The organism is Novosphingobium rhizovicinum (genome assembly GCF_040813635.1).
GTDB classification, from domain to species: Bacteria; Pseudomonadota; Alphaproteobacteria; order Sphingomonadales; family Sphingomonadaceae; genus Novosphingobium; species Novosphingobium rhizovicinum.
This window is the reverse complement of sequence record NZ_JBFNXR010000051.1, coordinates 74,574-130,066: the sequence shown is the minus strand read 5'-3', so window position 1 is coordinate 130,066 and position 55,493 is coordinate 74,574. Positions and strand designations below refer to the sequence as shown.

Sequence of the window (55,493 nt, the reverse complement as noted above, 5' to 3'; positions counted from 1 at the left end):
TTCAGCGCGCCTTCAAGAGCTAACGGGTAGTCCGGTCCGCGGCCGAGGTAGAGCACGTCACGCGCCGGGGCGATCAGGTGCGCCATTGCGGCAATCTCTTCATCATGACCAAGGGCTGCGTTCAGGCAGGCCGGTGTCTCGACCAGGTGACGGACAATCTCAATCTCCTCGTGCCGGTCTATCCGGCCCCGAAGAACAGCAAGGTGAGCTGCGAGCGCAGCCAGAACTGCGAGTTGGCAAGTGAAGGCTTTGGTCGACGCGACGCCGATTTCCGGTCCGGCATGCGTCGGCAGCAGAAGGTCCGCTTCGCGTGCCATGGAACTGGTCGGGACGTTCACCACAACGGCGATCGTCTGCCCTGCGGCCTTGCAATGCCGCAGGGCTGCGAGAGTGTCGGCCGTCTCGCCTGACTGAGAGATAAAGAGCGCCAGCCCACCAGATTCCAGCACCGGGTCGCGGTAGCGGAACTCCGAAGCGACATCGATGTCGACAGGCAGGCGGGCGAACTGTTCGAACCAGTACTTCGCCACCATGCCCGCGTAGTAGCTGGTGCCGCACGCCACGATTGTGACGCGATTGATCTTTGAGAGGTCGTAGTCGATCTGGGGCAGCGCCACGGACTGATCGACCTGCCGGACGTAGCTGTGCAGCGTCTGCGCAACCACGGTTGGCTGTTCGAAGATCTCTTTCTGCATGAAATGGCGGTAGTTGCCCTTTTCGATCGCGACGGCAGAGGCGCCAGAGGCGACGATCTCGCGTTCCACGGGATTGTTCCCGGCATCGTAGATCTGCGCACCTTCGCGCGTGATCACGACCCAGTCGCCCTCCTCAAGGTAAGTGATCCGTTGCGTGAGAGGTGCGAGCGCCAGGGCGTCGGAGCCGAGGTAAGTCTCATCCTCGCCGTAGCCGACGACCAGCGGCGAACCGAGACGTGCGCCGATGAGCAGGTCAGGCTCTTTGCGGAACGCGATGGCGAGGGCGAACGCACCACGCAGTTGCGGAAGAACGGCCTGGACTGCCTCTTGTGGAGAAAGCCCTGCCTCCACTTGCTCTGACAGGAGATGCGCCACGACTTCGGAGTCGGTGTCGCTGGTGAAGCTACGGCCACGCGCTTCCAGGCTCTCCCGCAGCGGTCTGAAGTTTTCGATGATGCCGTTGTGCACGAGCGCCAACTCCGCGGTCGCATGCGGGTGAGCATTGGCAGCGGTCGGCGCGCCGTGGGTTGCCCAGCGCGTATGGGCAATCCCGGTGAGACCCGGGGCAGGGTCCTGGGCCAGCTGCCGCACCAAGTTTATCAACTTGCCCTGCGCTCTGCGACGCACAAGTTCGCCGTTGTGAACAGTGCAGACACCTGCGCTGTCATAGCCGCGGTACTCCATGCGCCTGAGGCCGTCGACAAGCCTGTCCGCAACGTCTTCCTTGCCGACGATCCCGATAATGCCGCACATGAACTACTTGCCTTCGATAGGGGGCGTGATTTGTCGCAGACCTTGAGGTCCTGCGTTTTGCAGAACGACAGAGTCGTGATGGTTCGCTAGCAGAGGTTTGACTGCGGCGCAGCTACCCGCTTGGCATGAGCCCTTTACCGAGAGCACCTAGCCACCATGAGGTAGCCGGTTTGGCGCAACATGTTTCAGGCCCTGTCAGGCGTTCTTGGAGTGGGCCGCGTCCGCTTGGTCGATTGCATTGCGGATCCGCTTCGCGGTGGAAAGCGCCTTGACCTGCTCTTCGGTCGAGCATTCCGCTTCGACGACTTGCTCCAGCCGATCCGCGGCGCGGCCCAGCATGGATTTCAGGGCCTCTGCTTCCGCCTTCGCGTTTCCAAGCGCGTGGCGCAGCTCCTGTTCTGTCTTCTCACTCATAGCGCGCGCCTCCCGCTCAGGACCCCTTCTTAGTAGCTAGCTATACTACGGCCAAGTGTCTCTTGGGTCAGTTCGTAACCGTTTCAGTACGTGGCCCCGGACGTCACGGGTATTCGATTTTCAGCACTTCCCACTCCTTCTCACCTGACGGGAGGCGAACGGTCTTGAGGTCACCTACTGCGGCACCCCGGAGGGCGCGAGCCAGCGGAGCGCTCCACCCCAGGCGTCCGGCACCCGCATCCTGCTCATCATCGCCGACAATCGTGATCGTTTTGCAATCGTCGTTTTCGTCGGCGAGCGTAACGGTGGCGCCAAAGTAAACGCGCGTGCGATCTTCCTGCGAGGCGGGGTCAATGACCCTGAGCGCCTTCATTCTGCGGGCAAGGTATCCAAGCTCCCTGTCGATCTCTCGCATGCGCTTGCGGCCATAGAGATAATCGCCGTTCTCGGAACGATCGCCGTTACCGGCAGCCCGGCTCACGATTTCGACGATCTCGGGCCGCTCTGTGCCAAGCAGATGATCATAGCGAGCGCGCAGCGCCGCCATGCCGGCGGGAGTGATGGGAGGACCTGCAGGTTTCATGCGGGCGAGCCTTTGGAGGGAAACCGGGGCCAGAGCCAGCCCCTTCAGGCCGCTGTGACTAGCGGCCGGAGGGGGCTGGTTCCTGGTGATCTGCGATTCGCCGGTCTATCCAGGTGTGCGCTTGCCCAGCAGGTGGCTCAGCGGGTTCTGTCCTCGATAGTAGCCTCGCTGCGGATGGATGTTCTGGTAGACGACGGCATTCTCGAGGACGCGCGTAATGTAATTCTTGGTCTCATAGATGGGGATGCGCTCGATCCACTCGATCCAGTCGATCGCCCCAGTCCGGGGATCGCCATTAGCCCTGAGCCACTTGTTCACATTGCCGGGGCCTGCGTTGTAGGCTCCGACTGCAAGCGGAGTGGCGCCGGCGTAGTAGTCCATCATCCGAGCGAAATAGCTGTCACCGAGACGGACGTTGTATGTCGGATCGGAGATCAGCGCATCCAGGCTGTAGCCGATGCCGAGCTTGCCGGCCTGCTCCCGCGCTGTCCCGGGCATGAGCTGCATTAGCCCTCGCGCACCGGCATGGCTGATGGCATTCTGCGCGAACTGGCTTTCCTGGCGGGTTATGGCGTGGGCCATGATCCAGTTTGTTCCGGGAGGCACGGGCATCTCGGGAAAGGCGATCCGGCCGAAGGCGGCATAGCCTTCCGTGTGGGCCGACTGTCCCAGAATGACGCCCAAATCGCGCCGCCCGATCTCTCGGGCAAGCTCCGCCACCAGTACGTAATCGCTCTCCGTTCTTGCCTGGTCGGAGATTTCCCGGAAGAATTGCACTCCTGTTCGCCAGTCACCGTCGCGCGCTACGTCGCGGACGGCGCGAGTGAGGGGCTCGGCCATGAAGGCGGCACGTTCGGCATTGCTCGGGCGCGACTTCGGCATCACGTCGAGGTTCGGAATCGGCCTTCCAAGCCGCTCGAGCGAGAGCTGACCATAGAAATACTCGGCATACTGCCCGGCCATCTCGAAGTACCGGTCAGCGCCAGCCTTGTCTCCCGCCTGAGCCAAGGCGCGACCCGCCCAGTAGAAGCCCTTGGAGCGGGTTCCAGGTGTCTGTGCAGCCGCACCGTACCGATAGAACAAGGGCGCGGCCCGACGCGGATCGCGAAGCTCCCACAGGGCCTTGGTGCCGCCCAGCCACATGAGCGAGGTGTAATCGTCGCGCAAGCGGAAGGAGAGCTTGGAGATGTCGGAGCCGGGCGCGAAGCCGTCGTCAATGGATGATGCGATCTTGACTGCAGGTTCGGCTCCCGCGCCGCGTGCGACCGTCAGGAGTTCGCGCACCCACTTCTCGGGCTCAGGCGTCGGCCGCTCGAGCTTTGGTCGCGTCGTCAGCAGGCTGATAGCCCCTGGCAGATTGCCGCTTTTCCGCGCTTGCACCGATCGGTTGTAGATGTAGCCAGGGTCTCGCAGCGTCCGGCCATCGACGGAGACGCCCAGCGCTCCAGGCGCGGCACCCTGAAGGAGCGAGAGCCGCTCCATGAAGATGGGACGCTGCCCTGCCGATACGAAGGATATCTGTCGCTCCGCCTGCGCCGTCTCGTTCTGCCATAGCAGTGCGTCCATACGCGCATCGTGATCGGCCGCGCTAATGCGGTCACGATAGAACGAGAGCAGGGTGGCCTCGTCGTTGGGCGCAAGGGATCCGGCGCGCCAAGCGGCCACGGCCTTCTGCGGCGCATCGGCGCGGCGCATATAGGTCAGCGCGGTCGCATAACGCCCCGCAGCGTGGCTGGTAAGCGGCGGGAAGCGATCAAAGAAGGCCACCAGTGTGCCTGGGTCGGGCGATTCGCTGCCGAGGGCCTTCTCTGCGAAGCCACGCAGCTTCTCCTCTTGCGGATAGCCGGGATAGGTCAGCAAAAACGAAGCGTAGGCTCCAAACCCCGCACGATCACTGGCGACAAGTGTCTTCCAGCGCTCGACAGCCTGGTGTGTCGCCTGGTCGTGAGACTGCATCTGCGCCGCGCGGGCACGGTCCCAGTCAGTTCCTCCCTGTGCGAGGGCGGGTGCCGAGATACACGTGGCGGATGTCAGCAGAAGAGAGGCAGAGATGCGCAGCATGCTGGACATTTTGGGAAAAGGCTCCTTATCAGGCGCTGAACAAACGGCCGGCTCCTCTCTCGGTGCCGATGATGCCGTCTTGATGACCATTGGCAAAGGCGAAGTCCATGTTCTCGGGTTCGATTCCGGCACTCGTTACCCCCTTCCGCGACGGCGCGTTCGACGAAGCTGCATTCCGCAAGCTGGTGGATTGGCAGATCGAGAATGGCTCCTCGGCGCTCGTCCCCTGCGGCACGACGGGGGAGAATTCCACGCTCTCCAACGCCGAGCACCATCGCGTGATCGAGGTCTGCCTGGAGCAGGCGGCGGGCCGGGTGCCGGTGATTGCGGGTTGTGGCAGCAATGACACGATGAACGCACTTCTCCACATGAATTTTTCGAAGAAGAGCGGAGCAGCGGCGGCGCTGGTCGTCGCGCCTTACTACAACCGTCCGAGTCAGGAGGGGCTGCTGGCCCACTTCTCGCATCTCGCCGAAAACTGTGATCTGCCGATCGTGCTGTATAACGTGCCTGGCCGCACGGTTACGGATCTCCAGCCAGAGACAGTGTGCGAACTTGCCCGCCGCTATCCGGACACGTTCGTCGGAATCAAGGACGCGAGCGGCGACCTCTCCCGCGTTACCGATCACCGGATGGGAATCGGCAAGCAGTTCTGTCAGCTTTCAGGAGATGACGAGCTTGCCTTGCCGTTCAATGCCGCCGGCGGCGTTGGCTGCATCTCTGTCACCGCGAACGTAGCTCCTGCGCTGTGTGCAGAGTTCCAGGCGGCCTGCGCGGCCAACGATCTCGAGCTTGCGCGTGAGCTCAACGACCGAATCTATCCGCTGCACTACGCCATGTTCGAGGACAGCTCGCCAGGACCGTGCAAGTACGCCATGAGCAAGGTCGTGGACTGGATCGCCAACGAACTGCGCTTGCCCCTGGTGCCGTGCGGTGAAAGGGCGCGCAAGGCGGTGGATGCCGCGCTGGTCCACGCTCGGCTCGTCTGACGGCCTCCGCTTCTCCTCGAGATCGGCCGCGGAACCCGGCGTTTGAGGCGTCGGGAATGCCGCATGTGCGAAGTTTTGCACCGAACCGCTCGTTCATGATTTATTTTGGCGCGGTGTGCACCTACATCGCGCAGCATCATGGCCCGCCCGCAAAACAAAACGTTCGATAAAGTGAAGAGTGTGGCGGAGAACCGCCGCGCCCGCTTTGATTACCACATCGAGGACACCTTCGAGGCCGGCATCGCGTTGACAGGGACCGAGGTAAAGTCTCTCCGTTTCGGAGAGGGCTCGATTGCAGAGGCTTACGCCGAGGTTCGAGGGGGGGAGTGTTGGCTCGTCAACTCGAACGTGCCTGAATTCAGTCACGGTAACCGGTATAACCACGAGCCGAAGCGGCCGCGTAAGCTGTTGCTGCACGAGCGCGAGATCGACCGCTTGCAGGGGGCGGTTGAGCGCAAGGGAATGACGCTCGTTCCATTGTCGATCTACTTTAACGGCCGTGGACGCGCAAAGGTCGAACTGGCTCTTGCGCGGGGAAAGAATGCCGCCGACAAGCGCCACACGATCAAGGAGCGCGATTGGAAGCGCGAACAAGCGAGGATCTTGCGAGACCACGGATGAGCACGCTGTCTTCCCGCTTGTCGCGCTGGTTCCATGCGCAAATGCCGACGCACGAGCAGCTGGCTGCCAACCGCTTCACCGCACCTCTCGCACGCAGGCAGGAACTGTTTCGCTTTACCCGCCGGTCCGTCCCGCGCGGGGTGGCAGTGGGCATTCTGGTTGGCGTGTTTGCATTGATCCCCGGACTGCAGATCATCGGTGCGGCCCTGATGTGCGTTCCGGTACGGGGAAACATCCCGCTCGCCGCGGCGATGACCTTCCTCTCCAATCCTGCAACTACGCCGCTGATCCTTGCTACAGCGATCTGGATCGGCAATCGGTTGGGCTTTCATGCCGATCTTACGACGTTTTACGCCCTTTACGAGCGCGGCGCGGGCGGAAGCGAATGGCTGTACTGGTTGCTCTCGGATGCGGCTCCTTCGCTGGTCATCGGCTTGCTGATCATATCCGTCGCTGGAGCGGTCGTCGGATACTTTGGTGCCATGTGGTTCTGGCGCGGATGGATCGGACGCAAGCACAAGGCGCGACGCCTTCGCCCCACTTCGGTAAAAAACGAGCCTCATCTCCCAGAGAGTAGCGTATGATCGACGCAGCGGCTCCGACGCGCGGAGCCCGTGACCTGATCGGCGTGGGAGTTGCACTTGCGGTGAGTGCGCTGGTCGTATGGCTGGTCACCCGCGATCCGGTGATCGTGGCGATTTACTTCTCTGCGATGCTGGTCCTCGGGACGGCGGTGATGACCGGAACCCGCCGCAGCGGAATGCCGCTGGCGGAGGATTTCGCCTTGCCCGACTGGTCGGTCACCGTGGCGGCTATCGAACAGGCCGGTACAGCCGTTGCCATTGCTGATCGCGCCGGGCGGCTGGTGTGTGCCAACTCGCGTTTCGAGGCTTGGTTCGGAGCTGCAAACGCTCCTCCGGCATTACCGCTCGATGATGCGTCGCGTGAGAAGATGTCCGACGCAGCACGCTCCGCCTGGCGCGACGGCGCGGCGCAACTGGCGTTCAGGGTCAGTAGTGAGGAAGGGGCGAACGCCACGCAAAGGTGGGTCGCCGAGGTGCAGCGTGCCGGGCGGGGCGAGGATTTCCTTGTGTGGCGCCTTACGCCGGAAGCGCGGGGCGATCCAGTTACCGAGACGATGGCTCATCTTCACGGCAAGCTAGGGCGGGCCTTGACGCGCGCCGGCATGGCAGCCGCGCTTGTCGACCCGGACGGCCGGATACGCGCCGCCAGTGTCGGCTTTGCTGAGCGGGCGACGGGCGACCCGGAATCCGACCTCGTTGGTCAGGACTTTGTAAGCTTGTTGCGTCAGGAAGAGGGTGATCGCATTGCCTGGGCCCGCGATGGCCAACGCGCCACACCGCTCATGCTGTACCATGTGCCCGTCGCCGATCCCGACCATGCCTCTGAGCCTGACCCGCAGACGACGCCCTCGCTCATGCTCGTGGTGGATGCGGGGTTGGGGATCGGGGCAGGTGAGGGAGGAGGCGCTGCCGTGCCCCATCTCGAAGCTCTGTTGGGGCAATTGCCGCTGGGTCTGGCCATGACGGATCGCGACGGAAGGCTTCTGTTTGCAAATCCGGCGTTCATGCGAGCCGCCGGGCGAGAAGGGGAAGTTCCGCCGACATATCCCACCGATTTGGTCGTCAAAGAAGACAAGCGCGCGCTGGCAGAATCGATACGACGCTTCGGGCATGGTGCGGCAGTAGCCGGCGACATAGCCGTGCGACTGGCCGGGCAGCCGGATGATCCGGTCTCTCTCAGTCTCGCGGGGGTGCGGGGCCTTGGGGAGGCCGCAGTCCTCCTGGGGCTCACCGATTCGTCGGAAGAAACCAGGTTGAAGCGACAGGTCGCGCAAGCCACAAAGATGCAGGCTGTGGGTCAGCTTGCCGGAGGTGTGGCGCACGATTTCAACAACGTCCTCACCGCCATCCTCGGTACCTGCGATCTGATGCTGATGCGGCATACCCCCGGTGATTCCGACTACGACGATATTCAGCAGATCCGCGCAAATTCAAATCGAGCGGCGTCGCTGACGCGGCAGTTGTTGGCGTTTTCGCGCCAGCAGACTTTGCGGCCGGAGGTGCTTCAGGTGCCCGACATAGTGGCGGACGTGTCGCAGATGCTGCGCCGACTGATAGGCGAGAAGATCCGGCTTGTCGTGAATCACGACCGCGATCTCGGGCCCGTTCGTGCTGATCCGACACAACTCGAGCAGGTCATTGTCAATCTTGCGGTCAATGCTCGAGATGCGATGCAATCGCGCGGAGACGGCTTCGGTCGGCTCACTCTCTCGACTCACCGGGTCAGCGCGGCCGATGTGCGAGCTATGCGTAACGAGATCATCCCGATCGGCGAGTACACTGTGCTGTGCGTCGAGGACACCGGCAGCGGCATCGCGCCCGAACACCTTGGCAAGATCTTCGAGCCGTTCTTTACAACGAAGGAGCAAGGAAAGGGGACCGGTCTCGGCTTGTCGACGGTGTACGGCATCGTCAAACAATCCGGTGGTTTCATCTTCGCGGAAAGCGAAGTGGGTAAGGGAACGGTGTTCAAGGTCTATCTGCCGGTGGACCATGGTGCCCCCGGTGCAGCGCGCCCTGCCCTGAAAGTGGAGGCGCCGCGACAATGGGCCGGTGGTGGCCGCATTCTTCTTGTCGAGGACGAGGATCCCGTGCGGGTCGTGGCTGAGCGTGCTCTGACCCGGCAAGGCTATCAAGTTACTACGGCGAGCGATGGCGAAGAGGGGTTGGAACTCGTCAAGCAAGGCGGCCGGTTCGATCTTGTGGTCAGTGACGTCGTGATGCCGACCATGGACGGTCCCGCGATGGCGCGAGGCATCCGCGAGCTGGCTCCAGCACTGCCCGTCTTGTTCATGTCCGGCTATGCGGAGGAGCAGCTTCGCAAGGAGATCGGCCTGCCGCACTCCTGGTTCATGCCCAAACCATTCTCCGTTCAACAGTTGTCCGAAAGAGTGGGCGACGTGCTGGCACAAACAAAGCAGCCGGAGCGCTGACCCGAACTCGGTCCCCGATTCCTTTGTCGAGCCCTCATGACGGCAGGAAGTTGTGGAAATGCTGCTTGAGGCAGCCAGCCAGTAACATGTCGCTTGGCGCCGGCGTCGCCGCCCTTGAGCGCCCGTACACACCCATATTGCGCCGCTATCAGAATACGCGAAAAGTTATGTTCACTACTTGTTCCACAAGAACAAATGGCATACATGCGGGTTGGTGACGTTGACCTTTCCGGTCAGGCCGGTAGCGAAAGGGAAGTGACATGGCTGCTCAGCTCAAGCTGATCCAGGAAGGCAAGGAAAAGGACGCAATGGACCGTCAGAAGGCCCTCGAAGCTGCGCTCGCGCAAATCGATCGCGCGTTCGGCAAGGGCAGTGCGATGAAGCTCGGCTCCAAGGAGGCGATGCAGGTAGAGGCCATTTCCACCGGATCGTTGGGGCTAGATATTGCACTGGGTGTGGGCGGCCTGCCGCGCGGCCGTGTGATCGAGATCTACGGACCGGAAAGCTCGGGTAAGACGACGCTGGCGCTGCATTGCATTGCCGAGGCGCAGAAGATTGGTGGAACCGCAGCTTTCATCGACGCCGAACATGCTCTCGACCCGGTCTACGCGAAGAAGCTGGGCGTCAATATCGACGAGTTGATCGTTTCGCAGCCAGACACTGGCGAGCAGGCTCTGGAGATTACCGACACCTTGGTGCGATCGAACGCAATCGATGTCTTGGTTGTAGACTCGGTCGCCGCCTTGGTGCCTCGCGCTGAGATCGAGGGCGAGATGGGGGACAGCCATGTCGGGCTTCAGGCTCGTCTGATGAGCCAGTCGCTGCGCAAGCTGACGGGCTCAATTAGTCGTTCGCGTTGCATGGTGATCTTCATCAATCAGCTGCGCATGAAGATCGGCGTGATGTACGGCAATCCGGAGACCACGACAGGCGGCAACGCTCTGAAGTTCTATGCATCGGTCCGGCTCGATATTCGCCGCACCGGAGCGATCAAGGATCGCGATGAGGTGATCGGTAACGCTACGCGCGTGAAGGTGGTGAAAAACAAGGTCGCGCCGCCCTTCAAGCAGGTCGAATTCGACATCATGTATGGCGAGGGTGTGTCGAAGATCGGCGAGATCTTGGACCTCGGCGTCAAGGCGGGAATTGTCGAAAAGTCTGGTGCCTGGTTCAGCTACGATTCGATCCGGATCGGGCAGGGGCGAGAGAATGCCAAGTCCTACCTGAAAGCGAACCCGGAGGTATGTGAACGTCTGGAGAAGGCTATCCGGGCTCAGACTGAGGGTCTTGCTGAAGAAATGATGGCTGGACCGTCAGAAGAAGACGACGTTTAGTCATGCTTGGCCGGGCGGTGCTTCTATAGCCAGCACCCCCGGCCCCATGCCGTGCCTCTTGCATGTGCTTGAGGTTGCCGGCCTCTTTTCCATCAGCGAAGCACGTATGGGTTAGCGGCACCGGACGGAGTGCCCTCCAGCATTTGCTGCATCCGTTCGCTTTAACGTTGCTCAGGTGTCACTTTGCCGAACGTTGATTGTGCGTTCGCGCTTGCCGCACGAAGGAGGCCGGTTTATCCGCACCGCCATGCGCTCGACTAACGAAATCCGCCGATCTTTCCTCGACTACTTCGGCTCTCAGGGGCATGATGTGGTGCCTTCGGCGCCATTGGTGCCTTACAACGATCCCACGTTGATGTTCGTGAACGCGGGGATGGTTCCCTTCAAGAACGTTTTCACAGGGCTCGAGACCCGTGAAACGCCGCGAGCGACGTCTTCTCAGAAGTGCGTGCGCGCAGGCGGAAAGCACAATGATCTTGATAACGTCGGCTATACGGCACGACATCACACCTTCTTCGAGATGCTCGGCAACTTCTCCTTTGGCGACTATTTCAAGGAGCAGGCGATCACGCACGCCTGGACCTTGCTCACCAAGGTATGGGAACTCCCTGCTGAGAAGTTGCTCGCGACCGTTTATCACACGGACGACGAAGCCTTTGCACTCTGGAAGAAGATCGCCGGATTGCCGGAAGAGCGCATTATCCGCATCGCAACGAAGGATAACTTCTGGGCGATGGGGGATGATGGCCCATGCGGCCCCTGTTCCGAAATTTTCTACGACCACGGATCCGAGATTCTTGGAGGGCCTCCGGGATCTCCGGATGAGGATGGCGATCGTTTCGTCGAGATCTGGAATCTGGTCTTCATGCAGTTCGAGCAGGCCGGTGGCGAGATCGTGGGCGACCTTCCTCGCCCCTCCATCGACACCGGCATGGGGCTGGAACGCGTCGCTGCTGTCATGCAGGGCGTGCACGACAACTATGACACGGACACGTTCAAGGCGCTGATCGCAGCATCGGAAAGTCTGACCAGCGTGCCTGCAGCAGGCACGCAGCGTGCAAGTCACCGCGTCATCGCCGACCATCTGCGCTCGAGCGGCTTTCTGCTCGCCGATGGCGTGCTCCCGTCCAACGAGGGGCGGGGCTACGTTCTGCGGCGGATCATGCGCCGCGCAATGCGTCATGCGCACCTTCTCGGCGCCAAGGAGCCACTAATGTACCGGTTGGTTCCGGCTTTGGTGGCTGAGATGGGCCAGGCCTATCCGGAACTTGGCCGTGCACAGCCAATGATCGAGGAGACGCTGCAGCGAGAGGAAATCCAGTTTCGCCGGACCCTCTCGAATGGGCTTCGCCTGCTCGAAGAGGCGACCGAAGAAATGGCTGAAGGTGACAGCCTTCCCGGCGAAACGGCTTTTCGTCTCTACGATACTTACGGCTTCCCATACGATCTTACCGAGGATGCGCTGCGCTCGCGTGGCATCGCGGTAGATCGTGGCGGCTTCGATGCCGCGATGGCGCAGCAGAAGGCGGCGGCCCGTGCAGCGTGGAAGGGGTCGGGACAGTCTGCCGATAGCGAGATCTGGTTTGACATTGCCGAGCGAGAGGGAGCGACCGAGTTTACAGGCTACAACGCCACTCATGGCGAGGGCAGGGTTGTCGCTCTGGTGCGCGATGGCAAGGAAGTTCGGTTTGCAGAAGCGGGTGACGCGGTCGTCGTGCTTACTAACCAGACCCCGTTCTATGGCGAGAGCGGTGGCCAAGTCGGCGATGCAGGCACAATCGCGAATGCTCCTGGAGGCGCCACCGGCGAACTCAGGATCGCGGTAAGCGATACATCCAAGCCTCTTGGGCGGCTGCATGCGATGCGTGGCACGGTCGAAGCTGGCACCATTACAGTGGGTGACACTGTCCAGCTTTGTGTGGATGGCGAGCGGCGCGATGCTGTGCGTGCTAATCACTCAGCAACGCACCTTCTACATGCGGCCTTGCGCAACCGCTTGGGGGATCACGTAAGCCAGAAGGGATCTCTCGTCGCTGCCGAGCGGCTGCGGTTCGATTTCTCTCACCCCAAGCCGCTGACGGATGAGGACATTGCCGCGATCGAAGCAGAGGTAAATGCCGAGATCCGCCATAATGAGCCTGTGACAACTCGGCTGATGAGCCCTGACGATGCGATCGCCGCTGGTGCGATGGCCCTCTTCGGAGAGAAGTACGGTGAAGAAGTGCGTGTGCTTGCGATGGGACGCTCGACCGGCAGCAAGAACTATTCGGTCGAATTGTGCGGAGGCACTCACGTGCAAGCGACCGGTGATATTGGCGTGTTTCGTATTGTCTCCGAGAGCGCCGTGTCTTCCGGCGTGCGCCGGATTGAGGCGCTGACGGGTGAGGGCGCGCGTCGATGGCTTGTCCAGCGTGAGGAATCTCTGAAGAATGCCGCTGCCCTCCTGCGGACCACGCCGGAGGATGTGGAGGGCCGGATCGGTGCTTTGCTGGAAGAGCGGCGTCGTCTGGAACGGGAACTCTCGGAAGCAAAGCGCTCACTGGCGCTCTCTGGCGGTAATGCCGCGAACTCTGGTCCCGCCGAAGAGGAGATAGCGGGCGTGAAGTTCTCCGGCCAAGTGCTGGAGGGACTGGATCCTAAAGAGCTGCGCGGCCTTCTCGATCAAGCCAAGCAGCGACTGGGTACGGGCGTCGCTGTCATCGTCGCCGTCAATGAGGGCAAGGCCAGCATCGCTGCTGCCGTCACGGATGATCTCACATCGCGCCTCAGCGCGGTTGAACTGGTACGTAAAGGGGTTGAGGCTCTGGGCGGAAAAGGCGGCGGCGGCCGTCCTGACATGGCTCAGGGTGGCGGGCCCGATGGTTCCAAGGGCGCAGACGCGCTGGCTGCCATCAAAGCTGCCATGCAGTCATAGAGCATGATTGGCGGGTGTGCGGCTCGGCTGCGCACCCGCTCCTAAAGAGAGTGCTCGCGCAGTGATGAACTCCTAAGGCTTGGCTTTTCGGCAAGCCCGCCCTCTCTCATAAGCTGCTCGCGTAGCTCGTCCCGCTTTTCGTGGATCGAAGCGATCACCGGCCCCATAGGAACCCCGAGGTCCACGAGAACGGCCTCGGAAAGCTGCAGCGAACTCTCCAGTGTTTCCGGGACCGCCTGCGTGGCTCCCGCCTGGTAGAGAGCGGCCGCGTGGGTCGTGTCGCGTGCGCGGGCGATGATCGGCAGGTCAGGGTGAGATGCGCGGATTTTGCGGACGAGGCGCTGCGCCGCAACGGGCTCGTCCATGGTCAGGATAACAGCCGTCGCCTTGTCGAGGCCCAACCGGGACAGGGCATTACCCCGCGCTGCGTCGCCGAAGGTGACGGCGTAGCCGCGTTGCTTGCCTTCGCTAACCAGATCGGCATCGGCATCCACAGCCATATACGGCTTTTCATGCGCCTGAAGCATGTCTGCGACCAACCGACCGACGCGGCCGAACCCGATGATAACGGCGCGGGGGTCCTTCTCTCCGGGCAGCCGGTGCGGAGGCTCTACACCATCCACCCGGCCTCCCATATACCGCCCAGCGAGCGCAAGCAGTGGTGTGACCGTAAGGCCGAGTGCGGTTACGATCTGCCAGAACTGTTCTGTTGCTGGAGCAATGATCTGGGCCGCCGCCGCGGCTGAGAGGACGATCAGCGTCGTCTCCGATGGGCTTGCCATCAGGATTCCCGTCTCGGTTGCCGTCCCTCGGCGCGCGCCCATCAGGCGCAGCAGCAGTGCTGTGACGACCGCTTTCAGTGCGATCACACCGCAGGTCGCCAGCACGATCTTCACGATGTCGCGCGCAACGGCAGCAAGGTCGATGCTCATCCCCACCGTGATGAGGAATATTCCCAAGGCAAGGCCCTTGAAGGGTTCGATGATGTTTTCGACTTCGCCGTGGTATTCCGTCTCCGCGATGAGCAGTCCGGCGATCAACGCGCCGACAATCGGGGAAAGCCCGGCCGCGGCCGTCGCAAGAGAAGCAAGGATGACCACGAGCAGCGAAGCCGCGAGGAAGAGCTCAGGACTTTTGGTACGGGCGGCCTGGGCGAAGAGCGGCGGAAGCATGTACCGGCCCACCACGAGCAGGCCGACGACCACGGCCGTACCAAGAAGGAGAGTGTTCGCGAGCCCTTCCATACTGCCCCGCGCGGTCGGAGCGAGGGCACCCAGGACGAAGATAATCGGTACCAGCGCCATGTCTTCGAACAGCAGCATGGCCAGTGCAGCACGTCCGACCGGCGTCGCGGTGCTGGTGATGCGCAACACAAGTGCTGTTGACGAGAGCGCAAGAGCCGCGCCGAGTGCAAGTGCTGCAACGGGATGATGCCCCAGTGCGGTGAGGATCGCCGCAAGGGCAGCACCGATGCCCAGTAGCTCCAGTGAGCCAAGCCCGAACACCTGCTGACGCATCTGCCAGAGCCTCGCAAAGGAGAGTTCCAGCCCGATCGAAAATAGTAGGAGGATGATCCCGAACTCGGCGAACAGGTCCAGGCTGTCGGGGTCAGATATCGTGAAGTGAGAGAGCCAAGGGTACTCGGCCACGAGCGTGCCGAGACCATATGGGCCGACAAGCAGGCCGATCAGGATGAACCCGATAACGGGCGTGATCCGGAACCGGGCGAAGATCGGAATGACAGCCCCGGCGGCGCCTAGGATGACGAGCGCGTTGGAGAGTACGGGTGTGTAGAGTTCGGTGGTGCCTGCCATGCTCAAGCCACTATGGCAGCAAGGCGGGTTTTGTCACCGGTCAGCACGACTGGCAGCGGAAAGGTGAACACCGATTCTGCGCGCAAGGTGCGGCTGCGCAGGGACCTTGCCCAGATGCATAGAGTTCAAATGACTTGGGAGGAGCCGTTCAAGCTCCCCCCAACTCAAATTACGGGTAACACCGTCGCTCGATGTCAGGCCCAGCTGGCCATTTCGGCCTCGAGGTTCTGCACGATGGCCTCGAAGAACTGCTCGGTGGTCATCCACGACTGATCGGGGCCGATCAGCAGTGCGAGGTCCTTGGTCATCTTGCCGCTCTCGACCGTCTCGATGCAGATGCGCTCGATCGTCTCGGCGAACTTCACGACCTGTGGGGTATCGTCGAACTTGCCGCGGTACATGAGCCCGCGGGTCCAGGCGAAGATGGACGCGATGGGGTTGGTTGAGGTCGACTTGCCCTGCTGGTGCTGGCGATAGTGGCGCGTGACCGTGCCATGTGCCGCCTCGGCCTCGACGGTCTTGCCATCGGGCGCCATGAGCACCGAAGTCATCAGACCGAGCGAGCCGAAGCCCTGCGCCACCGTGTCCGACTGCACGTCGCCGTCGTAGTTCTTGCAGGCCCAGACGAACTTACCCGACCACTTGAGCGCCGATGCGACCATGTCGTCGATCAGGCGGTGCTCATAAGTGATGCCCTTGGCCTTGAACTGCTCGGCGAAGCCTTCCGTATCGAAGACCTCCTGGAACAGATCCTTGAAGCGGCCGTCGTAGGCCTTCATGATCGTGTTCTTGGTGGAGAGATACACCGGCCACCCGAGATTGAGGCCGTAGTTGAACGACGCGCGCGCGAAGTCGCGGATTGAATCGTCCAGGTTGTACATCGCCATCGCAACGCCGGCGCTGGGGAACTTGAACACCTCAAGGTCGAGGTTCTTGCCGTCGTCACCCTCGAAAACCAGGCGCAGGGTGCCGGGTCCCGGGATCAGCGTATCCGTGGCGCGGTACTGATCGCCAAATGCGTGACGGCCAACGACGATGGGGTCGGTCCAGCCGGGTACCAGGCGAGGAACGTTGGAGATCACGATCGGCTCGCGGAAGACGACGCCACCCAGGATGTTGCGAATCGTGCCGTTAGGCGACTTCCACATCTTCTTGAGGCTGAATTCCTCAACGCGCTGCTCGTCCGGAGTGATCGTGGCGCACTTGACGGCGACGCCGTACTGCTTCGTCGCATTGGCACAATCGACAGTCACCTGATCGTCAGTGGCATCGCGATTTTCGATCGAAAGGTCATAATACTTCAGATCGATGTCGAGATAGGGGAGGATGAGGCGCTCGCGGATCCACTGCCAGATGATCCGCGTCATCTCGTCGCCATCCATCTCGACGATCGGATTCTTGACCTTGATCTTTTCCATTCAAACTCTCCTGGGGTGAGGATTTTCGCGGCTTCTTAGGCAGCGCGCTCACGCTTAGCAAGGCAAGTATCGAGAGGGCGATGTCGCTGCCGGAGCGGTTGTCCGCTGCCCGTCGGCGCCGTGGCGATCAGCTCTGCCTAACCTGCGGTAAATACACGATCCAAGGCTCAGGAGATTGCGGATGTCGATTGAAGACCAGTGCCGCGCCTTGCGTCGCTGAACGAAAAAACCCGCCAAGCCATGAGGCTAGCGGGCTCTTCGAATGGTGGGCGTAGCAAGGATTGAACTTGCGACCCCTACGATGTCAACATAGTGCTCTACCACTGAGCTATACGCCCGAACACCATTCGCTCTCCGGAAGGCATTCCCGCCGGAGGAGGGCCCTTTAGCGGCGCGTTTCCTCCGATGCAAGCCTCTATTTTCGTCAGACGCGGGCATGCTCGGCAAAGTTGAAGACGCGCTGCACTTCCAACACAAGATCGCGCAGGTGAAAGGGCTTTGAGAGTACGCGAGCTTGGGGAGCCTCACGGCTGGCCCTCAAGGTGACACCCGCAAAACCCGTGATGAACATCACTTTGGTCTTGGGGGCGATCTCGCTGCATCGCTGCGCAAGCTCAATCCCGTCCATCTCCGGCATGACGATGTCGGAAAGGAGGAGGTCGAAGCTCTCGCGCTCCAATAGAGGAATGGCCTCTGTCCCCCGGTCCACAGCGGTCACATCGTAGCCGGCATTTTGCAGGGCGCGCGACAGGTAAGTGCGCATGGCTTGGTCATCTTCTGCAAGCAGGATGCGGATCATCGCCTTCTCGTTCGGAATTGTGTGCTACGGCGCCTCTCGGCCGCGGGTCGTCCTATCACTCGATGAGTTAACATTCTTGCCGGGTGAAGGTGGATGCGTGACCAACTTGCTGGCATCTTTGACAGCGGGCGACGAACAGGACAGCAATTGTGCCTATGGCAGAAGGTCTTAACGAGAGTGATTCGCGAGAGATAAGGGGAGGAGCCATACCCGGGACGCACGGGGTAAGCGCATTTCGCGCCTGGGGGGGCGAGCACTCGGTCCTGCCGGTACTCGTGGCGGTTCCCCACGCTGGCCGTGCTTATCCGGCTGCCTTGTTGCGTGACATGCGACACGCGGAAGCAGCATCGCTCAAACTTGAGGACCGCTACGTCGACAAACTGGCGGCAGCTGTGGCTCGCGAGACCAAGGTGGCGCTGCTCGTAGCCCAGGCGCCAAGGGCAATGATCGACCTAAACCGCGCGCCCGACGACGTTGACTGGGAGATGATCAGTCAGCCTAAGCCCGCCGAAGCCGCTTCCACCGCGACCAGCCGGAGGGCGCGCAGCGGCCTGGGATTAATTCCTCGACGTCTTCCCGGGATCGGCGAGCTCTGGCGACGGCGGCATGATGAGGCTGAACTTACCGGCAGGGTGGGCGGCATCCACGAGCCCTATCACGCACAGCTCGCGGCGATGCTGACGAGCATTCGCGAGCGTTGGGGGGCTGCGCTGCTGATTGATCTGCATTCCATGCCGCCACTCCCGTCCGTAGCTGGTCAGCCTCCCGCGCAGTTCGTGATCGGTGACAGGTTTGGCGCTTCAAGCCATGGCAGTTTGGTTGGAGGAGCATTTGCGTACCTGGCCGAACGCGGAGTTCGTGCTGCACACAACAGGCCTTACGCTGGCGGATATGTTCTGGAGAGGCATGCGTCTCCTGCTCAGGGCGTTCACGCGATCCAGATCGAGGTCGACCGCACTTCCTATCTCGATTCGCGACTGGCGGAACCCGGCCCCGGCTTCGATACGACTGTCGATGTTCTGATTGGCCTTGTTCGCTGCCTTGCAGCTGTCGTGGCGGAACTGGCACTCACAACGCCACAGCGACGAGAAGCCGGTGAGACAGGGTGGTCTCTCGCAGCCGAATAGCCGCTGCGTTTAGGCATCAATAAAAAACCACCCCGCGCAAATGCGCGAGGTGGCCAAGGTTCAGGGAGGAGGTGCACAATGTGCACCAACTTCGCCAAGCCATGAGGGCAGCGTTGGCGAAGCGATGCCGATATAGGCGCGGTCGTCGACCCTTGCAACCCTGCGCGGCGTCAGATCGTGGAGTAGTTTCAAGCCGTCTGTGGAACTGCGGGGCCCTTGCCCTGAGCAATCTGGCGTCCGAAAATATCCCGGACCAGATCCAGCGAAAACAGGTGCGCATAGATCAGCGCCAGCAAGCCGTTCTGATTCCATGTTCTCAGAACGTCGCCGCGCACCTCGCGCAGCTTCGCTTCGTCAACCATCCGGAAGCCACGATAATTGAACGGCTGTCCTGTGCCGGCTTCGATGTTCAGTTCGCCATCCATCAGGAGGTTGTGCTTTTCGAGTTCGGCCATGAAGTTGGCAGTCTTCTGTCCGGCAATCTCGAACTGTTCGCAGAACTTGAGCGTATTCTGGCAAGCCTCGCTTGGATTGCTCCCGTCGAACAGAGGTTGGCCGTCCTCAAACTCGCCGACCAGATCGCTGGTTGGGTCGAGGCAGAGGGAAAGCTCGTCGGAGTCGGGGCGCACGCGGGCAAGAAGGAACGGGTAGCGGCGCACGTAGGCGGGCATGTAGATCGGGGAAGGGACAGAGCCATCCTCCTCAACGAACACGTTCACGCCTTCGTTAAGGCCCATAAGAGCAATCGGGAACGGATTCTCGCCGGCAGAAAACACGATGGGGAAGTGGCGTTGCGCCATCGGGAATTCTTCCACCGTGAGGGGAACCGTATTGACACCTGCCAGCCAGGTCGCCTTGTCGGTCGCGCGGCTACGCCAATTTGCGTGCTCCTGCGAACTGAGGAGGACAAGGTCGTTGTAGAACAGGGGAAGGGAAACGTTCTGCGGCGCGCTGGCCATTGTTCTTCTCCGCAAATGAGCGCGATCGATTGGTGCGAGCCTTTAGGGAATGGCCACCTGGCGCGCAAGCGTGCGGCCATTTGCCTTTCTCTAAATCAGACCAACTTAGTATCAGACCAACTTACCGGGGTTAAGGATACCGCTTGGGTCGAGTGCCGATTTGATCTGCCGCATCAGGTGTAACGCTACCGGATCTCCAAGACGTGCGAGCTCGTCCCGCTTGAGCTGGCCGATGCCGTGTTCCGCCGAGATCGACCCGTCCCAGTCGGTCACAAGGTCATGGACATGGCGGCTGATGCGCTTGCCCTCAGTCTCCTGCCATCTGGTCCGTTCAGCGCCGCCCGGTGCTATCACGTGCAGGTGAATGTTGCCGTCGCCCAAGTGGCCGAATGCAACCACTTCCGTTCCCGGCCAAGCGGCTCCAAGCTCTCGTATCGCCATGTCGATGAAGTCGGGCATTCTTGCGACGGGAACCGAGATGTCGTGCTGCACGGCCGGGCCGCGCTCGCGCTCAGCCGGTGCGATGGTGTCACGTATCAGCCAGAATGCGTCAGCCTGCGCTTCATTGGCGGCGATGACCGCATCGTCCAGCAGCTCCTTCCGGAAAGCATCCTCCAGCATTGTCTCGCAGGTGTCGCGCAGGCGGTCAGCGTGTGTGCTGTCGGCAACCACTTCGATCAGCGCGTGCCATGGGTGGATGCCGGCGAGCGGCGGCCGTGCAGTCGGCATGTGATCGAGCACTGCTTCCAACGAAGCTTGAGGCAAGACCTCGAACCCTTCGAGCGCTTCGCCGGCCACGTCCTCGCAGTGAAGCAGGAGTGCGCGCGCAGCCTGCACCGTTGGCAAGCCCGCCCAAATGACCAGTCGATCCGCGCCCGCCGGGACCAGTTTGAGCGTCGCCGCGGTTACGATCCCGAGCGTCCCCTCCGATCCGATGAGAAGCTGCTTCAGGTCGAACCCGCGATTGTCCTTCTTCAGCGGCGTCAGCGTCGAGAATACCTGACCGTCTGCGAGCACTGCCTCCAGCCCGAGAACAAGCGACCGCATCGAACCGTGACGCAGAACCTGTGTGCCACCCGCATTTGTGGAAATGAGGCCGCCGACAGTCGCCGAGCCTTTTCCGCCCAACGTGAGGGGGAACCGAAGGCCCTCAGCCGCTGCGGCTTCGTGCAACACCTCGAGAATCACGCCCGCGCCACAGGTCACCTGGCGGCCTTCGACGTCGACATCCGCTATCGTGTTCATCCGGCGCAGGGAGAGCAGCACGGCCTCTCCACTCTGGTCTGGTGTTGCGCCGCCAGCCATGCCGCTGTTCCCGCCCTGCGGGACGATCGGAATGGCGTGCTGTGCACATAGTCGCACCAGGGCGGAGAGCTCCTGAGTGTTGGCTGGCGACGCCATTGCACGGGCGCGCCCCTGAAACCGGCCCCTCCAGTCGGTCAGCCACGGTTCCACGAGATCTGCGTCACAGGTGATGCCGCGCGGTCCAAGGTGCGCGAGCGCGGCGTCCAGAAAGGCTTGCTGTCCACTCATGCTTTTAACTATGCCATTGGAATGCTCACATGCCTACAGTGGTTGCCGCTGAGTATGCGGTCGCGAGGAAGCATGGCATTGTCAGCGATCGCGAGTCCGGGGAGTTAAGCGGCTGTTCAAGTTGCCTTGCTATGTCCGACTTGCTGCTTTTCAGGCCTTTCGGGACAGATCTGACCGATGAATTTCGCCGCTGTCTTGCTTTCGCCGCTCTTCTTCTTGTTTGCGGCGGATGATGCGGGTGGCGAGCATGGCCAAATTGCCCGTGGAGCCCCTTTGCAAACCATGGAGCGAGAATTTCAGCAGCCCTGGTCGATGCAATCTGCTTGGGTTCCGGCGCTTCCTTTCGAGCCAGACATCGTAAGGCAAGTCCACATAGAGCAGAGGATGGTTATCCGCGTCGCTCCTCGTGTCGTCATGCCGTTGGTAGCCGACCCTTTTTCCGCGAGTCCGCGCGTTCGAGATACTTCCGGGTACTCGGAAAAAAAGGTCGGCAAGTGCCTGCCTATCAACGGGATTATTGCTGCGGAGCCAAGCGGGCCGAGTTCCCTAGTTCTCCATATGCGAGACAGGCGTATGGTCAGCGCGAAACTCGCGCAAAGTTGCCTTTCGCGTTCATTCTACTCCGGCTTCTATCTCGCACGAAGCTCCGATGGGATGGTGTGCGTAGGCCGGGATACGCTGCATTCACGCAGCGGAACTGCGTGCAAAATCTCGCGCCTTCGCCAGTTGGTACCAGAGAAAGAATGAGGGCAGTGCGCAAGCATGTAGATGCACCAATTGCGCGGAAATGCTTGACTTTGTCGCCCTTCAAGTCATAGGGCGCGGCAAGCGTGCGCCGAAGCTGTGCTAGGCTGGTCCTTACATCGGTGTGGGCTGTTTACGTGCACCCAGTTTACCGGAAACCCCTAAGCCTATGAACTTTGCCGATCTCGGCCTTTCAGACGAGTTGCTGCAAGCGGTCGTGGAGGCCGGCTATACAACGCCGACTCCGATCCAGGAGCAAGCAATTCCGCAGGTCCACATGATGCGGGACCTTATCGCGATCGCACAGACGGGTACGGGAAAGACCGCTAGCTTCGTGCTGCCGATGATCGATATCCTGGCGAACGGACGCCGCCGGGCACTGATGCCCCGGTCGCTTATCCTGGAGCCTACGCGTGAACTCGCCGCCCAGGTGGCGGAGAATTTTGAGAAGTACGGCAAGAACCACGACCTGAAGATGGCGCTCCTGATCGGCGGCGTACAGATGGGCGATCAGGTGAAGGCCCTTACCGAGGGCGTGGATGTTCTGATCGCTACGCCAGGTCGGCTGATGGACCTGTTCGAGCGTGGAAAGATCCTGCTGACGGGCTGCTCTCTGCTGGTGATCGACGAGGCTGATCGGATGCTCGACATGGGCTTTATCCCCGATATCGAGAATATCTGCACGAAGCTGCCTCCAAGCCGCCAGACGCTCCTGTTTTCGGCGACAATGCCCCCGCCGATCAAGAAGCTGGCGGATCGGTTCCTAACCAATCCCAAGTACATCGAAATCGCCCGTCCGGCGACGGCGAACGTCAATATCGTCCAGCACAAGGTGCCGGTGCAGGCGCGCAAGAAGCGCGATGTGCTCCGTCACCTCTTGCGCACTGACGATGTCAGCACGGCTATTATCTTCTGCAATCGCAAGACGACCGTTCGGGAGCTCAACAAGAGCCTGCAAAAACACGGTTTCGCGAGCGGAGAGATCCACGGTGATATGGATCAGTCGGCGCGGCTTGCGGAACTGCAGAGGTTCAAGGACGGATCGATCAACATCCTCGTCGCTTCCGACGTCGCCGCTCGCGGCCTCGACGTGAAGGGCGTCAGCCATGTCTTCAATTTCGACACGCCCTGGCACCCTGACGACTATGTGCATCGCATCGGGCGTACAGGACGCGCAGGCGCAACAGGACGGGCGTTCACTTTCGTGACGACTGAAGACGCCGAGGCGATCGACAATGTCGAAAAGCTAACGGGTGGAAAGATCCCGCAGTTCCTGCTCGAAGAGCCGGCAGAGAAGCCGCAGCAGCCGGCTCCTAGACAGGACAATCCGGCTCCTGCGAAGGGACGCAAGAGTGATCGTGGCGAAGCCGCGCGGAGCGCGCGTCCGGAGCCGCGTGGCGCTCAAGAAATGAAGCAGCAGCCCGACGACAGCTGGAATGGTCCGGTTCCTGAGTTCCTGCACGTCTCAGCTCTATCTTAGGATAGAGCAGGCGGTTAACCGCTGCTCTCGCCCGCTCGACGTGTTGATGGCCGCCCAAGCGGAAACCGATTTACGCCTTCAATCCGTCAGCTTTACGAAACTGTCGATTACCCGCTTCCGACCGGCCTGCTCGAAGTCAATTTCCAGTTTGTTTCCTTCTTGCGCTGCAACCACGCCGTACCCGAACTTGTCGTGAAACACCCGCGTGCCGGTGCTGACATCCGAGCGCGGCTTTGCAGCGAAGCTAGCGGCTGATCGCGTGCTTTCAGCAACGCGGCGCGGGGCAGGACTGTATTCCTTGGAAGCGGCACGCTGCCAACCAGGACCACGGGTCACCGTACGCGCTGGCTGAGCTCTTGCTACGCCGGCAAACGGATCAGCGTGCTCAGACCACTGCGCTCGCCACAGTGAGGCGCCGCCGCTCATTGTCGATTCCTGCGCTATATGTTCCTGCGGCAACTCTGCGACAAAGCGCGAAGGTATCGAACTCGTCCACTGGCCGTAGATTCGACGGTTCGCAGCGTGCAGGATCGTACACCGCCGACGAGCGCGTGTAATCGCGACGTACGCAAGCCGCCTTTCTTCCTCCAGACTAGCGAGACCTCCTTCGTCGATCGCACGCTGCGAAGGGAACACTCCTTCCTCCCAGCCCGGCAGGAAGACATGGTCAAACTCCAGCCCCTTCGCGGCATGCATCGTCATGATGGTGACTTTTTCTGTCTCGTCCGCAGCTTCATTGTCCATGACCAGGCTGACGTGTTCGAGGAAATCGCCAAGAGTCTCGTATTCTTCCATCGCGCGGGCCAACTCGGCCAGGTTCTCCAGTCTGCCCGCGGCCTCCGCAGTCCTTTCCGCTTGAAGGGCATCCGTGTAGCCGGACTCGTCCATGACTGTGCGAAGCAGATCAGCCGGGCTGACGGTGTTCCCGAGGTCACGCCAGCGCGCAAAGTCGCGCATCATGCTGACGAACGTGTTTCGCGGGCGAGCTGGCAATTCGTCGGTGTCCGCGATCTCGATCGCAGCAGAAGCCAAGGGGATACCCCGTCGCCGCGCGTGGAGGTGCAGCTTCTCCAAAGCTTTGGCGCCAAGCCCGCGCTTGGGCGTGTTGTAGATGCGTTCGAAAGCAAGGTCGTCTGCAGGCTGAGCAATGACTCGCAAATAAGCCAGAGCGTCGCGTATTTCTGCTCGCTCGTAGAAGCGAAATCCGCCGACAATCCTGTAGTTCAGCCCTATCTGAATGAAACGATCTTCGAACTCGCGCGTCTGATACTGGGCGCGCACGAGGATGGCGACTTGCGAGAGTGTAGCGCCCTCGCGCTCCAGCCTCTCGATCTCATCGCCAATTCGCCGTGCCTCCTCGGGCCCATCCCAAATGCCGATGATCCGCACGGGATCGCCGGCGTGCCGCTCGGTCCAGAGCGTTTTTCCGAGCCGCTCGCTGTTCTCGCTGATCAGGCCAGAGGCAGCAGCAAGGATCTGTGGCGTCGAGCGGTAATTCTGCTCCAGCCGAATAACCTTTGCCCCCGGAAAGTCCTTCTCGAAACGTAGGATGTTAGCGACTTCCGCGCCGCGCCACGAGTAAATGGACTGATCGTCGTCGCCGACAACGCAGATGTTCTGACGGCCTTGGGCCAGGAGGCGTAGCCACAGGTACTGCACCTGATTGGTGTCCTGGTACTCGTCAACCATCACGTACTTGAAGCGCTGCCGGTATTGTTCGAGCACCTCCCGGTGTTGGCGCAAGATGTTCAGCATGTGGAGCAGAAGGTCACCGAAATCGCATGCATTCAGCGTCTTGAGCCGGTCTTGATAGAGACTGTAGAATTTCTGCCCCTTGCCGTTGGCATAGGCTTCGTTCTCGCCCGCATCGAGGTCTGCAGGATTCAGGCCGCGGTTCTTCCAGCGATCGATGCATCCGGCAAGTTGCCGTGCTGGCCACCGCTTCTCGTCAAGCCCTTCGGCTTGGATCAGCTGCTTCAGCAGTCGTAGCTGATCGTCTGTGTCGATAATCGTATAGTTCGGTTGCAGGCCGACAAGTTCGGCATGCCGCCGAAGCATTTTTGCCGCGATCGAGTGGAAGGTACCCAGCCAAGGCATGCCCTCCACCGCGGGTCCGATCATTTGACCCACGCGCTCACGCATCTCGCGAGCTGCTCTATTGGTAAACGTGACGCAGAGGATTTCAGAGGGCCATGCTCTTCTCGATCGCACAAGATGGGCCAGGCGAGCGGTCAGGGCTGCGGTTTTTCCGGTGCCCGCGCCTGCGAGCATCAGAACCGGCCCTTCGGTGGTTAGCACTGCCTCTCGCTGCGGAGAGTTCAAACCTCCGACCAACGCTTCTGCAGGTTCTTCGAAATGCGGGGAAATGGAGCCAGTCACCCGTGAACAGCTAGGGAACGAACTGGCGCTGCGCAAGGCCGGTTCGGCGCTTGGGGGGAACATTTACCCTCCACGAGCGTCGGCTGACCTGATCGTTGTGTTATGGAGTGTGACGATGCGCAAGTTCCTCTCGTGCGGTGCTGTGGCACTTGCACTCGCTACCCTGCCTTCCAACGCGATCGCGCAGGGCGCGGCTAGTAGTGGCGGGATGCAGCCGCCGGAGAATAGCACGTCACCTATGCCAAGGCCTGCTCCCTTTCCACCCGGTACCACCACGCCAGCGCCAGCGCCGGATGGAACGACGACAGTCACTACGACGGAGACAATGGAAATGCCGACCTCCAGCAGCAGCTGGAACTCAGGCGATGCGCGTTCGACCACAATGACAGTGCAGCAGCGGACCGTATATGACACGTGGCCGTCTGATCGGCGCTCTGGCTATGACACTCTGCCGATCGATCAGCAGACATACTTCTGGACTCTGACTCCCGAGCAGCAGGAAGGGTTCTGGGCACTGACGCCAGATCAGCGTGGACGTCTCTACCAAATGTCTCCTGAACAGCGCGCTCTTGCATGGCGGTCCATTGTCCACCAGTTGCAAGGTCGGACGCCGAGCGTCCCCGCAGGTCAGGCGAACCCTCCCGGAATGGGTGTTCCGACGACCGGAGTGCCAAACCCGCAGACAGCGAACCAGGCTGCGCGTCCGGCCATGCCGGCTGACGAAAGCTATGAAGGCGGGCCTTACAAGGGTGCGCTGACACCGCCGCCGGCCGACGCCATGGACAAGGAATACCCGGTGTGCAGCCGAACGGTACAGGACAGCTGTCGCAATCCGGACCGCCGGTAGAACAAAGGTCCTGCTTGTATCCGAGCTTCGGGCATCCGACCCTGAGTTCGGATTATTCGGGGCGCATGAGGTGCAATCGCGCCTTTCCTACATCACGTACAGTGTCGACTGTAAATCCTTTTAGAGATACGTTTTCGGCGCGGGACGTTTCCAAACTGACCCAGGCAGACGGCGCGACCCACCCAAGCCGCGTCAGCTTGTCGATCGCAACCACGCCTGCGCCGGTTTCGTAAGGCGGATCCAGAAGCAGGAGGTCGAGCTGTTCACCTCGCGCTGCACCGAGTGACAACACGGATGTGGCACGCACGTCGCACCGGTCTTGCGCGTGAAGGCCGGAGATATTCCTGCGCAGCGCGCGGATCGCCGCTGGGTCCTGTTCGACGAACAGGCAACTGGCCGCCCCGCGCGAAAGCGCCTCGAGACCCAATGCGCCTGAGCCGGCGAAAAGGTCTGCAATACGCAAGCCCTCGAAGCTTCCCAAGCGACTGGTGAGCATCGAGAAGAGCGTCTCGCGCGTCCGGTCAGCAGTGGGTCGCGTAAGCTCTCCCTCAGGCGCCGTGAGCTTACGTCCACGCCATTCGCCCGCGATGATCCTCACGCTGCGCTGCCCAGGCTCTTGCGGAACATCTCGATCTGCTTGGGTGAGATCTCCACGGCCGTGCCTTTGGGCAATTGGTCGAGCGCGAAGGGGCCATACCCAACGCGGATGAGCCGGCTGACTTCCAGGCCCAAGTGCTCGAGTATGCGGCGCACTTCCCGGTTCTTCCCTTCGGTCAGACGCATTTCGATCCACTGATTGCGGCCGGTTCGACGCTCCATATTAGCGTCTATCCGCCCATAGTGCATGCCATCGATTTCTACGCCTTCGATCAGCTCTTCCAATTGCGCCTGCGTCACCGTGCCGAAAGCGCGCGCGCGATAGGTGCGGGTGACCTTGGTCGCGGGCAGTTCGAGAAGGCGCTTGAACTCTCCGTCGTTCGTCAGGAGCAGCAACCCTTCCGTGTTGAAGTCCAGTCTTCCCACGGGCATCACTCGTCCCGCCCCTGCAGGCAGGGCATTGCGCAGTGCGGTGTAGATCGTGGGGCGACCGGCCGGGTCGCGTTCTGCGGTTATGAGGCCGGCGGGCTTGTGGAAAGCGAAGAGGCGCGTTGCTTCTGCCGCTTTGACCGGGTTGCCATCTACCGTCACACCGCGCAGGTCCTTCAAGACCGTGGCGGGAGTGCTGACGACGTCGTCCCCGATCTTGATGCGGCCGTCCGCGATCATGCGTTCCACCTCCCGGCGGCTGGCGACACCCGCTCTCGCAAGTAGCTTGGCGATCCGTTCACCCTCTCGGCGCTCTTGTGGAGCGCCGGTGTTTGCGGTCGGCTTTGCGTCACCCGGACGCCGGGCAGGGCGTCCGGGAGAGCGAGGGAAGGGGCCTCGCGAGTTCGTGTTAGGGCCACGCGGTGGACCGCGCCGGTCGCCGGCTTTTCGAGGAGGTTGAGACATTTGTCCGCGCATAGCTGTTGATCGGCTTGTCATCTAGCCTTCCCATCGTGCCAGCCAACGTTATGCAGGCGGAGCTTTGCACGGAAAGGATCGGCGTGAGCCAGACGACTGACATCGAAGCCTCGCAGACCGGCATTTGGCGGTCTGTTCGACCTTACTTCGAGAAGGAGTCGCTTGCCGCTCTCGCCCTCGGGCTTTCGTCAGGCTTTCCTTTCGCAATGATAGGAGCCACGCTGACCACCCGGCTCGCACAAAATGACGTGCAAAAGTCAACGATTACAGCGTTTACCCTGGCCTTCCTCGTTTATAATCTGAAGGTGTTCTGGGCTTGGGTCGTGGACGGAGTGCGACTTCCGCTGCTGGGCCGCATGGGGCAGCGGGTCTCCTGGATGCTGGTCGTCGGTCTCTTCGTGATCGCCGCGACCGTGAACCTCGCCCTTGTCGACCCGGCCACGGATTTGGCGGGAACCGTCGTCGCCGCATTGCTAGTGGGCGTTGCGGGCGCCACCTTTGACATCGTCATCGACGCGTATCGGATCGAGACGCTCAAACCCTACCAGCTCGGTACGGGGTCGGGAATGAGCCAGTACGGATGGCGGCTGGGCTCGGCCGGGGCCGGAGCTTTGGCGCTTGTGGTTGCCGAGAGGTACGGTTGGAGCTCAGCGTACATCGCATGCGCAATTTTCGCGGTTCCGGCCATGGCAACGGCGCTTTTGCTGGGGGAGCCTCCACGGCGGCAGGTCGTGATCGAACGAAAGGGAGTCAGCGAAGTCTGGGAGGCGATCGTGGTGCCTTTCCGGGAGTTTTTCGGGCGCACCGGCGCTTTGCTGGTGCTGGCGTTCATCCTCGTGCACAAGATCGGGGATACGCTAGCCAACCTCACGTTTCGGCTGCTGTTCAACGATTTGGGCTTCAGCAACGACGAAATTGCTATCTACGATGTCGGCGTGGGTTTCTGGGCCTACCTCATTGGCATCTTTATAGGGGGCGTTGCCTATGCACGCCTCGGCCTCAAGCGCTCCGTGCTGATTGCACTCGTGCTGATGGCGATCTCGAACCTGAGCTTCGCTCTTCTCGCCCAGGCGGGACATTCGAACCTCGGCATGTCGGGCGCCATCGGCTTCGAGAATATGGCGAGCGGATACGGCGGCGTGGTCGTCGTGGCCTACTTCTCTGCGCTGTGTGATCTGCGGTTCACAGCCACGCAGTACGCCTTGATCTCGGCGGCGGCGAGCATCGTCGGGCGCTTCCTGACCGGTACCACAGCTGGCGCCTTGATCGAGGCCTTTGGTTACGTGAATTTCTATCTGCTTACGACCATTGCCGCGCTGCCCGGAATCGTGCTGTTCTGGTGGATGATGCGTCGCGGCCTGGTCGACGCTGCGATGGGGACCGCAGGGGAAGTCGGCGATCCGCAGGTCAGCTCAGATAAGAAGTAGGGCACTTCGAGCAAATCTCAGTCCGGTACCTCGTTGTTCGCCTTAAGCACCTCGCCAGCCAGATAAAGCGAACCGGCGATCAGCACGGGGAGCCGGTCTTCGGGAAGGCTGGCCAAGGCCACCTCGACGCTGGATACTGCGCGGGCTGCGCGGCCGAAAGCACGGGCTGGGTGACTCTCGTGTCCCGGAACAGGCACAGCCTGCAGGCTCGCAGTGCCTGGCGCCAGAGGGCCGGCAATTGCTTCGGGGTCCTTGTTCGCCAGCATTCCGAGCACGAGATGCAGTTTCTGGTCAGCAAAGTGCCGCGCCAAGGCGCGGCCCGCATCAGGATTATGACCTCCATCGAGCCATACCTCCCGGTCTCCGGCCAAGGCCGTGAGAGGTCCCTGATCGAGCTTTTGCAGCCGCGCCGGCCATCGAGCATCCCGAATACCCCGACCCATCGCTTCGACAGACACGCTGACACGGTCCTGGTGGCGCAGCATGGCAATGGCGAGGGCTGCGTTCTCCGCCTGATGGGAACCAGGCATCTGTGGCAGCGGCAGGGTCAGCGCGCCATGCCGGTCACGATACTCAAGCACGTCGATGCTTGTCGCATCCCAATCCATGCCGCGCATGTGGAGCGGTGCACCGGCAGCCATGGCGGCGCGCTCGATTTCCAGTGTCGCGTCATCCGGGTAGCTGAGGGTGCATGCAGGCACCCCTGGCTTGATGATACCTGCCTTTTCGAAGGCAATCCGCGCAAGCGGTGCTTCGGGTGCGCCTTCCTCGGGGCGGAGCAGGAATGCTTCGTGATCGATCCCTAAAGTTGCAATTCCCACAGCCGCAGGGTGGCGCATGATGTTGGTTGCGTCGAAACGACCGCCCAAACCCGTTTCGATGACGCATGCATCCGCGTGTTCCCGCGCAAACGCGAGAAACATCGCTGCAGTCGTGACTTCGAAAAAACTGACTGCGAGTTCTGCGGATATATCCAGAACTTCCTCAAGAAGATCGGCTAAGTAGCGGTCTTCAATGAGCTTTCCGACGATCCGGATACGCTCGTTGTAGCGCACCAGATGGGGCTTGGTCGCAGTGTGGACCGTGAGGCCATCGGCCTCAAGGATCGCCCGGAGATAGGCACAAGTCGAACCTTTCCCATTCGTCCCAGCCACATGGAAGGCTGGCGGGATCTGCTCCTCGGGATTGCCCAGCCTTGCCAGCAGAGTGCTGATTGTCTCAAGGCCGAACCGCCCCTGCGGCAGGGAGAGAGCGGCAAGCCGATCCAACTGCCGCTGCACTTCTGGCGAATCAGATTGTGCAAAATCGTTCATCCGTCCGCCTTTCAAAGGGGAAGGAGTGCAAAGATCACGCGATCTCGCGAGCCTTGTGAATGGCTTCGGCAAGAGTGGCTGTGAACGAGCGTATCGGCTCTGCCGCAGCGTTTCCGTGCTGCTTTACCAGTTCGACAAGAGCCGAGCCCACAACCACGCCATCCGCGACCCGCGCGATTGCACTCGCTTGTTCAGGAGTTCTCACGCCAAACCCGACAGCAACAGGAATGTCGGTCGCGGCCTTGAGGCGCGCCACGGCTTCTTCAATGGAAGTCTGTGCCGCCTGCTGCACGCCCGTGATGCCTGCGACCGAGACGTAATATAGAAAACCGGAAGACCCGTTCAGCACGGCGGGCAGCCGCTCCGAATCGGTCGTGGGCGTCGCGAGGCGGATCGGCGATACGCCGGCATCGCGCAGAGCGGGGCCAAGGTCGGCGTCTTCCTCTGGCGGAATATCCACACAGATGACCCCATCGACGCCCGCCTTCATGCATTCGGCAGCGAACCATTCCGGCCCACGAATAGTCATGGTGTTCGAATAGCCCATCAGCACCAAGGGCACTTGCGGATGCCGCTGGCGGAAGTCGGTCGCGATACGAAAGATGTCGCTGGTGCGAGTGCCGGCTTGAAGGCTGCGGATGTTCGCTTCCTGAATGGCGGGGCCGTCCGCCATGGGGTCGGTGAACGGCATACCCAGTTCAATGACGTCCGCTCCTCCAGCCACTAGAGCATCGAGGTTCGCGGCGGTGTCGCCATCTCCAGCGGTGATGAAGCAGACAAGGGCCGGCCCCTTGCCAAATGCGTTTGCGAACCGGCTCATGTCAGAGATCCACCCCCAAGTGTTCTGCCACGGTGAAGATGTCCTTGTCGCCGCGACCCGAAACATTGACGACAAGCAGCTTGTCGCTGTCCATCGCGCTGGTGATCTGCGGAAGCGCCGCAAGCGCATGGGCGCTCTCGAGCGCTGGGATGATTCCTTCAAGGCTGCAGCACAACTGGAATGCTTCGAGCGCCTGATCGTCAGTGATCGGGATGTACTTCACTCGCCCACTCTCATGGAGCCAAGAGTGCTCAGGGCCGAGTCCAGGATAGTCGAGCCCCGCGCTGATCGAGTGCGCCTCTGTGATCTGCCCATCCTCGTCCTGCAGAAGATAGGTGCGATTGCCGTGAAGGATTCCCGGCTTGCCTCCTGTGAGGCTCGCGGCGTGCTGCCCGGTTTCGACACCATGACCGCCCGCTTCCACTCCGATCATCTCGACGTCAGGATCATCGAGGAACGGATGGAACATGCCGATTGCATTGGATCCCCCACCAACGGCAGCAAGCAGCATATCGGGCAAGCGACCTTCTGCCTTGAGCATCTGTTCACGAGTCTCGTTTCCGATCACGCTTTGGAAATCGCGTACAAGCTCTGGATAGGGATGCGGGCCGGCAGCGGTGCCGATGATGTAGAACGTGTCATGTACGTTCGCCACCCAGTCGCGCAGGGCGTCGTTCATCGCATCCTTAAGCGTCTCCGCACCGCTGGTGACGGGACGAACCTCGGCCCCGAGCAGTTTCATGCGGAATACGTTTGGCTTCTGTCGCTCCACATCCTTGGCGCCCATGAAGATGGTGCAAGGCAGGCCAAAGCGTGCCGCAACGGTCGCGGTCGCGACCCCGTGCTGACCGGCGCCGGTTTCCGCGATGATCCTCGTCTTGCCCATGCGCATTGCGAGCAGGATCTGACCGACGCAGTTGTTGATCTTGTGCGCGCCGGTGTGATTAAGTTCCTCGCGCTTGAAATAGATTTTCGGCCCTTTGCCGTTGGATGCCAGCGAGCGGTAATGCTCCGTCATCCGCGGCGCAAAGTAGAGAGGGCTGGGCCGCCCTACAAAGTGCTCCAGCAAATCGTCGAACTGCGCTTGGAAAGCAGGATCGGCTTTCGCGGCGCGATACTCCTTATCAAGATCGAGGATCAACGGCATCAGCGTTTCCGCGACATAGCGGCCACCGAATCGACCGAAGTGTCCCTGATCATCAGGCTGGTTGCGGAAGCTGTTCGCTTGCTGAGTTGGGGCGTTCATAATGTACTTGCGCCTAAGCCAATGGGTCTACGCTGTCCACGGCCCTGAAGGGCGGTGACGCAGCTTGAGGGGTTTCAGGCACCGCGCACGGCGGCACAGAAGGCGGCGATCATATCTGGGTCCTTCACACCCGGCGCGGTCTCGACGCCCGAGGACGTGTCCACGAGTGATGCTCGTGTGGTTTGCAGTGCGTTCACGACATTGCGGGCACTGAGGCCACCGGCGAGCCCCCAGTTCACCCCGCCGGACCAATTATTGAGCAGCGACCAATCGAAGCTCAACCCCATCCCGCCTGGAAGAGTGCCCGGAGGTGTCTTTGCGTCGAAAAGCACGAGATCGGCAGCACCGCGGTAGGATGCGGCGCGGGCGAGGTCTTGTGTGCCGGCGACCGAGACAGCCTTCCACACCGGCAGACCGAACCGAGAGCGCAGGTGTGCCGCTCGATCGGGCGGTTCTGTCCCGTGCAGTTGCAAAACGGTGAGGGATGCTGCGGCGACGGCCTCAGCTATCAAGCTGTCATCGGCATCAACGAACAAACCGACCGTGCCGATCCGTCCCTTCGCCTGCGAGCCCAGGATGGCGGCATCGTTGAGTGAGACATTGCGGGGGCTGCGAGGGAAGAACACTAGTCCAGCGTAATCGGCGCGAGCTGCGATAGTCGCGTCGAGGGCAGTCGGCGTGTTGATGCCGCAGATCTTTATGGCGGGCGTCGTCATAACGACGCCCTTATATCATATTCACGCCCTTGGAAGAGCTCGCCTAAGCTCGGCGCAGCGCGTGTGGCGCTGAACCGTCAGGGTGTGAGTTCGAACTGCACCGTCAGATTGACGTTCGTCTCCAGTTCTCCGCCCATGACTGGTGGAGGCGGAGCAGCATCCGCCCGCTTCGACGTTACCATCATTTCGCGATACATGGGCGGTTGTGGCGCATAGCCGCCGCTCTCACTGATGGACACGATACCCGCGACCCGCAGGCCCGCAGCTTGCGCGTAAAGCTGTGCGCGTTGCCGGGCCGTCTTCATGGCCTCGGCGCGCGCCTCGTCCATTGCCACTTCGGGCTTGGACAGCATGAAGTTGGGCCCATTCACCTGGTTCGCTCCGGCCGAGACGAGCGCATCGATCACCTTGCCGTAATCGCCCAGCTTACGCTGTTTGACGGAGACGGTGTTGCTTACCTGGTAAGCAATGATTCTCTGCCCCTGATCCTCATAGCTACCGTCCGGCAGCCGCTTGGGCTGAGCATAGACCGGGCTGAGGTTCAGGTTGCTCGTCTGGATGTCCCGCTCTGCGATGCCCGCACGCTTGAGAGCTGCGATCACCTGCGTCATCTTGCGCGAGTTCTCGGCCATGGCCTGGCTCGCTGTGTCGCCCTGCGTCGTCACGCCTGCGCTGAATAGCGCCATGTCCGGCTGGCGCGTCGAAGAGCCCTCCGCCGTCACCGTCAGCAGCGTATGGCCGGCGTCGATAGCCGGGATCGCTGGCGTCATTTGCGCGTGGGCCGGCGCGACAGATGCGGTGGCGAGTGCCACCCCGACAGCAAGCGGGACAAATTTCATTCGGGTTCCTCCATCCTATGCATCGCCGAACGATCTGCCGCTGGCGAGGTTGCGTCAGGCTGAACCGATTAACAAAGATCAGAAGCCAGGGAGCCGGTAAGCTGCCGACCTCGTCCTACAGAGTGGCTTCGATCGCTCGTGCTGCGGCGAGGGGATCTTCTGCACGGCTGATCGGGCGCCCGACCACCAGCACCGAAGCACCAGCATCACGCGCTTCACGCGGGGTGACGGTGCGCTTCTGATCGCCAGATGCTTTTCCCGTGCTCTCGTTGGGCCGCAATCCCGGCACGACGAAGAAGCCGTCCTTCCACTGTTGACGCACGGCACCAACCTCGTGCCCCGAACAGACGATCCCATCGAGACCCGCAGAGTGCGCCAGTTCGGCGAGACGCAGCGCTTGGTCATGCGCGGTGGAGGAGATTCCCGTCGCGGACAGATCTGCCTCGTCGAGGCTGGTCAGGACCGTAACCGCCACCACCTTGCAGTGCTCGCCCGCGGCTGCCTTGGCGTCCTCCATCATGGCTCGCCCGCCTGCTGCGTGGACGGTGACAATCGCCGGTTCCAGAACATGGATAGCCTGCATCGCAGCGGCGACTGTGTTGGGAATGTCGTGCAGCTTGAGGTCGAGGAAAATCGGCAGGCCAAGCTTGTGCAGTTCGAGAACGCCATGGTGGCCATGGGCGCAGAAGAATTCGAGGCCCAGTTTGATCCCGCCGATATGGCCGGCAACTTTGCGGGCGAGGGCTTCCGCAGCATCTAGGCGCGGCAGATCCAGTGCGAGGTAAACGGGATTCCGGTTCATCTTCTGCTGTTTTCCAGAGTCAGGCTGATGAGCCCGGCGCGAGGGAAGGCGCCGCGAGCTCGGGTTCGATTGAGGGGGACGCCTCGGGCATCGCCGGCGAGGGTGATGCACCGACGGCGAGCATCGTATTTTCCAGTGAGTGGATTCGCCGCTTCAGGCGCCACTGTGCTGCACGGTGAACTAGCCACATCGGGACGGCACCGAAGAGAAAGAACACGAGCGCCACCACCCCGACGGGCCATTCGAAGTGGACGTAGTTGCCACCGGTGAGAGGCCAGAAATTCACGGGCACCTTCGTCCAGTTCATGGCGATGAAGGCCACGAGGATTGCTGTCAGCGTGACCCACAGGAGCGTGCGTATGACCTGCATGTTCTATCTCCCTCACGCTGAGACCATGAGCATAAGCGGTAACACGGCAGCCGAAGGCCCGGAAGAGCCGACCTCAGGCACCAAAGACGCGGTCAAAGATGCGATCCACTTCCTTGAAGTGGTAGCCGAGATCGAACTTCTCCTCGATGGTTTGTGCTGGCAGCGCTGCTGCGACCTCCGGGTCGGACTTGAGCAATTCGAGCAACGAGAGTTGCCCATCCGATTCCCAGACCTTCATCGCGTTGCGCTGAACCAGGCGGTACGATTCATCGCGGCTGAGCCCGGCCTGTGTGAGCGCAAGCAGAACGCGCTGAGAGTGCACCAGCCCGCCCATCCGGTCGAGATTCTTTTGCATGCGCTCCGGATAGATGAGCAGCTTGTCGATGACGCCGGTGAGGCGGGCAAGAGCGAAATCCAGAGTGATCGTTGCGTCGGGGCCGATGAAGCGCTCTACCGACGAATGCGAGATGTCCCGCTCGTGCCATAGAGCGACATTTTCCATGGCCGGCATCGCGTAGGACCGGATCATGCGGGCCTGGCCGGTGAGGTTCTCCGTCAGAACGGGATTGCGCTTGTGCGGCATGGCGCTCGAACCCTTCTGTCCGGGTGAGAAGTATTCCTCTGCCTCAAGGACTTCTGTGCGCTGAAGGTGGCGAACTTCTACTGCGAGCCGCTCGATCGAGCTGGCAATCACAGCCAACACCGCGAAAAACATCGCATGCCGGTCGCGCGGGATCACCTGGGTGGAGATCGGCTCGACTTCAAGGCCGAGCTTCTGTGCAACGTACTCTTCCACGGACGGGTCAACGTTGGCGAAGGTGCCCACGGCACCCGAGATGGCACAAGTGGCAATCTCTTCCCGTGCGGCGACGAGCCGCTTACGGCAGCGGGCAAATTCGGCGTAGGCCTGCGCCAGTTTCAGGCCAAAGGTCACCGGTTCGGCATGGATACCGTGGCTGCGGCCGATGGTTGGCGTGTACTTGTGCTCCTCGGCCCGCCGCTTGATTGCAGCGAGTAGCGCATCGAGGTCATCGAGAAGGATGTCTGCAGCGCGGGCGAGTTGGACGTTGAGCGTAGTGTCCAGCACATCGGAACTGGTCATACCCTGGTGCATGAATCGCGCCTCGGGCCCGACTTGCTGCGCCACCCAGTCCAGAAACGCGATCACGTCATGCTTGGTCACGGCTTCGATCGCATCGATTGCAGCGACATCGATAGCGGGATTGGTCGCCCACCAGTCCCACAGCGCGCGGCCGGCGCTTTCCGGAACGACGCCGAGTTCGCCCATCTTCACCGCAGCGTGAGCCTCAATCTCGAACCAGATGCGATAGCGGGCTTCGGGCTCCCAGATCGCAGTCATGGCGGGACGGGCGTAGCGGGGGACCATGGCGAACTCCTCGATCTATCCAGGAAAGTGGCTGAAGTAGTGCCGGTGCCGCTAGGTTGCAGGCCAGCGAAAGTCCAGCCGGGTTTCCCCAGTCGCGATTCCTTCTTCATCGAAACGCCGTTCGGCGATGGTCCCGCTTCCGTCGCGTTTGACGGCAACCACGGTTGAGCAGCGAGTACCGTACAGGGCGTCGCTAATAAAGACGGGCGCAAAGCGCGGCTCGGGCCCTCCAGACGCCGTCGCAGTACTCGGCGGGGGTGTCTCAACCCTCAGTGCGTCCAACAGCGGCGTCAGGTCGCTGGTCTCCTGAACCAGCCAGCTTCTTAATGCGCTCTCCAGCTGGAGCGTCTTGGGCCAACGGTCGTGAAAACCGCCGTTGGACAGCCCGTGAATGCCAGATGCCAGCGGTTCCTGGTGTACGCTCGGAAAGTTAGTCAGGAACCATGCGTCTGGTCCATCGCAGTGAATCACGTTGAACGGGTTCATTTCTGCGAGGTGTTGAGGAGTTCGGCCTTCCAGCAGGTCGGTGACCAGCCCGCCACGCGAGGGACGCCCAGGTTTTGGGCCCTCCGGCTGGCGAAAGTTGGTGACGAGCGCAAACCGGCCCGCATCATGGATGCCCAGCCACGTTCCACCACCGCTGAGATCACGTCCGGCAATCAGACCCGGCACATCGGCCCATCGCTCCAGCGCGGCGGCGGGGCGTGCGTGATACTCGTCCCGGTTGCCCGCCACCACAAGGCGCCAATCAGGGTGCGCATTCCAGGCCGCCGCGGCGACGCACATCAGATCAGCCCTTTCGCTCGTAGCGATACATGGCCTTCCTTTCCGATCACGATGTGATCGTGCACTGTCACGCCCAGCAGGCGACCTGCTTCGGCGATGCGATTCGTGATCTCGACGTCGGCCCGACTCGGCTGCGCATTGCCGCTCGGATGATTGTGGACGAGGATCAGCGCCGTCGCGCCGAGATCGAGCGCACGCCGGATTACCTCGCGCGGGTGGATTGCCGCCTCATCTATGGAGCCGTCTCCGACATGCTCATCCATGATGAGCATGTTTCGCGCGTTGAGGTAGAGAACGCGCACGCGTTCGCGAGTCAGGTGAGCCATGTCGATGGTGAGGTAGTCGATCAGGGCCTGCCATGAGCTGATCACCGGTGCTTCTCGGATCCGCTGACGCGCGAGCCTGCGCGCGGCAAGAGTCACGATCTTAAGCGCTGCGGCCGTCGCTTCACCCATGCCCGGGTGTGCAGCGAGGGTGCGGCTGTCGGCCGCCAGAACACCCGCCAGGGATCCGAAACGGTCCAGCAAGGTGCGAGCGAGAGGTTTCATGTCCCGTCGGGGAACTGCCTGCATGAGCAGCATCTCGATGACTTCATGGTCGCCGAGCGCTTCGTCGCCGCCCTCCAGCAAGCGTTGACGCAGCCGGCTTCGGTGACCGCTGGGGTCGTGACCGACGGTAGGCGGAGCAGCAACAGGTGCGCCAAACAGGTTTGGTTCGTCGGCCATCAGCGGGAATTCATTGCCTTTCAAGGTTCCTCAGCGCAAGTGAGCCTAGGATGGTCGACGAAGAAGAATTGCCCGCAAACGAAAGCACAAAGCGGCTGCCGAGACGGCTGATTCGGCTGCTGCTGGCCTGCGTCCTCGTTCTTATTGCCGCAGCGATTGCGTACACTTGGCTTAGCCGCAAGACCATCGCCGATGGCTATATCGAAGACCAGCTCAAGGGCTTGGGCCTGTCTGGCAGTTACGAGATTGCCAAGATCGGGCCTGATGAACAGATCATCCGCAATCTTGTGATCGGAGATGCGAATCGGCCCGATCTCACGATAGCCGAGGTGAGAGTTGCAACGCGGCTGCGCTTCGGATTGCCGGGTGTCGGCCGCATTACACTCATCCGCCCGCGTCTTTACGGCAGTATCGTAGACGGCCAGCCGAGTTTTGGCGCCCTCGACAAAGTTCTGTTTACAGGAAGCAAGGAGCCGTTTCGCCTTCCGGATACCGACGTCGCCATTGTCGACGGGCGCGCTCTTGTTGAAAGCGAGTACGGTCCTGTCGGGGTCAAGGTTGAGGGAGCGGGGCCGCTGCGCAGCGGTTTTTCTGGCGAGATCGCCGCAGTCGCTCCAGAGTTGCAGGTTGGCGACTGTAGGCTTCGCAATACCACGGCATATGGCCAGCTAACGATCCGATCCGAGAAGCCGCGTTGGGATGGCCCGCTGCGGATGGGCGGCCTCGCTTGCTCTGAGCAAGCCCTGCGCCTGGCTCGCACTGCCCTCAAACTGGACGTGACGCTCGCGCCGTCGCTCGACGGAGGTGAGGGCACAGTCGAGCTCGTCAATCGCGGCGCAGGTGTGGGGCAGAGTACTACAGAGGCGCTCGAAGGGTCAGGGAAATTCACGTATCGCAACGACCAGTTGACCGCGCGTTACGACATCTCCGCCAGTCAGCTGCAAGCAAGTCAGGCGAGTGCAGCGCGGTTCCATGTGACCGGAAGGCTGCGCGGCGGTCAGCAACTCGCACGTCTGCAGCTCGAGGGCGACGTTGACGCCGATAACCTAGCGGTCGGTGCCACGCTGCACGATGCATTGGTACAGGCAGAGCAGGGCACTCAGGGCACATTGCTCCAGCCTCTGCTGGCACAGCTTCGCACCAGCCTTCGCCGAGAATCGCGCGGCAGTAAACTAGACGGCAGTTTTCTTGCCCGTCGGGGCCCAGAAGGTCTGTCACTCGTCGTGCCGCGTGCGAGCCTGAGAGGGCGCAGCGGAGAGGCGTTGCTCGCTGTCTCCCGGTTCCAGCTTCTGGGCAAAGACAGCGCATTGGCAACCGTCAGCGGCAATTACGTTACCGGCGGTAAGGGGCTTCCAAGAATTGCTGGGCGCGTCGAGCGTTCCGATAGTGGCAAGCTGAGCCTCCAAATGCAGATGCCGAGTTATCGCGCAGCGGACGCAAGCATCGCCGTGCCACGTTTCAACATCGTTCAGTCGCAGTCCGGCGACCTGAGCTTCGGCGGCGCAGTTTTGATGAGCGGAGCGCTCCCTGGCGGGGGGGCGCGAAATCTCCTTCTGCCTGTGGAGGGTACGCTGCATGCCGGAGCTCTTGCTCTGTGGCACGAGTGCACGCAGGTGAGCTTTGACGGTCTGGCGGTCGCCAATCTTGCCATTGATCGGCGGCGGGTCACCGTTTGCCCGGTGCCCGGACGCCCCCTGATGCGCCTGGCCGCCGGCAACCTGAGTGTTGCCGGGGGATTGGCGGCTCTCGATCTTACGGGGCGTCTGGGTGAGACACCGATTCGCCTTGCAAGCGGCCAAGTGGGATTCGCGTACCCGGGTTTGATCACTGCGGAATCGGTAGAAGTGGGACTGGGGCCGGAGGCAACAGCGTCGCGCTTCCGGATCGCCAACCTGACCGCGCAGGCGCAGGGTGAGCTTGGCGGAAGCTTCGACGGGTCCGACGTTTCGCTATATGCAGTGCCTTTGGATCTCCACGATACGCGTGGTGTCTGGCGCTACGCCGAAGGTGTCCTGACCTTGAGCGACGGCGCGTTTCGCCTCGAGGATCGCGAGCAGGTCGATCGCTTCCAGCCGCTGATTGCGCGCAACGCCACGCTCACGCTGAGGGATAATGTTATCCAGGCCGAGGCATTGTTGCGCGAGCCTCGAAGTGGCCGAGCAGTTCTGCTCGCAGACATACGTCACGATCTTTCGAGGGCGCGGGGGCGTGCCGACCTGACGGTGTCAGGAATTACCTTTGGCCCGGATCTTCAACCTGAGGCGCTGACCACACTTGCTTTAGGCGTCGTCGCCAACACCCAGGGAACGGTCCGCGGCAACGGTGTGATCGCGTGGGATGACGCTGGTGTAAAAAGCACCGGGCAGTTCTCAACGGAAAGGCTGGACTTCGCTGCTGCGTTCGGACCGGTGCAAGGGGTCTCGGGGACCGTTCGTTTCACCGATCTGCTGGGCCTCGTCACTGCACCCGGTCAAGAGCTGCGGGTTGCCTCCATCAATCCCGGTATCGAGGTCAACGACGGGAAGATCACATTCGCCTTGCGTCCCAATTACGTCATCGAGGTGCAGGACGGGCGTTGGCCGTTCGTCGGCGGAACCCTGCGCCTGCTGCCTACGACCATGGCGGTCGGCACTGACGAGGTGCAGCGGTACACCCTTGAGCTGAGGGGCGCGGATGCCGCCTTGTTTGTTCAGCGCCTCGACATCGCCAATCTTAACGCGACCGGCGTTTTCGACGGAACCTTGCCGCTTGTCTTCGATCAGAACGGCGGGCGGATCGTAGATGGCCTTCTCATCTCACGCCCACCCGGCGGAAACGTCTCCTACGTGGGGGAACTGACGTACAAGGATCTTTCCACGATGGCGAACTTCGCCTTCGATGCGCTCCGGTCTCTCGATTACCGCGAAATGAGCATCGGGATGAATGGGGCTATAGAGGGGGAACTCGTCACCCGCTTGCGATTCTCCGGCGTCACCCAAGGCGAGGGCGCCTCCAGGAACTTTATTACCCGGCGTATCGGTAAACTGCCAATTCAGTTCATTGTGAATCTGCGGGCTCCGTTCTTCCAGCTACTTACATCTTTCAAATCTCTCTACGACTCCTCGTACGTAAGGGACCCGCGGTCCTTGGGACTCGTAGACGCGCAGGGACAACCCATTCCGCGCTTGAGAACGCCCTCTGTCACTATCGATACCCAGCAACCCCTTATTCAGCCGACCGCAAGCGAGACCGTGCCATGAGATGCCTTAACCCAGTCGTTCCTCTTCGCCTTGCGGAAGATCGCGAAATCGCCGCGGGACAGGACCGCAAGGGGGCACCGCTGCAACTACCCGCGGCGGCTGTACTACTAGCGCTGGTCGCAGGACTCGGAGGTTGCATTTCGGTGAACGCACCTGACAAGCCGATCGTCATTGAGCTCAATATCAATATTAAGCAGGAAGTGATTTACCGCCTTGCTGAGGACGTGAAGCAAAACATCGAAGCCAATCCGGATATTTTTTAATGAAAAAGATCGCTCAATTCTCTTCCCGTCGCTGGTCGGCCCTGGCCGCTGCTGCTGCGTTGGCATCCCTAGCTATCGCGGGGCCTGCGTGGGCACAACGCGATCCGGCCTACGCCGCCGCACGCGCCGCTGGCCAGGTAGGCGAGAAGCCGGACGGCTATCTGGGGGTTGTCGGAGCGGCTCCTGGCGACGTCCGCGCCCTGGTGGACAAGATCAATATTCAGCGCCGCGCCAACTATACGGACCGCGCCGGTGCGCAGAACGTCACGGTGCAGGAGTATGCATTCACGCAAGGGTGCATCCTGATTCAGCGTACCGCGCCCGGCGAGAAGTATCAGGCGCCTGACGGCACCTGGCAGACCCGCGGCTCCGGGGCGCCTATTCGCGACCCACGCTGCCCGTAAACAGCCGGACGGAGGGAATGGAGCGGGATAAACCGGATCAAAGCTCCTGCACCGGTTGACTTGGTTCCGACCCCACCCTAAGGGGCCGGTGCCTACGGCGGGCAGGTCGTCGGGCGTGTCGAAAGTTCCTGATGAATATGGGGGGCTGACATGAACGATGATGCTGACGCACGAGATCCTGTTGGCGAGGATGCGCGGGTTGACGCGCTTAACGAGCGGCTTCGTGCCGCTCGAGAGCGGGAAGAAGCGCGCACCAAGGTAGCGTCTAACGCGGAATCGGACGATAGCTATCGTGCCGGAAATCGCGTTCTCGCTGACCTGCTGGGGGGTATCGTGGGAGGCGTGTTCTTGGGCTGGGTGATCGACCACTTCGCCGGAACCGCGCCCTGGGGTCTGTTGGTTATGATGTTCCTCGGAATTATCGTAGCCTTCAGGAACATCATCCGGATGTCGAACCGGCGTTCCGACTGATCCTTTTGGGATCTCCTCGGGCGCTGTTGCGCATGTTCTAGATAAGGCAAGAGGTAAGACGTGGCAGCCGAGGCGGGCAAAGTCGATCCGATGCATCAGTTCACTATCGAACCTCTGTTCGGTACGGAAAACTGGCAGATCGCGGGCTACCATATCCCTTTTACGAACTCTGCGTTGTGGATGGCGATCTCAGCCGTTCTGCTCGTTTTGTTCGTCGCGGGTGGGATGAAGCGGCAACTGGTGCCCGGCCGCTGGCAAATGGCGGTTGAGAGCTTCACCGGTTTTATCGATGGGCTTCTCGCAGCCAACGTCGGGCCGGCAGGCAAGAAATACGTCCCGTATCTCTTTTCGCTTTTCATGTTCATTCTGTTCGCCAACTTCCTCGGATTGCTCCCGCTGGGCGTGATCGGACTTCATGCCTTCACGTTCACCAGCCATTTCTCGGCGACTGGCGTTCTGGCGGTACTTACATTCGCCATCGTCATCATCGTTGGCTTTGCAAGGCATGGGCTGCATTTCTTCTCGCTATTCGTACCTCACGGCACGCCGCTGGTGATGATCCCGCTGATTTTCGTGGTCGAGCTCATCTCTTTCCTCGTGCGTCCGTTCAGCCTCGGCCTGCGACTGTTCGTTGCCATGATGGCAGGGCACGTTCTGCTTGAGGTGCTTTCCAGCTTCGTCATCAGCAGCGGCAATGCCAACATCGGTCTGTTCGCGCTTGCCGGGCTACCCAGTTTCATCCTGATGATCGGTATCTGCGCGCTCGAATTGCTCGTGGCCGGCATCCAGGCCTATGTGTTCGCGCTTCTCACCTGCGTCTATCTGAACGACGCTGAGAACCTTCACTGATCTTCATCGACTAACGGTTTTAAAAAGGGAGTTTTTGAAATGGACGCAGAAGCTGCAAAGCTGCTTGGTGCCGGTCTCGCTGCAATCGGTTGCGGTCTCGCTTCGATCGGCGTGGGTTCGGTTTTCGCCAAGTTCCTCGAAGGCGCGCTGCGCAACCCCGGTGCGGCGGATGCACAGCAGGGCCGTCTGTTCATCGGCTTCGCCGGTGCGGAGCTTCTCGGTCTGCTCTCGTTCGTCGTCGCCGCGCTTCTGATCTTCGCCTGATCAGTCGCACGCTGGATGGTCGCGTCGCATTGTGCGGGGCGACCTTTCCGGCATAGTATCTACGGCTTCCTCAAACAGGGCTGATCCATGCCTCAGATCGCACAGCTGGGCGAGTTTTATGCCAGCCAGATCTTCTGGCTGCTCGTCTTCTTTGGCCTCATCTTCTTCCTTGTCGGACGGGGTATGGTTCCAAAGGTGATGGACACCGTCGCACAGCGGGACAAGCAAATTGCTAACGACCTTGCAGCCGCAGAGCGCGCTCGCGCCGAAGCGGATGGTGAGGAGGCAGCTTGGCGTACGCGTGAGAACGCGAACCGCGCCCAGGCGCAGGCACTGATTGCCGAGGCCCGGACCAAGGCTGCAGTCGCGTCAGAAGATCGACTGGCAGTTGCACAGCGCACGATCGATGAGCGATTGGCGACTGCAGAGGCTCGCATTACTGAAGCCCGCGTTTCAGCGGTTGCGGAGATTGAAAACGTGGCAAGCGATGCCGCGCGGGAAATCGTGAACCGTATCGCCGGTCTCTCGGTCGACGAAGGCGCCGCACGCTCGGCAGTGAAGGAGACGATGGCTCATGGCTGACACCGCAATGCCCGCGGCGGACCACGGTGTACCTGCGGAAAATGGCGTGCATGCCGGAGCAGAGGTTCATCATGCCGAGCCGCTGCTGCTGGGAGTGGCGCCGCCAGTCGCCGTCGTCAGCGCATCTATGTTGGTGCTCATCTTGATCGCGCTTTGGAAGGGCGTTCATAAGATGGTCGCAGGTGGGCTTGATGCCAAGATCGACGAGATCAAGGCACAGCTTGCTGAGGCTCAGGTTCTTCGTTCTGAGGCGGAGGCGCTCCGAAAGGAGTATGCCGATAAGATCGCGAACGCGGAGAAGGATGCGGCGTCCATGCTCGATCACGCCCGGCGTGAGGCGGAAGCCATCGTTGCTAAAGCGGAAGTCGACACCCGTGATCTAATCGCGCGGCGCGAGAAGATGGCGGAGGATCGTATCAGCGCGGCTGAACTCGCCGCTCTCTCGGAGGTCCGCATCAAGGCTGCCGCCGCAGCTGCAGGTGCAGCTCAAGGTCTCATCCGCACGAACTACACGGCGGATGCAGATAGAGCCATGGTGGATCAGTCGATCGGCGCAATCTAAAGTTTTGCCAGATGTGCTGATCAAGACAAGCCCCCGCCTAGCGCGGGGGTTTTCGTATGAGAAAGTCATGCCACGGTCCCGGTGTCTGATACGTCAGGTACGTCAATAGCCGAGATGGGCAGGGCTCGTGTCCGCAATCAGATCGCCCGCTGGTCCAAGGTTTTAGAGCGTCTCCACGTTGAGCGGAGACAGTCCGGATTTGCCAGCGCCTCTTCTCCGAGCCTTCGGCTGCAAAGAGGTCATCTTGATAATGCTTCTACGCACTACAGCCCCACGAAGTGGCTCTCACGCGCAGTGGTTGCTCCATTAAAGATTAGAATGTGTCCTTTGCCTGCCTGAGAGTGGCGAAGGTCTCTACCGGATCTTTTCCACCCCAACGTCTCTGAAGCTCGTCAGAATCGGCCCTTAGGAAGGGGTTCGTGGCGATTTCACGCTCCAGCTTCATCGGTACTGTGGGGAGGCCACGCTGACGCAGGTGCTCAACTTCGCGTATGTAATCTGCAAGAGCCGCGTTGTCGGGATCGGCGTACCGAGCGAAGCGGGCATTCGATGCCGTGTACTCGTGTGCACAATAGAGCAGTGTCTCAGGCGGGAGTTGCTTCAGGCGCTCCAGGCTGCGCCAGAACTGCGGTGCCGTTCCCTCGAACATCCGGCCACAGCCCAACGCGAACAGCGAGTCGCCGACGAACGCGAGACGTGCCTCCGGTAGGTAGTAGGCGATGTGGCCGTGGGTATGGCCCCCAACATCGATGACTTGGGCTGTATAGCTTCCGATACGCAAGGTGTCGCCGCCTGTGAGCGTTCGATCGACACCTTCGATCTTGTGAGAATCCTCTTCCGGCGCGGCGATGGTGCAGCCGGTCGCTGCCTTGATGATGGCGTTCCCGCCAGCGTGATCAGGATGCCAGTGGGTGTTCCAGATCTGGGTGATTTGCCAGCCTCTGCCATGCGCCTCACGCAGGTACGCTTCTGCATCTGGAGTGTCGATGCAGACCGTCTCCTGTGTCGCAGGATCATGCAGCAGGAACCCATAATTGTCGGACAGGCAGGGGAACTGATGGACCTCGAGCATGGTATCTCTCCTCGCGCACCGTACTAGAGATTTACCCCTTGAGCGGAAATGCTCCAGATCTCCTGGCACCGGATTTTTCCGGACTCCTTGATAGTTAGCGGTCAACTCGGAAGTGCTGTATCGCGCGTGCGAAAAGAAGAAGCCCGTCCAGCAATGCCGGACGGGCTTCTTTATTTGGCTGTGACAGTGCTGCAAGCCCTGTCGTGTGCAGGTCAGGCCCGAGTTGCGAGCCCGCCTGTCGTCTTAAACTCAGCGGTTCTTGAGCGCCTCGCCGAGGATGTCGCCCAGCGACGCACCCGAGTCGGAAGAACCATACTGCTCAACCGCTTCCTTCTCTTCGGCGAGCTGACGCGCCTTAACCGAGAAGTTGGGCTTCTTCGAACGATCGAAGCCGATGACCATAGCATCGAGCTTCTGACCCACCTGGAAGCGGTCAGGACGCTGCTCGTCGCGGTCGCGACCAAGGTCGGAGCGCTTGATGAAGCCGGTGGCACCATCGTCGCCAGCCTGAACCTCCAGGCCACCGTCGCGCACTTCAAGGATCGTGACCGTAACGACTTCACCGCGACGCAGCGAACCGCTGCCGCCTGCTGCGACACCAGCTGCCGGAGCACCGCGCTCAAGCTGCTTCATGCCGAGAGAGATGCGCTCCTTCTCGACGTCAACGTCGAGAACCACGGCCTGGACCTGCTCGCCCTTGCGGTGAAGCGCCAGAGCGTCCTCGCCCGAGATGCCCCATGCGATGTCCGACATGTGAACCATACCGTCGACGTCGCCATCAAGGCCGATGAACAGACCGAATTCGGTCGCGTTCTTGACTTCGCCTTCCACGGTCGATCCCACAGGATGCTTCTCCGCGAAGTCCTCCCAAGGATTGCCGATTGCCTGCTTGAGGCCAAGGCTGATGCGGCGCTTCTCGGAGTCGACCTCGAGGACCACCACGTCGACTTCCTGCGATGTCGAGACGATCTTGCCCGGATGGACGTTCTTCTTTGTCCAGGACATTTCGGAAACGTGGACCAGGCCTTCGATGCCCGGCTCCAGCTCCACGAAGGCGCCGTATTCGGTGATGTTGGTGACAGTGCCATGCAGCTTCGCGCCGACCGGGTACTTGACCGATGCACCTTCCCAGGGATCGCTCTCGAGCTGCTTCATGCCCAGCGAGATGCGCTGCGTTTCGGAATTGATGCGGATGATCTGCACCTTCACGGTGTCACCAATGTTGATGACTTCGCTCGGGTGGTTGACGCGCTTGTAGCTCATGTCGGTGACATGGAGCAGGCCGTCGATGCCGCCGAGGTCGACGAATGCACCGTAGTCGGTGATGTTCTTGACCACGCCCTCGATAACCTGACCTTCGGTCAGCTTGTCGATCAGTTCGCTGCGCTGCTCGGCGCGGGTCTCTTCCAGGACGGCGCGACGCGACACGACAATATTGCCGCGGCGGCGATCCATCTTGAGGATCTGGAAGGGCTGCGGGATGTCCATGAGCGGACCGACGTCACGCACGGGACGGATATCGACCTGCGAGCCGGGCAGGAAGGCCACGGCGCCGTCGAGGTCGACAGTGAAGCCGCCCTTGACGCGGCCGAAGATCACGCCGTCTACGCGCTTGCCTTCGCCGAATTCGCTTTCGAGCTTGTCCCAGGCGGCTTCGCGGCGCGCGCGGTCACGCGACAGCATCGCTTCGCCGTCGGCGTTCTCCACGCGGTCAACGTAGACTTCGACTTCGTCGCCAACCTTCAGGCCGTGCTCGTCTTCGCCACGGGCGAATTCGCGCAGCGAAACGCGGCCTTCGCTCTTAAGGCCAACGTCGATAACGGCCTTGTCGTTTTCGATTGCTGTGATGGTGCCCTTGACGACGCGGCCTTCGAAGCCTTCGTCCCCGGCGCCGCCGAGCTGCTCGTCGAGCATTTTCGCGAAATCATCGCGAGTAGGATTTGCCGCAGTGGCCATGCAGAGTGTCTCTCTATCTATCGCTTTTCCGGCCAGGCGGTTGGTTCCGCCGGTCTTTCCTCCGCCGCCGCACCATGCGGTCAACGGGCCAAAAAGGGCCGAACTGCCGTAGGGGCCGATTACCGTCTACGGCGTCCTTCAGAGTCGTTGGATCCTGGCAGACCGGCGGCGCTTATCGCTGTCTCGCCGGAAACGCAAGGAAATTGGCCGCGCGGTCAGGTGGGAGCTGCGCCTCAGATTACCTTTGATCGAACGAGGTCAATCGCTGCGGCGACGGCCGCTTCGCGCTCGAGATCCGACGTGTCGAGCAGGATGGAATCCGATGCTGCTCGCAGTGGTGCGTCAGAGCGCTCTCGGTCTCTCGCGTCGCGTTCTGCCAGATCCGCGGCAATGTCAGCCAGTGTTGTGGGGCGACCCTGTTGCTGCATCTCAAGGAAACGACGCCTTGCGCGAGCGTCCACGCTGGCGGTGACGAATAGCTTAACTTGAGCATCGGGCGCTATGACCGTACCGATATCCCGACCGTCGAGAACAGCGCCTCCAGGCCGCAGGGCGAATGAACGCTGACGGTCGAAAAGTGCCTGTCGTACAGCCGGGTGCAATGAGACTCTGCTCGCCAAACCACCGCTGACTTCCGAGCGAAGCTCTGGGTCCTGTAGCAGCCCATCTGCGAACTTTGTTGCGGCCAGAGCGTCCGCGCTGTCATCCGGATCGCCGCCATTGAGCGCGCATTGACGGCCAACCGCTCGATAGAGCAGTCCCGTGTCCAGATGAGGGAGCCCGAAATGGGAGGAGATGGCCTTAGCAATCGTGCCTTTACCCGATGCGGTCGGCCCGTCCACGGCGACAATCATACTGCGGGCTCTTCAGTTGCCAGTTGCGCGAGCATAGTCTCGAAGGCGGGAAAGCTGGTGGCGATCGGTCGCGTATCGTCAACTTCGACGCCAGTGCGACTTGCTAGCCCGGCGACGGCCATCGACATGGCAATACGGTGGTCGAGGTGAGTGGCGATGGCACCTTGTGTTCCGCGCAAGGGTTCCCCTGCCGACCCGTGAATGACAAGGCCGTCTTCGAGCTCTTCCAAGCGCGCGCCCGCAGCTTGCAGGGCCGTGGCCATGACAGATAGGCGGTCTGATTCCTTGACTCGGAGTTCATCGAGACCCGTGGTGATTGTCGTGCCCTGGGCGAGGGCGGCTGCCACGAAGAGCGCCGGAAATTCATCGATCATGCTTGGCGCAAGTGCAGGGTCGACTTCGATGCCGCTCAAAGCCGAGTGCCGGACACGTAGATCGGCGACTGGCTCACCACCGACTTCGCGTCTGGCGACTTCGTCGATGGAACCGCCCATCGCACGCAAGACTTCCACCAGGCCGGCGCGGGTCGGGTTAAGGCCGACGTTCTCTACTACCAGGTCGCTGCCGGGGACGACCAGCCCCGCTACCAGGAAGAAGGCGGCAGATGACGGGTCTCCAGGGACTTCAATGACTTGGGGGCGAAGTTCCGCATGGCCTGTCACGCTGATGACGCGGGTTCCGTCCGGCTCGATATCGACACTTACTTCTGCGCCGAAACCGCGCAGCATTCGTTCTGAATGGTCTCTGGTCGGCACCGGTTCGATGACGGTCGTGACGCCTGGCGTATTCAGTCCTGCGAGCAGCACCGCGCTTTTTACCTGTGCGGACGCCACGGGGAGACGGTAGGAAATCGGCACAGCCGGTGCAGCGCCGCGCAGGATCAGCGGCAGTTTTCCGCCGGTGCTGGCGTTCACTTCTGCTCCCATCTGCGAGAGGGGCTCGATCACTCGCCCCATCGGCCGCTTCGAGAGGCTTGCGTCACCGGTGAACGTCGCCTGGATAGGATGGCTGGCGATCAGCCCCATCAGAAGACGCGTCGATGTTCCCGAATTGCCCATCTCGAGTGCTTGCTCGGGCTGGAGCAGACTGCCCACTCCGACGCCGTGGACCGCCCATGCCCCTTCGCCGGTTCGCTCCACCTGCGCACCCATTGCGCGCATCGCGGCAGCCGTTGCCAGCACATCTTCGCCTTCGAGCAAGCCTGAGATGCGGCTCTCCCCCACTGCGAGTGCCGAAAGCATGATGGCCCGGTGGCTGATCGACTTGTCACCGGGGACCCTGATGCGTCCTCGCAAGGGCCCGGTCGGCAAAAAACGGCGGGGGTGCATGAGGGCAGCAGGATCGGCAGTCACTTAGGAGCTTTCGTAAAGAGGTGCAGCGTTGGGAGCGCGCGGCTTTTGACAGCGGGCGTGCCCTATGGCAAGGCGCGCGCCCTGATGCGGCTTGTGCGGCTTGATTTCGCTGCAGGGCCTTACCATCAAGTACAGGTTTTCCGCGCGCGCCGTCTGGTGTGCGTCAGATGAGGATTTTTCATGGTCAAGCCTGAGTGGGGCGCCAAGCACGGCTGCCCGAAATGCGGCACCCGATTCTATGATCTGGGCAAGGATGACCCGGTCACCTGCATCGAGTGCGGCAATACGTGGCATCCGGAGCCGGTGCTGAAGTCAAAGCAGCCCGTTGCCTTCGAAGAGGTTCAGAAGAAGGAGGCTGTCCAAGAAGAGGACACCGATCTTGCCGATGAGGATCTCGACATCGATGACGACGGCGATTCACCCGACAACGACGTGGATCTGGGTGGCGACGACGATCTCGGCATCGGTGGAACCGATGATGAGAACGAGCACGACACCTGAGGTTTTCAGGGCGACTTGCAAAAACAGTCGCCCTTGAATTTTCCCCTTGCCAACCCCGGAGAGCCCCACTAGAGGGGCGGCCTCCCGGGGCTGGTACTCGGGGGTGCCGGACCTCCCAGGGTCTGGTAGATGAATGGAACGGGGCCGTAGCTCAGCTGGGAGAGCGCTACAATGGCATTGTAGAGGTCAGGGGTTCGATCCCCCTCGGCTCCACCATTCCCGAACGTGGTGATATTTGCTCCACACCGGGCTGCGAACGGCGGCCTTCTAGGTTTCTGGTGCTGACGTACTGCATGACGTTGCGCTCCGGTTCTCGAAGCCCCTCATTCCCGATCCGGTCTGAAGCAAATCTCACCATACTCGATGTGGCTCTTTGATCTGCATCGGGGGTGATTATTTACACGCTGGTTGACGAGGTTTCGTCCGCCGGCGTTTTTGGCGTTATGCCGCAAGTGGAGTGAACGCGATGTTCGACAGCCTTTCCGATCGCCTCGGTGGTGTGTTCGACAAGCTGCGCGGTCGCGGCGCGCTCAAGGAGCAAGACGTTCGCGATGCCATGCGCGAAGTTCGTATCGCCTTGCTCGAGGCGGACGTTGCGCTGCCGGTGGTGCGCCGGTTCGTCGATCAGGTCACGGAAAAGGCGATCGGCCAAGAAGTGCTGCGTTCGGTCACTCCGGGGCAGCAGGTCGTCAAGATCGTCAATGACGCTCTGATCGAGACTCTCGGCGGTGAAACGACTCCGGAACTCGATCTGAACGCCACCCCGCCGGTCGTCATCATGATGGTCGGTTTGCAGGGTTCGGGTAAGACGACCAGCACGGCGAAGATCGCCAAGCTTCTCAAGGAGAAGCACGGGAAGAAGGCGATGATGGCTTCGCTGGACGTCAACCGTCCGGCAGCGCAGGAACAGCTGAAGATCCTGGGTGAGCAGGTCGGCGTGGCAACGCTGCCGATCATTGCAGGTCAGCAACCCGCAGAGATCGCCACGCGGGCGTTGCATGCTGCCAAGCTGCAGGCGTTCGACGTGTTGCTGCTCGATACGGCGGGACGCCTTCACGTCGATCAGCAGTTGATGGACGAGATGAAGGCGGTCTCTGCGATTTCGGTGCCGCGAGAGACCCTTCTGGTGGTTGACTCGCTCACCGGCCAGGACGCGGTGAACGTGGCGCAGTCCTTTGCCGGGCAGGTCGACCTCACAGGTGTCGTGCTCACCCGTATGGATGGCGACGCCCGGGGCGGTGCCGCGCTGTCCATGCGCGCGGTGACCGGAAAGCCGATCAAGTTTGCCGGTACGGGTGAGAAGCTCGACGCGATCGAAGTTTTTCACCCCAGCCGGGTCGCCAACCGCATCCTTGGCATGGGCGACATCGTCTCGATCGTCGAGAAGGCTGCCGAGACCGTCAAGATCGAGGAGGCCGAGGCTCTTGCCAAGCGCATGGAGCAGGGCAAGTTCGACATGAACGACCTGCGCATGCAGCTCAAGCAGATGCAGAACATGGGCGGGCTCGGCGCACTGGCCGGCATGATGCCGGGTATGAAGAAGGCCAAGGCGGCGATGCAGTCCTCCGGAATGGACGATCGTGTGCTTCTGCGTATGGACGCGATCATCGGTTCCATGACGGTGAAGGAGCGAGCCAATCCGGCCCTGCTCAATGCGAAGCGGAAGATCCGTGTCGCCAACGGCTCCGGCACGCAGGTGCAGGACGTCAACAAGCTGCTGAAGATGCACATGGAGATGTCCAAGGCCATGAAGCAGATCAAGAAGATGGGCGGTCTCAAGGGGCTCGCTGCCATGTTCGGCAAAGGCGGCATCGACGCCGCCATGCCGGGCCTCGGCGGCGCGCTGGGCGGTGCCGGTGGGATCCCTGATCTTAGCAAGTTTGGTAAGAAATAAATCTAAATATCTGTAAAGAAAGGTCTATAATGTCAGTTGCAATCCGTTTGTCGCGTGGTGGAGCGAAGAAGCGTCCTTACTACCGGATCGTTGTTACGAACTCGCGTTCGCCGCGCGATGGCAAGTATCTGGAACAGGTCGGCACCTATAACCCGCTGCTGGCCAAGGAAGACGAAAACCGGGTGAAGTTCGTCGAGGATCGCATTCGCTACTGGCTCGGCGTTGGCGCCCAGCCGACCGATCGCGTCGCACGCATGCTCGACAAGGCGGGCATCAAGGAGCGCCCCGCGAGCAACAACCCTCAGAAGGGTGAGCCGGGCAAGAAGGCCAAGGAGCGCGCCGAGGACAAGGCTGAGAAGCAGCGTGAAGCCGAAGAGGCTGCAGCAGCAGCGCAGGGCGTATCTGCCGAGCAGCCGGCCGAAGGTGCTGTGGAGCCGTCTGCCGAGACCCCGCAGGTCGAGAGCGCACAGGACGCCGCTGAGGGCTAAGGCCAGGCGCGCGAAATGCCTTTGCAGTCGGATCGTCCCGTCACCCTTGCCGCAGTGTCCGGCGCACATGGGGTGACGGGCGAAGTTCGCCTCAAGCTGTTTGGTGAAGGCGTGGTGGCGCTTAAGCGCTATCGCGCCTTCAACCATGATACCTTGACGCTGGAGAAGGTGCGCGACGACGGCAAGGGGGGCGCAATCGCCCGTTTCGCCGAGATCGCTGACCGTACCGCAGCTGAGAAGCTACGCGGGACGACCCTGACAGTACCGCGGTCTTCCATGCCGCCCTTGGGCGATGGTGAGTACTATCACGCCGATCTGATCGGGCTCGATGCGGTCTCCGATGAAGGGGAGGATCTGGGCGTCTGCATTGCCGTCGAGAACTTTGGAGCTGGCGACGTGCTGGAGATTGAACGTCCTCCTGCAGCCGACGGAAAGCGTCGCCGCTTCATGGTGCCGATGACTTCGGCTGCCGTGCCGGAGTGGAATGAGGAACGACTGATCGTCGCATCTCCGTTCGTCTCGGAATAGGGCCCTCTACGCGTCCGCTATTAGCAAACCCTCGGCGTTGCCGTAGAGCCAGAATAGGATCAAGGCGCCGCAATGACCTTTGCCGCGACAGTTCTTACCCTATATCCTGAGATGTTTCCGGGGCCGCTCGGCGTTTCCCTTGCCGGCCGGGCTCTGAGCGAGGGCAAATGGGCCCTGACCCCCGTGCAGATCCGCGGTTTTTCGACAGATAAGCACCGTACTGTCGATGATACTCCGGCTGGCGGAGGGGCAGGGATGGTCCTTCGGGTCGACGTCCTCGCTGCCGCAATCGATCATGCGCGCGAGCTCAATCCCGCAGCGCCCGTTATCGCCATGACGCCGCGCGGCAAGCCGATCACGCAAGCCCGCGTCCGCGACCTGGCCGCTGGTCCCGGCGTCACGATCCTGTGCGGCCGTTTTGAAGGGTTCGACGAACGCATTTTCAAAGGGCGAGACGTGGAGGAAGTATCGGTCGGCGATATCGTGCTTTCGGGCGGTGAACCCGCCGCTATCATGCTCCTGGATGCTTGCATTCGGCTGCTTCCCGGCGTAATGGGCGCGGCTTCCAGCGGGGCGGAGGAGTCGTTCGAAGACGGCCTTCTCGAGTACCCGCATTATACTCGACCCGTTGAATGGGAAGGGCGTACGATCCCTGAAGTGCTGCGATCAGGGGATCATGCGAAGATCGCCGCCTGGCGTCAGGCCAAGGCGGAGGACGATACACGGTCACGCAGGCCGGACCTTTGGGGGCGTCGCAGGGACGCTCGGGTCCAGTCTGCCTCTGGCGCGCAGCAAAACGACGAAGGACCAGGCACATGAACCTGATTCAGCAGATCGAAGCCGAGGAAATCACCAAGGCCGCCAAGGACATTCCCGAATTTCGTGCGGGTGATACCGTGCGCGTCGGCGTAAAGGTTGTCGAAGGCACCCGTACGCGCGTCCAGAACTTTGAGGGCGTGTGCATTGCGCGGTCGAACCGTGGCATGGGCTCGAACTTCACCGTTCGTAAGATGAGCTTTGGCGAAGGCGTTGAGCGTGTTTTCCCGCTTTATTCGCCTAACATCGACAGCATCGCGGTTGTGCGCCGTGGTGTGGTTCGCCGTGCAAAGCTCTACTATCTGCGTGGCCGCACCGGCAAGCGTGCGCGCATTGCAGAACGTCGCGACGTCCGCAACGAAGGCTAAGCCTTCCGCGGGTTTCGCGCCAATACATGAAAGGGGCGGGCAGCGATGCCTGCCCCTTCTGTTTGAGGACGTGCTTTCGCTTGGGCGCTGTGTCATTCATGGCCCAGTTTCACGGAAAAGCGGCTGAGAAACGAGATAAATCGCCGTGGAAGCGCGGCTTTTCGCTTTGACAGCAGCCACAAAAGGCGCTCAATTCCGGACCCATTCGCAAGACGAATCCAGTTTTCTTCACCGATGGCTGTTCCACTGAAAGGCTAGGGGGTTCCCGTAATGAACAAGAACGATCTCATCAGCGCTGTCGCCGATTCCAGCGGTCTGACGCGTAACGACGCCACCAAGGCGGTCGAAGGCGTGTTCGATGCCATCACCGGCGCGCTGAAGGATGGTGACGAAGTACGCCTGGTGGGCTTCGGCACCTTCTCGGTCGCAAAGCGCAAGGCTTCGACCGGCCGTAACCCACGTACCGGTGAGGCGATGGAGATCAAGGCTTCCAGCCAGCCGAAGTTCAAGGCCGGCAAGGGCCTGAAGGACGCGGTCAACTAAGCACCTGTCCTGCGCTGGGTCTGCTGGCCTGGTGTGACTGACTACATGAAGCGCCGCACCTGCCAACGCGCAG

Annotated in this window: 51 protein-coding genes and 2 tRNA genes (1 of these 53 only partly in view); 26 read left to right on the top strand and 27 right to left on the bottom strand. The window is 61.4% G+C overall.

Annotated elements, in window-relative coordinates; translation table 11 throughout:
- From glmS to ABUH87_RS14250, 4 genes are all read right to left on the bottom strand, one after another.
- A protein-coding gene (glmS, locus tag ABUH87_RS14265; RefSeq protein WP_367774697.1) for a glutamine--fructose-6-phosphate transaminase (isomerizing) crosses the window boundary here: on the bottom strand, positions 1 to 1,448 show its 5' portion. It extends 376 nt beyond the left edge of the window; only the first 1,448 of its 1,824 coding nucleotides appear in the window; the start codon lies at positions 1,446 to 1,448; its stop codon lies off the left edge, out of view.
- Positions 1,449 to 1,643: 195 nt separating this feature from the next.
- Positions 1,644 to 1,862, bottom strand: a complete 219-nt coding sequence (locus tag ABUH87_RS14260) for a hypothetical protein (protein WP_367774696.1) — start codon at positions 1,860 to 1,862, stop codon at positions 1,644 to 1,646.
- Between the two features lie 103 nt (positions 1,863 to 1,965).
- Positions 1,966 to 2,445, bottom strand: coding sequence for a transcription elongation factor GreB (gene greB / locus ABUH87_RS14255; protein WP_367774695.1), 480 nt, complete (start codon positions 2,443 to 2,445; stop codon positions 1,966 to 1,968).
- 105 nt (positions 2,446 to 2,550) lie between these two features.
- Positions 2,551 to 4,515 carry a lytic transglycosylase domain-containing protein gene (locus tag ABUH87_RS14250; RefSeq protein ID WP_367774694.1) on the bottom strand — a complete coding sequence of 655 codons (1,965 nt, stop codon included), beginning with the start codon at positions 4,513 to 4,515 and terminating at the stop codon, positions 2,551 to 2,553.
- A gap of 98 nt (positions 4,516 to 4,613) precedes the next feature.
- Here ABUH87_RS14250 and dapA point away from each other — a divergent pair, with 98 nt between their 5' ends.
- The 6 genes from dapA (at position 4,614) to alaS (ending at position 13,380) form a co-directional block, all read left to right on the top strand.
- Complete coding sequence (dapA, locus tag ABUH87_RS14245; RefSeq protein WP_367774693.1) at positions 4,614 to 5,495, top strand: 4-hydroxy-tetrahydrodipicolinate synthase; 882 nt, start codon at positions 4,614 to 4,616, stop codon at positions 5,493 to 5,495.
- Between the two features lie 138 nt (positions 5,496 to 5,633).
- On the top strand, positions 5,634 to 6,116 hold the full coding sequence (smpB, locus tag ABUH87_RS14240; protein ID WP_367774692.1) for an SsrA-binding protein SmpB: 483 nt from the start codon (positions 5,634 to 5,636) through the stop codon (positions 6,114 to 6,116).
- Positions 6,113 to 6,700, top strand: coding sequence for a DUF2062 domain-containing protein (locus tag ABUH87_RS14235; protein WP_367774691.1), 588 nt, complete (start codon positions 6,113 to 6,115; stop codon positions 6,698 to 6,700). The genes smpB and ABUH87_RS14235 overlap by 4 nt, the downstream gene beginning before the upstream one ends.
- The gene (locus ABUH87_RS14230) at positions 6,697 to 9,132 is read left to right on the top strand and encodes a hybrid sensor histidine kinase/response regulator (RefSeq protein WP_367774689.1); all 2,436 of its coding nucleotides are present in this window, start codon (positions 6,697 to 6,699) and stop codon (positions 9,130 to 9,132) included. Before ABUH87_RS14235 ends, ABUH87_RS14230 begins: the two co-directional genes overlap by 4 nt.
- Before the next feature lie 260 nt (positions 9,133 to 9,392).
- Entirely contained in the window at positions 9,393 to 10,466 is a 1,074-nt protein-coding gene (gene recA / locus ABUH87_RS14225; RefSeq protein ID WP_367774688.1) for a recombinase RecA, read from the top strand.
- 247 nt (positions 10,467 to 10,713) lie between these two features.
- Positions 10,714 to 13,380 (top strand): alanine--tRNA ligase, encoded by a 2,667-nt coding sequence (gene alaS / locus ABUH87_RS14220; RefSeq protein ID WP_367774686.1) that lies wholly within the window; start codon positions 10,714 to 10,716, stop codon positions 13,378 to 13,380.
- Positions 13,381 to 13,421: 41 nt separating this feature from the next.
- Here the strand turns inward: alaS and ABUH87_RS14215 are convergent, their stop codons facing one another.
- The 4 genes from ABUH87_RS14215 to cpdR form a co-directional block, all read right to left on the bottom strand.
- On the bottom strand, positions 13,422 to 15,194 hold the full coding sequence (locus tag ABUH87_RS14215; protein WP_367774685.1) for a cation:proton antiporter domain-containing protein: 1,773 nt from the start codon (positions 15,192 to 15,194) through the stop codon (positions 13,422 to 13,424).
- 194 nt (positions 15,195 to 15,388) lie between these two features.
- Complete coding sequence (locus tag ABUH87_RS14210; RefSeq protein ID WP_367774683.1) at positions 15,389 to 16,612, bottom strand: NADP-dependent isocitrate dehydrogenase; 1,224 nt, start codon at positions 16,610 to 16,612, stop codon at positions 15,389 to 15,391.
- Between the two features lie 263 nt (positions 16,613 to 16,875).
- Positions 16,876 to 16,950 (bottom strand) — tRNA-Val (locus ABUH87_RS14205).
- Positions 16,951 to 17,036: 86 nt separating this feature from the next.
- A complete protein-coding gene (cpdR, locus tag ABUH87_RS14200; RefSeq protein ID WP_367774681.1) occupies positions 17,037 to 17,411 on the bottom strand; it encodes a cell cycle two-component system response regulator CpdR in 375 nt (124 codons plus the stop codon).
- 155 nt (positions 17,412 to 17,566) lie between these two features.
- On the opposite strand from cpdR, the gene ABUH87_RS14195 reads away from it, so the two are divergent.
- Positions 17,567 to 18,538: an N-formylglutamate amidohydrolase gene (locus tag ABUH87_RS14195; protein ID WP_367774680.1), complete on the top strand. Its 972-nt coding sequence runs from the start codon at positions 17,567 to 17,569 to the stop codon at positions 18,536 to 18,538.
- Positions 18,539 to 18,726: 188 nt separating this feature from the next.
- Here ABUH87_RS14195 and ABUH87_RS14190 read toward each other — a convergent pair whose 3' ends face one another.
- Together ABUH87_RS14190 and ABUH87_RS14185 are read right to left on the bottom strand one after the other, a co-directional pair.
- The gene (locus tag ABUH87_RS14190; protein ID WP_367774678.1) at positions 18,727 to 19,497 is read right to left on the bottom strand and encodes a SapC family protein; all 771 of its coding nucleotides are present in this window, start codon (positions 19,495 to 19,497) and stop codon (positions 18,727 to 18,729) included.
- A gap of 111 nt (positions 19,498 to 19,608) precedes the next feature.
- Positions 19,609 to 21,030, bottom strand: coding sequence for an FAD-binding oxidoreductase (locus tag ABUH87_RS14185; RefSeq protein ID WP_367774676.1), 1,422 nt, complete (start codon positions 21,028 to 21,030; stop codon positions 19,609 to 19,611).
- A gap of 913 nt (positions 21,031 to 21,943) precedes the next feature.
- Between ABUH87_RS14185 and ABUH87_RS14180 the strand changes: the two genes are divergently transcribed.
- Entirely contained in the window at positions 21,944 to 23,254 is a 1,311-nt protein-coding gene (locus ABUH87_RS14180; protein ID WP_367774675.1) for a DEAD/DEAH box helicase, read from the top strand.
- Positions 23,255 to 23,332: 78 nt separating this feature from the next.
- On the opposite strand, the gene ABUH87_RS14175 is transcribed toward ABUH87_RS14180, so the two are convergent.
- Positions 23,333 to 25,696: an ATP-dependent helicase gene (locus ABUH87_RS14175; RefSeq protein ID WP_367774673.1), complete on the bottom strand. Its 2,364-nt coding sequence runs from the start codon at positions 25,694 to 25,696 to the stop codon at positions 23,333 to 23,335.
- On the opposite strand from ABUH87_RS14175, the gene ABUH87_RS14170 reads away from it, so the two are divergent.
- Complete coding sequence (locus ABUH87_RS14170; RefSeq protein ID WP_367774671.1) at positions 25,620 to 26,480, top strand: hypothetical protein; 861 nt, start codon at positions 25,620 to 25,622, stop codon at positions 26,478 to 26,480. The two genes, ABUH87_RS14175 and ABUH87_RS14170, sit on opposite strands and share 77 nt — an antisense overlap.
- A gap of 52 nt (positions 26,481 to 26,532) precedes the next feature.
- On the opposite strand, the gene rsmD is transcribed toward ABUH87_RS14170, so the two are convergent.
- Positions 26,533 to 27,078 carry a 16S rRNA (guanine(966)-N(2))-methyltransferase RsmD gene (gene rsmD / locus ABUH87_RS14165; RefSeq protein WP_367774668.1) on the bottom strand — a complete coding sequence of 182 codons (546 nt, stop codon included), beginning with the start codon at positions 27,076 to 27,078 and terminating at the stop codon, positions 26,533 to 26,535.
- Positions 27,075 to 27,971, bottom strand: a complete 897-nt coding sequence (locus ABUH87_RS14160; protein ID WP_367774666.1) for a pseudouridine synthase — start codon at positions 27,969 to 27,971, stop codon at positions 27,075 to 27,077. Before ABUH87_RS14160 ends, rsmD begins: the two co-directional genes overlap by 4 nt.
- Positions 27,972 to 28,033: 62 nt before the next feature.
- Between ABUH87_RS14160 and ABUH87_RS14155 the strand changes: the two genes are divergently transcribed.
- Positions 28,034 to 29,410 carry an AmpG family muropeptide MFS transporter gene (locus tag ABUH87_RS14155; protein WP_419956705.1) on the top strand — a complete coding sequence of 459 codons (1,377 nt, stop codon included), beginning with the start codon at positions 28,034 to 28,036 and terminating at the stop codon, positions 29,408 to 29,410.
- Positions 29,411 to 29,427: 17 nt separating this feature from the next.
- On the opposite strand, the gene ABUH87_RS14150 is transcribed toward ABUH87_RS14155, so the two are convergent.
- The 10 genes from ABUH87_RS14150 to radC form a co-directional block, all read right to left on the bottom strand.
- Positions 29,428 to 30,723, bottom strand: coding sequence for a bifunctional folylpolyglutamate synthase/dihydrofolate synthase (locus ABUH87_RS14150; protein ID WP_367774659.1), 1,296 nt, complete (start codon positions 30,721 to 30,723; stop codon positions 29,428 to 29,430).
- 34 nt (positions 30,724 to 30,757) lie between these two features.
- Positions 30,758 to 31,543, bottom strand: a complete 786-nt coding sequence (trpA, locus tag ABUH87_RS14145; RefSeq protein WP_367774657.1) for a tryptophan synthase subunit alpha — start codon at positions 31,541 to 31,543, stop codon at positions 30,758 to 30,760.
- Position 31,544: 1 nt separating this feature from the next.
- Entirely contained in the window at positions 31,545 to 32,789 is a 1,245-nt protein-coding gene (trpB, locus tag ABUH87_RS14140; protein ID WP_367774654.1) for a tryptophan synthase subunit beta, read from the bottom strand.
- Positions 32,790 to 32,863: 74 nt separating this feature from the next.
- Positions 32,864 to 33,505 (bottom strand): phosphoribosylanthranilate isomerase, encoded by a 642-nt coding sequence (locus ABUH87_RS14135; protein WP_367774653.1) that lies wholly within the window; start codon positions 33,503 to 33,505, stop codon positions 32,864 to 32,866.
- Between the two features lie 77 nt (positions 33,506 to 33,582).
- Entirely contained in the window at positions 33,583 to 34,344 is a 762-nt protein-coding gene (locus tag ABUH87_RS14130) for an SIMPL domain-containing protein (protein WP_367774651.1), read from the bottom strand.
- A 115-nt stretch (positions 34,345 to 34,459) separates the two neighbouring features.
- Positions 34,460 to 35,146, bottom strand: coding sequence for an orotidine-5'-phosphate decarboxylase (gene pyrF / locus ABUH87_RS14125; protein WP_367774650.1), 687 nt, complete (start codon positions 35,144 to 35,146; stop codon positions 34,460 to 34,462).
- 19 nt (positions 35,147 to 35,165) lie between these two features.
- Positions 35,166 to 35,516, bottom strand: a complete 351-nt coding sequence (locus tag ABUH87_RS14120; protein WP_367774649.1) for a lipopolysaccharide assembly protein LapA domain-containing protein — start codon at positions 35,514 to 35,516, stop codon at positions 35,166 to 35,168.
- A gap of 73 nt (positions 35,517 to 35,589) precedes the next feature.
- Positions 35,590 to 36,903 carry an adenylosuccinate lyase gene (gene purB / locus ABUH87_RS14115; RefSeq protein WP_367774647.1) on the bottom strand — a complete coding sequence of 438 codons (1,314 nt, stop codon included), beginning with the start codon at positions 36,901 to 36,903 and terminating at the stop codon, positions 35,590 to 35,592.
- 51 nt (positions 36,904 to 36,954) lie between these two features.
- On the bottom strand, positions 36,955 to 37,689 hold the full coding sequence (locus ABUH87_RS14110; RefSeq protein ID WP_367774646.1) for an NRDE family protein: 735 nt from the start codon (positions 37,687 to 37,689) through the stop codon (positions 36,955 to 36,957).
- Entirely contained in the window at positions 37,689 to 38,414 is a 726-nt protein-coding gene (gene radC, locus ABUH87_RS14105) for a RadC family protein (protein WP_367774644.1), read from the bottom strand. Before radC ends, ABUH87_RS14110 begins: the two co-directional genes overlap by 1 nt.
- Positions 38,415 to 38,464: 50 nt before the next feature.
- On the opposite strand from radC, the gene ABUH87_RS14100 reads away from it, so the two are divergent.
- The 8 genes from ABUH87_RS14100 (at position 38,465) to ABUH87_RS14065 (ending at position 45,048) form a co-directional block, all read left to right on the top strand.
- Positions 38,465 to 41,653, top strand: coding sequence for an intermembrane phospholipid transport protein YdbH family protein (locus tag ABUH87_RS14100; protein WP_367774643.1), 3,189 nt, complete (start codon positions 38,465 to 38,467; stop codon positions 41,651 to 41,653).
- A complete protein-coding gene (locus ABUH87_RS14095; RefSeq protein ID WP_367774642.1) occupies positions 41,650 to 41,916 on the top strand; it encodes a YnbE family lipoprotein in 267 nt (88 codons plus the stop codon). The genes ABUH87_RS14100 and ABUH87_RS14095 overlap by 4 nt, the downstream gene beginning before the upstream one ends.
- Positions 41,916 to 42,320: a YdbL family probable chaperone protein gene (locus ABUH87_RS14090; RefSeq protein WP_367774641.1), complete on the top strand. Its 405-nt coding sequence runs from the start codon at positions 41,916 to 41,918 to the stop codon at positions 42,318 to 42,320. Before ABUH87_RS14095 ends, ABUH87_RS14090 begins: the two co-directional genes overlap by 1 nt.
- Before the next feature lie 150 nt (positions 42,321 to 42,470).
- Complete coding sequence (locus ABUH87_RS14085; RefSeq protein WP_367774639.1) at positions 42,471 to 42,791, top strand: AtpZ/AtpI family protein; 321 nt, start codon at positions 42,471 to 42,473, stop codon at positions 42,789 to 42,791.
- A gap of 60 nt (positions 42,792 to 42,851) precedes the next feature.
- The gene (locus tag ABUH87_RS14080) at positions 42,852 to 43,640 is read left to right on the top strand and encodes a F0F1 ATP synthase subunit A (protein WP_367774638.1); all 789 of its coding nucleotides are present in this window, start codon (positions 42,852 to 42,854) and stop codon (positions 43,638 to 43,640) included.
- Positions 43,641 to 43,679: 39 nt separating this feature from the next.
- Entirely contained in the window at positions 43,680 to 43,904 is a 225-nt protein-coding gene (locus ABUH87_RS14075; protein WP_007013775.1) for a F0F1 ATP synthase subunit C, read from the top strand.
- An 87-nt stretch (positions 43,905 to 43,991) separates the two neighbouring features.
- Positions 43,992 to 44,486 (top strand): F0F1 ATP synthase subunit B family protein, encoded by a 495-nt coding sequence (locus tag ABUH87_RS14070; RefSeq protein WP_367774636.1) that lies wholly within the window; start codon positions 43,992 to 43,994, stop codon positions 44,484 to 44,486.
- Complete coding sequence (locus ABUH87_RS14065) at positions 44,479 to 45,048, top strand: F0F1 ATP synthase subunit B family protein (protein WP_367774635.1); 570 nt, start codon at positions 44,479 to 44,481, stop codon at positions 45,046 to 45,048. Before ABUH87_RS14070 ends, ABUH87_RS14065 begins: the two co-directional genes overlap by 8 nt.
- A 313-nt stretch (positions 45,049 to 45,361) precedes the next feature.
- On the opposite strand, the gene gloB is transcribed toward ABUH87_RS14065, so the two are convergent.
- From gloB to aroA, 4 genes are all read right to left on the bottom strand, one after another.
- Positions 45,362 to 46,120, bottom strand: coding sequence for a hydroxyacylglutathione hydrolase (gene gloB / locus ABUH87_RS14060; protein ID WP_367774634.1), 759 nt, complete (start codon positions 46,118 to 46,120; stop codon positions 45,362 to 45,364).
- A gap of 249 nt (positions 46,121 to 46,369) precedes the next feature.
- Positions 46,370 to 48,076, bottom strand: coding sequence for a 30S ribosomal protein S1 (rpsA, locus tag ABUH87_RS14055; RefSeq protein WP_367774633.1), 1,707 nt, complete (start codon positions 48,074 to 48,076; stop codon positions 46,370 to 46,372).
- A 233-nt stretch (positions 48,077 to 48,309) separates the two neighbouring features.
- Positions 48,310 to 48,930 carry a (d)CMP kinase gene (locus ABUH87_RS14050; RefSeq protein WP_367774632.1) on the bottom strand — a complete coding sequence of 207 codons (621 nt, stop codon included), beginning with the start codon at positions 48,928 to 48,930 and terminating at the stop codon, positions 48,310 to 48,312.
- Positions 48,927 to 50,258 (bottom strand): 3-phosphoshikimate 1-carboxyvinyltransferase, encoded by a 1,332-nt coding sequence (gene aroA, locus ABUH87_RS14045; protein WP_367774714.1) that lies wholly within the window; start codon positions 50,256 to 50,258, stop codon positions 48,927 to 48,929. The genes ABUH87_RS14050 and aroA overlap by 4 nt, the downstream gene beginning before the upstream one ends.
- A gap of 204 nt (positions 50,259 to 50,462) precedes the next feature.
- On the opposite strand from aroA, the gene ABUH87_RS14040 reads away from it, so the two are divergent.
- The 8 genes from ABUH87_RS14040 (at position 50,463) to ABUH87_RS14005 (ending at position 55,420) form a co-directional block, all read left to right on the top strand.
- On the top strand, positions 50,463 to 50,783 hold the full coding sequence (locus tag ABUH87_RS14040; protein WP_367774631.1) for a TIGR02300 family protein: 321 nt from the start codon (positions 50,463 to 50,465) through the stop codon (positions 50,781 to 50,783).
- A gap of 140 nt (positions 50,784 to 50,923) precedes the next feature.
- A tRNA-Ala gene (locus tag ABUH87_RS14035) sits at positions 50,924 to 50,999 on the top strand.
- Between the two features lie 250 nt (positions 51,000 to 51,249).
- Positions 51,250 to 52,677 carry a signal recognition particle protein gene (gene ffh / locus ABUH87_RS14030; protein WP_367774630.1) on the top strand — a complete coding sequence of 476 codons (1,428 nt, stop codon included), beginning with the start codon at positions 51,250 to 51,252 and terminating at the stop codon, positions 52,675 to 52,677.
- 29 nt (positions 52,678 to 52,706) lie between these two features.
- Positions 52,707 to 53,165 (top strand): 30S ribosomal protein S16, encoded by a 459-nt coding sequence (gene rpsP / locus ABUH87_RS14025; protein ID WP_367774629.1) that lies wholly within the window; start codon positions 52,707 to 52,709, stop codon positions 53,163 to 53,165.
- A 15-nt stretch (positions 53,166 to 53,180) separates the two neighbouring features.
- Positions 53,181 to 53,693 carry a ribosome maturation factor RimM gene (gene rimM, locus ABUH87_RS14020; protein WP_367774628.1) on the top strand — a complete coding sequence of 171 codons (513 nt, stop codon included), beginning with the start codon at positions 53,181 to 53,183 and terminating at the stop codon, positions 53,691 to 53,693.
- A 72-nt stretch (positions 53,694 to 53,765) separates the two neighbouring features.
- On the top strand, positions 53,766 to 54,512 hold the full coding sequence (gene trmD, locus ABUH87_RS14015) for a tRNA (guanosine(37)-N1)-methyltransferase TrmD (protein ID WP_367774627.1): 747 nt from the start codon (positions 53,766 to 53,768) through the stop codon (positions 54,510 to 54,512).
- Entirely contained in the window at positions 54,509 to 54,877 is a 369-nt protein-coding gene (gene rplS, locus ABUH87_RS14010) for a 50S ribosomal protein L19 (protein WP_367774626.1), read from the top strand. Before trmD ends, rplS begins: the two co-directional genes overlap by 4 nt.
- 270 nt (positions 54,878 to 55,147) lie before the next feature.
- On the top strand, positions 55,148 to 55,420 hold the full coding sequence (locus ABUH87_RS14005; protein ID WP_367774625.1) for an HU family DNA-binding protein: 273 nt from the start codon (positions 55,148 to 55,150) through the stop codon (positions 55,418 to 55,420).
- Positions 55,421 to 55,493 lie beyond the last annotated feature (73 nt).

What these genes read in the sequence shown, in the direction of transcription:
- ffh (WP_367774630.1), top strand. Translation starts at nt 51,250, where the DNA reads ATGTTCGACAGCCTTTCCGATCGCCTCGGTGGTGTGTTCGACAAGCTG.
- aroA (WP_367774714.1), bottom strand. Translation starts at nt 50,258, where the DNA reads ATGCACCCCCGCCGTTTTTTGCCGACCGGGCCCTTGCGAGGACGCATC.
- ABUH87_RS14075 (WP_007013775.1), top strand. Translation starts at nt 43,680, where the DNA reads ATGGACGCAGAAGCTGCAAAGCTGCTTGGTGCCGGTCTCGCTGCAATC.
- ABUH87_RS14135 (WP_367774653.1), bottom strand. Translation starts at nt 33,505, where the DNA reads ATGACGACGCCCGCCATAAAGATCTGCGGCATCAACACGCCGACTGCC.
- ABUH87_RS14070 (WP_367774636.1), top strand. Translation starts at nt 43,992, where the DNA reads ATGCCTCAGATCGCACAGCTGGGCGAGTTTTATGCCAGCCAGATCTTC.
- ABUH87_RS14180 (WP_367774675.1), top strand. Translation starts at nt 21,944, where the DNA reads ATGAACTTTGCCGATCTCGGCCTTTCAGACGAGTTGCTGCAAGCGGTC.
- ABUH87_RS14040 (WP_367774631.1), top strand. Translation starts at nt 50,463, where the DNA reads ATGGTCAAGCCTGAGTGGGGCGCCAAGCACGGCTGCCCGAAATGCGGC.
- trmD (WP_367774627.1), top strand. Translation starts at nt 53,766, where the DNA reads ATGACCTTTGCCGCGACAGTTCTTACCCTATATCCTGAGATGTTTCCG.
- ABUH87_RS14195 (WP_367774680.1), top strand. Translation starts at nt 17,567, where the DNA reads ATGGCAGAAGGTCTTAACGAGAGTGATTCGCGAGAGATAAGGGGAGGA.
- ABUH87_RS14095 (WP_367774642.1), top strand. Translation starts at nt 41,650, where the DNA reads ATGAGATGCCTTAACCCAGTCGTTCCTCTTCGCCTTGCGGAAGATCGC.
- dapA (WP_367774693.1), top strand. Translation starts at nt 4,614, where the DNA reads ATGTTCTCGGGTTCGATTCCGGCACTCGTTACCCCCTTCCGCGACGGC.
- purB (WP_367774647.1), bottom strand. Translation starts at nt 36,903, where the DNA reads ATGGTCCCCCGCTACGCCCGTCCCGCCATGACTGCGATCTGGGAGCCC.
- ABUH87_RS14100 (WP_367774643.1), top strand. Translation starts at nt 38,465, where the DNA reads ATGGTCGACGAAGAAGAATTGCCCGCAAACGAAAGCACAAAGCGGCTG.
- rpsA (WP_367774633.1), bottom strand. Translation starts at nt 48,076, where the DNA reads ATGGCCACTGCGGCAAATCCTACTCGCGATGATTTCGCGAAAATGCTC.
- rimM (WP_367774628.1), top strand. Translation starts at nt 53,181, where the DNA reads ATGCCTTTGCAGTCGGATCGTCCCGTCACCCTTGCCGCAGTGTCCGGC.
- ABUH87_RS14160 (WP_367774666.1), bottom strand. Translation starts at nt 27,971, where the DNA reads ATGTCTCAACCTCCTCGAAAAGCCGGCGACCGGCGCGGTCCACCGCGT.
- recA (WP_367774688.1), top strand. Translation starts at nt 9,393, where the DNA reads ATGGCTGCTCAGCTCAAGCTGATCCAGGAAGGCAAGGAAAAGGACGCA.
- ABUH87_RS14260 (WP_367774696.1), bottom strand. Translation starts at nt 1,862, where the DNA reads ATGAGTGAGAAGACAGAACAGGAGCTGCGCCACGCGCTTGGAAACGCG.
- rplS (WP_367774626.1), top strand. Translation starts at nt 54,509, where the DNA reads ATGAACCTGATTCAGCAGATCGAAGCCGAGGAAATCACCAAGGCCGCC.
- greB (WP_367774695.1), bottom strand. Translation starts at nt 2,445, where the DNA reads ATGAAACCTGCAGGTCCTCCCATCACTCCCGCCGGCATGGCGGCGCTG.
- ABUH87_RS14185 (WP_367774676.1), bottom strand. Translation starts at nt 21,030, where the DNA reads ATGAGTGGACAGCAAGCCTTTCTGGACGCCGCGCTCGCGCACCTTGGA.
- cpdR (WP_367774681.1), bottom strand. Translation starts at nt 17,411, where the DNA reads ATGATCCGCATCCTGCTTGCAGAAGATGACCAAGCCATGCGCACTTAC.
- pyrF (WP_367774650.1), bottom strand. Translation starts at nt 35,146, where the DNA reads ATGAACCGGAATCCCGTTTACCTCGCACTGGATCTGCCGCGCCTAGAT.
- trpA (WP_367774657.1), bottom strand. Translation starts at nt 31,543, where the DNA reads ATGAGCCGGTTCGCAAACGCATTTGGCAAGGGGCCGGCCCTTGTCTGC.
- gloB (WP_367774634.1), bottom strand. Translation starts at nt 46,120, where the DNA reads ATGCTCGAGGTCCATCAGTTCCCCTGCCTGTCCGACAATTATGGGTTC.
- rpsP (WP_367774629.1), top strand. Translation starts at nt 52,707, where the DNA reads ATGTCAGTTGCAATCCGTTTGTCGCGTGGTGGAGCGAAGAAGCGTCCT.
- ABUH87_RS14110 (WP_367774646.1), bottom strand. Translation starts at nt 37,689, where the DNA reads ATGTGCGTCGCCGCGGCGGCCTGGAATGCGCACCCTGATTGGCGCCTT.
- ABUH87_RS14155 (WP_419956705.1), top strand. Translation starts at nt 28,034, where the DNA reads ATGCAGGCGGAGCTTTGCACGGAAAGGATCGGCGTGAGCCAGACGACT.
- ABUH87_RS14065 (WP_367774635.1), top strand. Translation starts at nt 44,479, where the DNA reads ATGGCTGACACCGCAATGCCCGCGGCGGACCACGGTGTACCTGCGGAA.
- ABUH87_RS14005 (WP_367774625.1), top strand. Translation starts at nt 55,148, where the DNA reads ATGAACAAGAACGATCTCATCAGCGCTGTCGCCGATTCCAGCGGTCTG.
- trpB (WP_367774654.1), bottom strand. Translation starts at nt 32,789, where the DNA reads ATGAACGCCCCAACTCAGCAAGCGAACAGCTTCCGCAACCAGCCTGAT.
- alaS (WP_367774686.1), top strand. Translation starts at nt 10,714, where the DNA reads ATGCGCTCGACTAACGAAATCCGCCGATCTTTCCTCGACTACTTCGGC.
- ABUH87_RS14150 (WP_367774659.1), bottom strand. Translation starts at nt 30,723, where the DNA reads ATGAACGATTTTGCACAATCTGATTCGCCAGAAGTGCAGCGGCAGTTG.
- ABUH87_RS14120 (WP_367774649.1), bottom strand. Translation starts at nt 35,516, where the DNA reads ATGCAGGTCATACGCACGCTCCTGTGGGTCACGCTGACAGCAATCCTC.
- smpB (WP_367774692.1), top strand. Translation starts at nt 5,634, where the DNA reads ATGGCCCGCCCGCAAAACAAAACGTTCGATAAAGTGAAGAGTGTGGCG.
- ABUH87_RS14170 (WP_367774671.1), top strand. Translation starts at nt 25,620, where the DNA reads ATGGAGCCAGTCACCCGTGAACAGCTAGGGAACGAACTGGCGCTGCGC.
- ABUH87_RS14130 (WP_367774651.1), bottom strand. Translation starts at nt 34,344, where the DNA reads ATGAAATTTGTCCCGCTTGCTGTCGGGGTGGCACTCGCCACCGCATCT.
- ABUH87_RS14050 (WP_367774632.1), bottom strand. Translation starts at nt 48,930, where the DNA reads ATGATTGTCGCCGTGGACGGGCCGACCGCATCGGGTAAAGGCACGATT.
- ABUH87_RS14235 (WP_367774691.1), top strand. Translation starts at nt 6,113, where the DNA reads ATGAGCACGCTGTCTTCCCGCTTGTCGCGCTGGTTCCATGCGCAAATG.
- ABUH87_RS14190 (WP_367774678.1), bottom strand. Translation starts at nt 19,497, where the DNA reads ATGGCCAGCGCGCCGCAGAACGTTTCCCTTCCCCTGTTCTACAACGAC.
- radC (WP_367774644.1), bottom strand. Translation starts at nt 38,414, where the DNA reads ATGGCCGACGAACCAAACCTGTTTGGCGCACCTGTTGCTGCTCCGCCT.
- ABUH87_RS14230 (WP_367774689.1), top strand. Translation starts at nt 6,697, where the DNA reads ATGATCGACGCAGCGGCTCCGACGCGCGGAGCCCGTGACCTGATCGGC.
- ABUH87_RS14175 (WP_367774673.1), bottom strand. Translation starts at nt 25,696, where the DNA reads ATGTTCCCCCCAAGCGCCGAACCGGCCTTGCGCAGCGCCAGTTCGTTC.
- ABUH87_RS14090 (WP_367774641.1), top strand. Translation starts at nt 41,916, where the DNA reads ATGAAAAAGATCGCTCAATTCTCTTCCCGTCGCTGGTCGGCCCTGGCC.
- ABUH87_RS14210 (WP_367774683.1), bottom strand. Translation starts at nt 16,612, where the DNA reads ATGGAAAAGATCAAGGTCAAGAATCCGATCGTCGAGATGGATGGCGAC.
- ABUH87_RS14085 (WP_367774639.1), top strand. Translation starts at nt 42,471, where the DNA reads ATGAACGATGATGCTGACGCACGAGATCCTGTTGGCGAGGATGCGCGG.
- ABUH87_RS14250 (WP_367774694.1), bottom strand. Translation starts at nt 4,515, where the DNA reads ATGTCCAGCATGCTGCGCATCTCTGCCTCTCTTCTGCTGACATCCGCC.
- ABUH87_RS14215 (WP_367774685.1), bottom strand. Translation starts at nt 15,194, where the DNA reads ATGGCAGGCACCACCGAACTCTACACACCCGTACTCTCCAACGCGCTC.